This window comes from Priestia sp. JV24 (assembly GCF_025910025.1).
Taxonomy (GTDB): Bacteria; Bacillota; Bacilli; order Bacillales; family Bacillaceae_H; genus Priestia; species Priestia megaterium.
Genome location: NZ_JAPCIN010000043.1, coordinates 1 through 57,435 on the forward strand (window position 1 = coordinate 1; position 57,435 = coordinate 57,435).

General features: G+C 33.2%; 54 protein-coding genes and 1 pseudogene. 30 read left to right on the top strand and 25 right to left on the bottom strand.

The annotated features are described in order from the left end of the window. Positions 1-372: 372 nt before the first annotated feature. Positions 373-1,695 (top strand): sensor histidine kinase, encoded by a 1,323-nt coding sequence (locus tag OK414_RS28300; RefSeq protein WP_205663280.1) that lies wholly within the window; start codon positions 373-375, stop codon positions 1,693-1,695. Between the two features lie 1,179 nt (positions 1,696-2,874). On the opposite strand, the gene OK414_RS28305 is transcribed toward OK414_RS28300, so the two are convergent. Then, complete coding sequence (locus OK414_RS28305; RefSeq protein WP_319638217.1) at positions 2,875-3,804, bottom strand: cation diffusion facilitator family transporter; 930 nt, start codon at positions 3,802-3,804, stop codon at positions 2,875-2,877. Between the two features lie 471 nt (positions 3,805-4,275). On the opposite strand from OK414_RS28305, the gene OK414_RS28310 reads away from it, so the two are divergent. The 4 genes from OK414_RS28310 (at position 4,276) to OK414_RS28325 (ending at position 8,743) form a co-directional block, all read left to right on the top strand. After that, positions 4,276-4,572: a hypothetical protein gene (locus OK414_RS28310; RefSeq protein ID WP_205663284.1), complete on the top strand. Its 297-nt coding sequence runs from the start codon at positions 4,276-4,278 to the stop codon at positions 4,570-4,572. 847 nt (positions 4,573-5,419) lie between these two features. After that, complete coding sequence (locus tag OK414_RS28315; protein ID WP_205663286.1) at positions 5,420-5,977, top strand: copper resistance protein CopC; 558 nt, start codon at positions 5,420-5,422, stop codon at positions 5,975-5,977. Beyond that, the gene (locus OK414_RS28320; RefSeq protein WP_205663288.1) at positions 5,977-7,044 is read left to right on the top strand and encodes a copper resistance D family protein; all 1,068 of its coding nucleotides are present in this window, start codon (positions 5,977-5,979) and stop codon (positions 7,042-7,044) included. The genes OK414_RS28315 and OK414_RS28320 overlap by 1 nt, the downstream gene beginning before the upstream one ends. A gap of 442 nt (positions 7,045-7,486) precedes the next feature. After that, a complete protein-coding gene (locus OK414_RS28325) occupies positions 7,487-8,743 on the top strand; it encodes an alkaline phosphatase (protein ID WP_205663144.1) in 1,257 nt (418 codons plus the stop codon). Positions 8,744-8,811: 68 nt separating this feature from the next. Here the strand turns inward: OK414_RS28325 and OK414_RS28330 are convergent, their stop codons facing one another. Further along, positions 8,812-9,669: a polysaccharide deacetylase family protein gene (locus OK414_RS28330; RefSeq protein ID WP_234943556.1), complete on the bottom strand. Its 858-nt coding sequence runs from the start codon at positions 9,667-9,669 to the stop codon at positions 8,812-8,814. 374 nt (positions 9,670-10,043) lie between these two features. On the opposite strand from OK414_RS28330, the gene qoxA reads away from it, so the two are divergent. The 5 genes from qoxA to OK414_RS28355 all read left to right on the top strand — a co-directional run bounded on the left by qoxA (position 10,044) and on the right by OK414_RS28355 (position 15,441). Next, on the top strand, positions 10,044-11,027 hold the full coding sequence (gene qoxA / locus OK414_RS28335; protein WP_205663145.1) for a cytochrome aa3 quinol oxidase subunit II: 984 nt from the start codon (positions 10,044-10,046) through the stop codon (positions 11,025-11,027). 17 nt (positions 11,028-11,044) lie between these two features. Further along, the gene (qoxB, locus tag OK414_RS28340) at positions 11,045-13,000 is read left to right on the top strand and encodes a cytochrome aa3 quinol oxidase subunit I (RefSeq protein WP_205663146.1); all 1,956 of its coding nucleotides are present in this window, start codon (positions 11,045-11,047) and stop codon (positions 12,998-13,000) included. A 13-nt stretch (positions 13,001-13,013) separates the two neighbouring features. Beyond that, positions 13,014-13,643, top strand: coding sequence for a cytochrome aa3 quinol oxidase subunit III (gene qoxC, locus OK414_RS28345; RefSeq protein ID WP_234943557.1), 630 nt, complete (start codon positions 13,014-13,016; stop codon positions 13,641-13,643). Continuing rightward, complete coding sequence (qoxD, locus tag OK414_RS28350; RefSeq protein ID WP_205663147.1) at positions 13,636-13,935, top strand: cytochrome aa3 quinol oxidase subunit IV; 300 nt, start codon at positions 13,636-13,638, stop codon at positions 13,933-13,935. Before qoxC ends, qoxD begins: the two co-directional genes overlap by 8 nt. 1,341 nt (positions 13,936-15,276) lie before the next feature. Next, positions 15,277-15,441 carry a hypothetical protein gene (locus OK414_RS28355; RefSeq protein ID WP_205663148.1) on the top strand — a complete coding sequence of 55 codons (165 nt, stop codon included), beginning with the start codon at positions 15,277-15,279 and terminating at the stop codon, positions 15,439-15,441. Here OK414_RS28355 and istB read toward each other — a convergent pair. Together istB and istA are read right to left on the bottom strand one after the other, a co-directional pair. Beyond that, positions 15,438-16,202 (bottom strand): IS21-like element helper ATPase IstB, encoded by a 765-nt coding sequence (istB, locus tag OK414_RS28360; RefSeq protein ID WP_047932902.1) that lies wholly within the window; start codon positions 16,200-16,202, stop codon positions 15,438-15,440. The two genes, OK414_RS28355 and istB, sit on opposite strands and share 4 nt — an antisense overlap. Next, positions 16,199-17,461, bottom strand: coding sequence for an IS21 family transposase (gene istA, locus OK414_RS28365; protein ID WP_080967575.1), 1,263 nt, complete (start codon positions 17,459-17,461; stop codon positions 16,199-16,201). Before istA ends, istB begins: the two co-directional genes overlap by 4 nt. Before the next feature lie 734 nt (positions 17,462-18,195). Between istA and OK414_RS28370 the strand changes: the two genes are divergently transcribed. Further along, on the top strand, positions 18,196-18,375 hold the full coding sequence (locus OK414_RS28370) for a hypothetical protein (protein ID WP_205663149.1): 180 nt from the start codon (positions 18,196-18,198) through the stop codon (positions 18,373-18,375). Positions 18,376-18,586: 211 nt separating this feature from the next. Next, positions 18,587-19,498 (top strand): COX15/CtaA family protein, encoded by a 912-nt coding sequence (locus tag OK414_RS28375; protein ID WP_205663150.1) that lies wholly within the window; start codon positions 18,587-18,589, stop codon positions 19,496-19,498. Positions 19,499-19,794: 296 nt separating this feature from the next. Here OK414_RS28375 and OK414_RS28380 read toward each other — a convergent pair whose 3' ends face one another. After that, positions 19,795-20,850 (bottom strand): M42 family metallopeptidase, encoded by a 1,056-nt coding sequence (locus tag OK414_RS28380; RefSeq protein WP_205663151.1) that lies wholly within the window; start codon positions 20,848-20,850, stop codon positions 19,795-19,797. A gap of 826 nt (positions 20,851-21,676) precedes the next feature. On the opposite strand from OK414_RS28380, the gene OK414_RS28385 reads away from it, so the two are divergent. After that, positions 21,677-21,925, top strand: a complete 249-nt coding sequence (locus tag OK414_RS28385; RefSeq protein ID WP_205663152.1) for a hypothetical protein — start codon at positions 21,677-21,679, stop codon at positions 21,923-21,925. A gap of 308 nt (positions 21,926-22,233) precedes the next feature. Here the strand turns inward: OK414_RS28385 and resA are convergent, their stop codons facing one another. Further along, the gene (gene resA, locus OK414_RS28390; RefSeq protein ID WP_205663153.1) at positions 22,234-22,758 is read right to left on the bottom strand and encodes a thiol-disulfide oxidoreductase ResA; all 525 of its coding nucleotides are present in this window, start codon (positions 22,756-22,758) and stop codon (positions 22,234-22,236) included. A gap of 577 nt (positions 22,759-23,335) precedes the next feature. Here resA and prsW point away from each other — a divergent pair. Both prsW and OK414_RS28400 read left to right on the top strand, forming a co-directional pair. Next, positions 23,336-23,977 carry a glutamic-type intramembrane protease PrsW gene (prsW, locus tag OK414_RS28395; RefSeq protein ID WP_205663154.1) on the top strand — a complete coding sequence of 214 codons (642 nt, stop codon included), beginning with the start codon at positions 23,336-23,338 and terminating at the stop codon, positions 23,975-23,977. Between the two features lie 111 nt (positions 23,978-24,088). After that, complete coding sequence (locus OK414_RS28400) at positions 24,089-24,274, top strand: hypothetical protein (RefSeq protein WP_205663155.1); 186 nt, start codon at positions 24,089-24,091, stop codon at positions 24,272-24,274. Between the two features lie 121 nt (positions 24,275-24,395). On the opposite strand, the pseudogene OK414_RS28405 reads toward OK414_RS28400, so the two are convergent. From OK414_RS28405 to OK414_RS28415, 3 genes and pseudogenes are all read right to left on the bottom strand, one after another. Beyond that, a pseudogene (locus OK414_RS28405) lies at positions 24,396-24,710 on the bottom strand (ArsR/SmtB family transcription factor); the annotation flags it as partial. A gap of 603 nt (positions 24,711-25,313) precedes the next feature. Next, a complete protein-coding gene (locus OK414_RS28410; RefSeq protein ID WP_205663156.1) occupies positions 25,314-25,520 on the bottom strand; it encodes a hypothetical protein in 207 nt (68 codons plus the stop codon). Positions 25,521-25,704: 184 nt separating this feature from the next. Then, positions 25,705-25,938, bottom strand: coding sequence for a hypothetical protein (locus OK414_RS28415; RefSeq protein ID WP_264363561.1), 234 nt, complete (start codon positions 25,936-25,938; stop codon positions 25,705-25,707). Between the two features lie 477 nt (positions 25,939-26,415). Here OK414_RS28415 and OK414_RS28420 point away from each other — a divergent pair, with 477 nt between their 5' ends. Continuing rightward, on the top strand, positions 26,416-28,488 hold the full coding sequence (locus OK414_RS28420; protein ID WP_205663160.1) for an LTA synthase family protein: 2,073 nt from the start codon (positions 26,416-26,418) through the stop codon (positions 28,486-28,488). 185 nt (positions 28,489-28,673) lie between these two features. On the opposite strand, the gene OK414_RS28425 is transcribed toward OK414_RS28420, so the two are convergent. Both OK414_RS28425 and OK414_RS28430 read right to left on the bottom strand, forming a co-directional pair. Then, positions 28,674-28,994, bottom strand: coding sequence for a peptidoglycan-binding domain-containing protein (locus OK414_RS28425; protein ID WP_205663310.1), 321 nt, complete (start codon positions 28,992-28,994; stop codon positions 28,674-28,676). A 1,298-nt stretch (positions 28,995-30,292) separates the two neighbouring features. Continuing rightward, a complete protein-coding gene (locus OK414_RS28430; protein ID WP_205663162.1) occupies positions 30,293-31,267 on the bottom strand; it encodes an FTR1 family iron permease in 975 nt (324 codons plus the stop codon). A 1,472-nt stretch (positions 31,268-32,739) separates the two neighbouring features. Here OK414_RS28430 and OK414_RS28440 point away from each other — a divergent pair. After that, a complete protein-coding gene (locus OK414_RS28440) occupies positions 32,740-34,023 on the top strand; it encodes an Nramp family divalent metal transporter (protein ID WP_205663164.1) in 1,284 nt (427 codons plus the stop codon). A gap of 220 nt (positions 34,024-34,243) precedes the next feature. On the opposite strand, the gene OK414_RS28445 is transcribed toward OK414_RS28440, so the two are convergent. Then, complete coding sequence (locus tag OK414_RS28445; protein ID WP_205663165.1) at positions 34,244-35,833, bottom strand: multicopper oxidase family protein; 1,590 nt, start codon at positions 35,831-35,833, stop codon at positions 34,244-34,246. Positions 35,834-36,028: 195 nt separating this feature from the next. Here OK414_RS28445 and OK414_RS28450 point away from each other — a divergent pair, with 195 nt between their 5' ends. From OK414_RS28450 to OK414_RS28490, 9 genes are all read left to right on the top strand, one after another. Further along, a complete protein-coding gene (locus OK414_RS28450; RefSeq protein ID WP_205663167.1) occupies positions 36,029-37,405 on the top strand; it encodes a sensor histidine kinase in 1,377 nt (458 codons plus the stop codon). Position 37,406: 1 nt separating this feature from the next. Beyond that, complete coding sequence (locus tag OK414_RS28455; protein ID WP_205663168.1) at positions 37,407-38,087, top strand: response regulator transcription factor; 681 nt, start codon at positions 37,407-37,409, stop codon at positions 38,085-38,087. Continuing rightward, positions 38,069-38,635 carry a TVP38/TMEM64 family protein gene (locus tag OK414_RS28460; protein ID WP_205663169.1) on the top strand — a complete coding sequence of 189 codons (567 nt, stop codon included), beginning with the start codon at positions 38,069-38,071 and terminating at the stop codon, positions 38,633-38,635. Before OK414_RS28455 ends, OK414_RS28460 begins: the two co-directional genes overlap by 19 nt. A gap of 153 nt (positions 38,636-38,788) precedes the next feature. Then, on the top strand, positions 38,789-39,121 hold the full coding sequence (locus tag OK414_RS28465; RefSeq protein WP_234943559.1) for a metal-sensitive transcriptional regulator: 333 nt from the start codon (positions 38,789-38,791) through the stop codon (positions 39,119-39,121). A 17-nt stretch (positions 39,122-39,138) separates the two neighbouring features. After that, complete coding sequence (gene copZ / locus OK414_RS28470) at positions 39,139-39,345, top strand: copper chaperone CopZ (RefSeq protein ID WP_264363562.1); 207 nt, start codon at positions 39,139-39,141, stop codon at positions 39,343-39,345. Positions 39,346-39,426: 81 nt separating this feature from the next. Further along, on the top strand, positions 39,427-41,844 hold the full coding sequence (locus tag OK414_RS28475; RefSeq protein ID WP_205663173.1) for a heavy metal translocating P-type ATPase: 2,418 nt from the start codon (positions 39,427-39,429) through the stop codon (positions 41,842-41,844). 14 nt (positions 41,845-41,858) lie between these two features. Beyond that, positions 41,859-42,023, top strand: a complete 165-nt coding sequence (locus tag OK414_RS28480) for a hypothetical protein (protein ID WP_205663174.1) — start codon at positions 41,859-41,861, stop codon at positions 42,021-42,023. Between the two features lie 2 nt (positions 42,024-42,025). Next, positions 42,026-42,355, top strand: a complete 330-nt coding sequence (locus tag OK414_RS28485) for a (2Fe-2S) ferredoxin domain-containing protein (RefSeq protein WP_205663176.1) — start codon at positions 42,026-42,028, stop codon at positions 42,353-42,355. Positions 42,356-42,689: 334 nt separating this feature from the next. Further along, entirely contained in the window at positions 42,690-43,256 is a 567-nt protein-coding gene (locus OK414_RS28490) for a YdhK family protein (RefSeq protein ID WP_205663178.1), read from the top strand. 166 nt (positions 43,257-43,422) lie between these two features. On the opposite strand, the gene OK414_RS28495 is transcribed toward OK414_RS28490, so the two are convergent. After that, positions 43,423-43,752 carry a four-helix bundle copper-binding protein gene (locus OK414_RS28495; protein ID WP_205663179.1) on the bottom strand — a complete coding sequence of 110 codons (330 nt, stop codon included), beginning with the start codon at positions 43,750-43,752 and terminating at the stop codon, positions 43,423-43,425. A gap of 726 nt (positions 43,753-44,478) precedes the next feature. Between OK414_RS28495 and OK414_RS28500 the strand changes: the two genes are divergently transcribed. The 3 genes from OK414_RS28500 to OK414_RS28510 all read left to right on the top strand — a co-directional run bounded on the left by OK414_RS28500 (position 44,479) and on the right by OK414_RS28510 (position 46,094). Continuing rightward, complete coding sequence (locus OK414_RS28500; RefSeq protein ID WP_205663181.1) at positions 44,479-44,883, top strand: BlaI/MecI/CopY family transcriptional regulator; 405 nt, start codon at positions 44,479-44,481, stop codon at positions 44,881-44,883. After that, positions 44,883-45,737, top strand: coding sequence for a M56 family metallopeptidase (locus tag OK414_RS28505; protein ID WP_234943569.1), 855 nt, complete (start codon positions 44,883-44,885; stop codon positions 45,735-45,737). The genes OK414_RS28500 and OK414_RS28505 overlap by 1 nt, the downstream gene beginning before the upstream one ends. Positions 45,738-45,854: 117 nt before the next feature. Beyond that, complete coding sequence (locus OK414_RS28510) at positions 45,855-46,094, top strand: hypothetical protein (RefSeq protein WP_234943560.1); 240 nt, start codon at positions 45,855-45,857, stop codon at positions 46,092-46,094. Positions 46,095-46,484: 390 nt separating this feature from the next. Here the strand turns inward: OK414_RS28510 and OK414_RS28515 are convergent, their stop codons facing one another. From OK414_RS28515 to OK414_RS28570, 12 genes are all read right to left on the bottom strand, one after another. Continuing rightward, positions 46,485-46,769: an adhesin gene (locus tag OK414_RS28515; protein ID WP_205663185.1), complete on the bottom strand. Its 285-nt coding sequence runs from the start codon at positions 46,767-46,769 to the stop codon at positions 46,485-46,487. 34 nt (positions 46,770-46,803) lie between these two features. After that, on the bottom strand, positions 46,804-47,232 hold the full coding sequence (locus OK414_RS28520; protein ID WP_205663186.1) for a dual specificity protein phosphatase family protein: 429 nt from the start codon (positions 47,230-47,232) through the stop codon (positions 46,804-46,806). A gap of 64 nt (positions 47,233-47,296) precedes the next feature. Further along, the gene (arsA, locus tag OK414_RS28525) at positions 47,297-49,072 is read right to left on the bottom strand and encodes an arsenical pump-driving ATPase (protein WP_205663188.1); all 1,776 of its coding nucleotides are present in this window, start codon (positions 49,070-49,072) and stop codon (positions 47,297-47,299) included. A 13-nt stretch (positions 49,073-49,085) separates the two neighbouring features. Next, entirely contained in the window at positions 49,086-49,454 is a 369-nt protein-coding gene (arsD, locus tag OK414_RS28530) for an arsenite efflux transporter metallochaperone ArsD (RefSeq protein WP_205663190.1), read from the bottom strand. Between the two features lie 117 nt (positions 49,455-49,571). After that, complete coding sequence (gene arsC / locus OK414_RS28535; RefSeq protein ID WP_155008732.1) at positions 49,572-49,994, bottom strand: arsenate reductase (thioredoxin); 423 nt, start codon at positions 49,992-49,994, stop codon at positions 49,572-49,574. Between the two features lie 24 nt (positions 49,995-50,018). Further along, positions 50,019-51,317 (bottom strand): arsenic transporter, encoded by a 1,299-nt coding sequence (locus OK414_RS28540; RefSeq protein WP_205663191.1) that lies wholly within the window; start codon positions 51,315-51,317, stop codon positions 50,019-50,021. A 15-nt stretch (positions 51,318-51,332) separates the two neighbouring features. Continuing rightward, positions 51,333-51,683 carry an ArsR/SmtB family transcription factor gene (locus OK414_RS28545; protein WP_205663193.1) on the bottom strand — a complete coding sequence of 117 codons (351 nt, stop codon included), beginning with the start codon at positions 51,681-51,683 and terminating at the stop codon, positions 51,333-51,335. A 261-nt stretch (positions 51,684-51,944) separates the two neighbouring features. Next, entirely contained in the window at positions 51,945-53,000 is a 1,056-nt protein-coding gene (arsB, locus tag OK414_RS28550) for an ACR3 family arsenite efflux transporter (protein ID WP_205663195.1), read from the bottom strand. 251 nt (positions 53,001-53,251) lie between these two features. Continuing rightward, positions 53,252-54,493, bottom strand: coding sequence for an MFS transporter (locus OK414_RS28555; RefSeq protein ID WP_205663196.1), 1,242 nt, complete (start codon positions 54,491-54,493; stop codon positions 53,252-53,254). 28 nt (positions 54,494-54,521) lie between these two features. Further along, the gene (locus OK414_RS28560) at positions 54,522-54,728 is read right to left on the bottom strand and encodes a hypothetical protein (RefSeq protein WP_205663198.1); all 207 of its coding nucleotides are present in this window, start codon (positions 54,726-54,728) and stop codon (positions 54,522-54,524) included. Between the two features lie 65 nt (positions 54,729-54,793). Continuing rightward, entirely contained in the window at positions 54,794-56,188 is a 1,395-nt protein-coding gene (locus OK414_RS28565; protein ID WP_205663200.1) for an FAD-dependent oxidoreductase, read from the bottom strand. Positions 56,189-56,423: 235 nt separating this feature from the next. Next, positions 56,424-56,744, bottom strand: coding sequence for an ArsR/SmtB family transcription factor (locus tag OK414_RS28570; protein ID WP_275955585.1), 321 nt, complete (start codon positions 56,742-56,744; stop codon positions 56,424-56,426). Between the two features lie 242 nt (positions 56,745-56,986). Between OK414_RS28570 and OK414_RS28575 the strand changes: the two genes are divergently transcribed. Then, positions 56,987-57,322: an SPW repeat protein gene (locus OK414_RS28575; protein ID WP_205663202.1), complete on the top strand. Its 336-nt coding sequence runs from the start codon at positions 56,987-56,989 to the stop codon at positions 57,320-57,322. Positions 57,323-57,435 lie beyond the last annotated feature (113 nt).

The following is a 57,435-nucleotide window of genomic DNA, read 5'->3' on the forward strand; positions in this document are numbered from 1 at the left end:
TCTTTCTTATGTTAGGGGAAAATAATAACTATTAGGTCCAAAAAGTAAAATATTTTATTTAATATATGTAAATTAAAACAATATTTTCATTTAATTGTCTCATTAATAAAGAAACCTATTGGCATAATAAATTTATACATGAAAATAAAAATTTTAACCATAAATCTGTAACACTTCCTTCACATATCCTTAATTAATATCTGTTAAAATAAATTATACGTAGTAGTATGTCACTATACTTTAGTAAATAGGATTGGTTTAAATTTGAAACTTAATTTCCTAAGGTCACCTAAAAATTTAATTAATTATAAGAGAATAAATATATTTAAAAGTACACAAAATCGCTTAACTTTTCTATATAGTGGGTTAATAATGACTTTTCTTATTCTTTTTGTAGTGGTTGTTTATTCAATACTTTACATAGGAACCATGAAAATTCAAGAGCATAAATTAGAAAATATAGCAGAGAGCAAAAAGAATATTGTGGAAGATTATTTAACACAACAAAAGGAAGAAAAGAAATTAAATGATATTCAGACACATGAATTAACTCAAAAAGATGCTGACCAATTTTTTTATTATATAGAAGACTCCGAAAAGAATTTAATTATAGCAGATGAAGTAAATATTCAACTACGGCCCCAAATATTGAAACTTTTACAAAAATGGAACCCAAGGAAAGTTGATACACATCAAGAAAAGTTGAATATAACTTATTCTGAATTAAAAATTAATCGAGATAGAGATAATGTTATTTTGGGTAGATCTCAAAAGTCTCGTGAAGTGCGGCTTATGATAGCTGGTCATCCTATTTTTCATAAAAACCAATACATAGGGATGTTGTATATAGGTAAGGATATATCGTTTGCTTATCAATTATTTCATTGGCTTCTTGTGGTTTTAATAATTTTAGTTGTTTTATTTTTTGTTATCACATTATTTGTAAGCCATTTGATGTCTAAGAGATCTATGCTTCCTATTACAGATTCTTTCGAAAAGCAACGTCAATTTGTTGCTGATGCTTCTCATGAATTGCGCACGCCCTTAAGCGTAATGTTGTCTTCTCTAGACGCAATTGAAATGACAATTGATACCGAAAAAAATAACTTCACTCAGAAACTTCTCCATAATATGAGGAATGAGGTGAAGCGTATGACTAAATTAGTAAGTGATTTGTTAACATTAGCTCGTTCAGATTCAAATAAACTTGAAAAAACAATTAAAACGTTCAATTTTCGCTCTCCAGTTGAACAAGCAATTGATTCAATAAGGATTCTTGCTAAAGAAAAAAATATTAATATTCATTTAGATGCTGCTGAATCTATTATAGTACAAGGGGATCCTGAAAAATTAACACAGCTGCTGTACATTTTGTTAGATAACGGTATCAAATACACTCTACCTGGCGGAGATATCTACCTGAATGTAACGATTGATTTATATCAACAACGCCCAACCTTATTTCTTAAAGTTCGTGATACAGGTATAGGAATTAAACAAGAAGATTATGATCTAATCTTTAATCGATTTTATAGAATGGATAAATCACGTAACCGACAAACTGGGGGGAATGGATTAGGTTTAGCTATTGCTAAATTAATTGTAGAAGCTCATAGTGGAACAATTGAGGTTACAAGTCAGATAAATCAAGGAAGTACGTTTACAATTCGAATCCCTTTATCTAAAAAGGCATAAGGATGTGAAAAGCATCTTTATGCCTTTTGGGGTTTATTTTATACAGTTATTTCTAAATAGGTTATAGCTTTATTTATATTACTTAGTTTTTTAGTTCATTTGTGATACATAAATTATAGTCTTTAGAATGATGGTATGAAAATACTTTTGACCGTCATTTATAAATTTCGAAACACCTTATTATCCTTAGTAAATTTCTTTTTATTATAGTTAAATGTATAATTCCACCACCCTAAGATTCTAAGAATAATTGTCACAACACCTAAGAAGATTATCCCTGTTCTTGAGAAAGAATAACTATAAAGAATAGTTAAAAGTAATAAAAATAAAATAGTAAGCAATAAAGTAAATATCCAGTATGTCTTCACTTCTAAAACCTCCAGATTTCTTGAGAATGATAATGATCTTTCAGCTTGAATTTCACTAGTGAATTACAAATGTATATATTTTTTATTGAATTGAGTTGCATACTAATCTTAAGTATTGATTCTTATTTATTGGTTTATTTTTACTTTTATAAAAGAATAACATGATGTTACACTATACTTATTGGTAATTTATAACATATGAATGTTTGTGGGTAAAACAATAGATTAACAATCATTTTGAGAATTAAAAATTCAATCTCTTTAAAATTCTTCTAAGAATGATATGATTAATATTTAGTAAAATAAAAATGATAATTTTTTATTTATTACAAAAAATATAAGTTAGAAACTAAATAAAGAATGCAGCGACAGCGAGGGAGGTAGTATTAAACATAAAGATAGAAGAATATATAAATAATAAGACAAAGCTAATACAGTAATATAAATTATACAAGTAAATAAGGTATAAAGGATTTTTTAATTTCTAATTTCTTTATGTTACAATATAATCGCTTAAGATGGAAGATAGGGATTAATCCCTTATACTCAAAATTTTAGAAAAAAACGTCCTGTTAATAATAAAGCCACTGAAAAAGTGTTCATTTGTGAAAAAATTAACAAATTTGGTGGTGCTTAAATGTATCCTCAAACAAGAAACGGGCCTTAGAAGCGATTCTAGAGGTCCGTTTTTTTATGACTATATTGTTGTTCTGAAAAAAGGGGACTTTTTCAGTGCCCCCGTTAGTAATAGGACGTTTTTTTATTTTATAGATCTTTCTCTGACAACATCCCATATTTTCTTTTCGCCATTTTAATGTTCTTCAATATCACACTTAGTTTCCGGACTATCTATCTGTATAGTAGTATGTTTTATTTTAAATTGTTTCTCTAATATTTCTTTAGCATTGTTCATAACCATAGAACTACTTTTCAAGTCATTAACTACGATATGGCAGCTGAGAGAAGGGACATCTGATGAAATGGCCCAAATATGGAGATCATGTACTTCTAGTGTATTATTTATAGCAACAAGAGCCTCCCGTACCTGAGTGACATCAATGTGAGAGGGAGCTCCCTCCATTAAAATATTAATGGAATCTCGAGTTACCCTAAAAGCGCTAATAATAATAAGAATAGCCACTAGTACACTCGCTATTGGATCAGCTAAGGTCCATCCGAAAAACATAATTAATAAAGCTGCAATTATAGCACCGACAGAACCCAGTAAATCCCCAATTACATGAAGAAAAGCACTCCTTACATTAAGATTTTCCGATTTATCACCTTTCATTAGGATATAGGCAGCAATAATATTGACGACTAATCCAATAGAAGCAATAATAATCATTCCTGAACTCTGAACTTCAGGTGGCTGTGAAAAGCGTTTATATGATTCCCAGAATATATACAAAGAAATCACGATTAGGGTAAGACCATTAATAAATGCAGCTAAAACCTCAAACCTTTTATAACCAAAAGTCTTAAATTCAGTCGCTTTTCGTTCTCCAAAAGTCATCGCTAAATAACTTAACCCCAAAGCTCCAGCATCACTTAACATGTGACCCGCATCGGAAATTAGAGCAAGGCTGTTTGTCATAAAACCACCAATAGCTTCAATAACCATATATGTGGTGATGATAAAAAAAGAAAGTTTTAACGCCTGTTTATTAGCATTTTTACCATGATTATGCGAATGACCATGTGAATGTTTATGATTATGTGAATTCTCTTTTGAATTCATGTACTTCATCTCCTATTTTTTTGTTTCTAATTAATAAATTAGTATTTATATTCTACAATTAGCCCATAAATAAACCATAAAACCTTTTGTTAAATTATTAAGTTGCATTTTTTCACATTCCAAAAAGTAAAAAAATCTATCCTCTTTAATTGGTAAGTAGATAAGATTAACCCCAAAATTGACTTTATCAATTATCTATAATTAGATTCCTTTCTCCTATCCGTGCTTAGATAATAATAAGTGCTTTTGAAGATGTGTTTGGACATCTTATTTTTTCATATATGAAAACTTTTAGCTTGTTCTATGTATTCGAGATTGTACATTTTATTTAGAACGCATAGAAGATAGAGTGAAGTCTTTCATACCCTAGTCTTCTTACTTTAATTAATAATGTTTAATTTAGATTTAAATAGGTTATTTTATCTAAGAACACTATTTAAATCTAAATTAAACTCGAGAGGATGAATAACTTTGCATACTACGAAGGATTTACATCAAACAGGAGATAAGGTAATTGAATCTGGTCATTATATCGATAAAGACGGTGAACATGTTGATTTTAAACAAGGAGAAGTATTTCCGAATTGTCCAAAGACAGACCAGCCTACTACATGGAGGCATGCAGATCATGAACATCAAACAGGGGATAAAGTAACCGAAACGGGTCATTATGTTGATAAAGACGGTGAACATGTTGATTTTAAACAAGGAGAAGTATTTCCGAATTGTCCAAAAACAAATCAGCCTACTACATGGAGACACGCTTGATAAATAAAGTGCTTATTAATTATGACTCCAAAAAACAACCTCCTCGATTCTGATGTCTTGAGAGGTTGTTTCTATGTCTTTTCATATTTAATCGTAGGGAACATAAATTATACAACTTGACTTACCTAAACTTATTTTAATTATTTAGTAAAATTCAAACTATAAATTTATATTTACCTTCTGAAAACTCCATCAAATAAACCCAATTTCCGATCTACTATGATAGATAAAATGGCAACGCCAAAAAGTATAAATGTGTCGCGTAACACATGAAGAAAGCTCATATCTTTTTTTACATAATATCTAGCTTCACTAGCTGAATAATGAGTTGGTAAAAAACTATTTTGTATTTGATTAGAATTGTCTTTCAACTGGTTCTGCGTAGACAATTGCTGATTGTATAATATTCTCCCTTGATCTGCATTGCTTAAGTAATTATTTCTATAGAAGGGTATATTACCATATAATAAACTAACTACTAATGGGACAAAAAGAAACAAAATGACGAGAATCTTTATTATTATATTTATATTAGTTTTCCTTCTTCTTCTCAATATAGACACCCCCTTTTTAAGTCATCTTTCTCAAAGAGTACTATGTACATTACCTGAATTTTAGTACTCAATACAAAAAAGGTAGGTAATCTTATTATAGAATCAACATTCAGAGAAAAATATATAAAATTATCTTATCTTTACATCCCCTTATTAATTTCGTTTTTGATTATAATTACTACCTTGTTAAGACACAAAGTTGTAGATAATGAAGGAATATCACTCGTAAGAGGGATGCTATAATGAATTGGCTATAGTGTAAAATATCTATAAAAAATGGAAGGTGATATTAAATGAAAAAAAGTTTATTTTCTTTTCTCCTATTGTTTCTACTCGTGCCTACAATAGCTTCAGCCCATACAGGATTAGCTTCGTCTACTCCTAGCAAGGGAGAAGTAGTGAAAAAGAACTTATTTGAAGTCAATACAGTTTTTGAAACAAAAATAGAAAGCTTAAGCACAATGAAATTGATGAAGGATAATAAGGAAGTACCGTTTGATCGGCTAAAAGTAATGGAATCACAAATGATTGGAGAGTTTTCTACTCCTCTGGAAAATGGTTCTTATCAGTTAGAGTGGAAAATTGTTGGTAAGGATGGGCATCCCATAACGGGAGTTATCCCATTTTCAGTGGATCAAGCTAAGAAAAAAGAAGTGAACGAAGATTCTTTAACCGAACGGAAAGCTGGTACAAAGGAAGAAAACAACAAACTTGAAAAACAATCGATTAATCAGCAAAGTAAGAGTGAGGAAACAAAAAATAACTCTTCTTTTCCCATAACAATTGTGATTATATTAGGCTTGATTATAATTGTAGTATTCTTTGTATCCTTAAAAAAGAAAAATAAATAATGAATATTCTTACGCCTATTTCGGAGATTTTAAATTACATTCTTTTTTCTTTTCTAGTTGGACACGTAGCATTACAATTTGTTTCAGATTCAAAAAAACCAAAAGTTTCTGTTCCTAAACAGCTTTTACTTCTATCTACTCTTGGAATTATTGTCTGTTCATTAATTCCTGTGTTAAAAGTTATTTTTTACTTTTCAAATAATATGGGATTTAGATTAACTACTTTATCTGTTCTTACCAATTTTCAGATAGGAAAAGCTTGGGTCTTTACTTGCATTATAGGAATTTTGTTATGGTTAACTCTTTACTTTAAAGGATCTAAATACCTTCAATCTTTTTGGCTATTATTAATGATTGGTGCTGTTGGTTATGCAAGCCATGTTTCTTCTTTATCTTTCTGGACAGGCTTTTTATCACATTCTATTCATTTCTTAATGGTTTCACTTTGGAGTGGAATAATTCTTCATGTTGGTTGGTTTTCAAAAGGAGAGAAGAATTGGTCAACGTTCTTACAGTGGTTTACCCCACTAGCTATTGGTTGCCTAACTTTAGTTATTGGTAGTGGTTTAATACTGATGTTTAAAATTATAGAGCCTAAAGAATATTTTATGGTGTGGGCAATACCTTATGGCCAAATGTTATTGCTCAAACATATTAGCCTTATACCTGTATTAGCATTTGCTTTGATTAATGGAATTCTTACAAAAAAAATATCATCTTCTCCATCTTTTAATCCAAAATCATGGGTACAGGTGGAAAGTATTGTTTTACTCTTTGTATTTGCATTTACAGGAGTCTTAGGTACTTTATCGCCCCCTGATAATATAAATTTTATGGTAATACCAAAATGGATAGAACGAATACTTGGTCAAGACATAGGTGTTCCCTTACACCCTGAAATTAATTTATCATTTGAAGGGATCATTTTATTTGCTATATCATTAATTTTTATAGCAATGATTATTATGAGCTTTTTTAAAAAATCTTCACCATTTTCTAGCCTGCTTTTTACTATATGTTTTATAGTATCCCTATATTTAGCCTTAATGATGAATATAACATTGTAAAAGACAAAGTAGGCACTATTTAAACATGTTTAACTTAAAGCTAAACAACTGCTTTTAACACCGTTCAACAACCGAACGGTGTTTTTTAGCATAAGGGGAACCATTTATTTATATAACAATAGGTTTCGTAGTGGTTATCATAGCACTTGGTGAACTCATACGAATAGCGTAAACTGGTCTTCTTAACTCATATCCATCTCATTGGCATCTTATAAACTTTAGAATATCACTGCTTATAAAATCGTAAACTATCTCCTTTTTATTAATTCTTTTAAACCTTTAAATTTATGCTGTGATTTAAGTACATCTCCTTTTACGAGACTTATATCAACATTATTTTTACATATACTTAACCTCTTCTTTAATTAAAATTAATACATGAAATTTAAGCTTAGGTTAGATTAATAGTTTCACAATAAATTTAAAGAATGAGGGTAAAAAAATGAAAAAACGCTTAATAGGAACTGCTGTTTTATCCGTTGCAACGATTGCTGTGTTAACGTTAAGTACGACTACTCACTCAAATGTAAAGGCTGCTACTGCAATGAACAATGGGAAAGCGAAAAATGTCATTCTATTTGTTGGAGATGGCATGGGAACGGATCATCGTAATGCTATTCGTCTTGCGACCGTTGGAACAAATGGTAAGCTTGCTATGGACGATATGCCAGCTGCAGGTAGGGTTCATACGTCTTCAGGAAGTTCTTTTGTAACAGACTCAGCTGCAGCAGCTACAGCAATGGCTTCAGGTGTAAAGAGCTATAATGGAGCTATTGGTGTCAACATGAAAGGGAAGCCAGTTCAAACGGTTCTTGAGAAGGCAAAGTTGTCCGGAAAAGCAACAGGATTAGTTACAACAAGCCAAGTGACGGATGCCACTCCTGCTGCTTTTGGCGCCCATGTTTCAAATCGAAACGCTCAAAGTGATATAGCTAAACAATACCTTGAAGGTAGCAAGATAGATTTTATTCTGGGTGGTGGGGAGGATTATTGGTATCCAAAAGGAAATCCAGGTTCTTACCCAGATGCACCTCCAGAAGATAAAAAAGAGGGCAGCAAAGGAACAGAAGGTAATTTAGTCACCAAAGCTCAGAAGTTGGGTTATACGTATGTTGATAATGCTAATCAATTAAAATATGCAAAAGGTCAAAAAGTTCTAGGGTTATTTGCCAATGAAGAAATGTTCCAACAAGCTCCTGAAGGTGAAGGGGATGTATACAATCCTTCTGTTTCTTTACCAGACATGACAAAAAAAGCAATAGATACGTTATCTCAAAATAAAAAAGGGTTCTTTCTTGTAGTAGAAGAAGAGGGTATTGATGAAATGGCTCACAATAACAATGCTTCACTTATGATAAAAGCTGGACAACAGTTAGATAATACCGTAAAAATGGCCAAAAAATATGCAAAGACCCACCCAGATACATTAGTTCTTGTTGCAGCTGATCATGCAACTGGTGGACTTTCACTCGAAACGACAGATAAGGGCGATGAATCTGGTGAAGGTGTCTCCAAAGAGGATGGCCCTTTCAACATTGCTAGTTCTAAAGAACAATTTATGGTAGATTGGACTACTGGCGGACATACTTCTTCAGATATATCACTTAATGCTACGGGAGCACGGTCTGAACTTTTCACAGGTGTTTATGAAAACACTTATATTCACAACGCCCTTGTTAAAGCAATGAATCTTAAATAATGAAAAATTCAGGCTGAAATTATAATCTATTGTAAAAAACACCCTTCATTTTGAAGGGTGTTTTTTTATTAACTGCGACTTGGAAACTGTATAGGCTCCATCGAGTCATCAATTTCTATCGACTGATATCCGGTTTCCTTGATATATTTTAAAATTTGAGGTAATGACTGAGCAGTAAATGATTTATCATGAAATAAAATAACTGGTGTACGATTGTTTTGATAAACAGTTTGAATATGTGGCTTTATTGAGTTAATTATCTTAGGTGCAGAACGTAAAGCCCAGTCTTCACTATCAATATTCCAGTCCCATAGTTGAAAATTGCTAAGTAATTCTGTGCGATGCGGTTCTTTTAGATAAGGAGCACTACCATACGGTACCCGAATTAACTTACTATCTATACCTGTTACTTTTTTGACAGTTGCTAGACACTGTTGCATTTCTTGTAAAGCAGTTCCATCTTTACTGTAAATGATATTGATATCATGTGAGACACCGTGACATCCAATTGCATGACCTTCTTCAGCTACTTTTTTAGCAATATCAGGATAAGATTCCATTTGATTTTTCAACATAAAGAAAGTAACTTTTACATCATACTTACGCAGTATCTCTAAAATTTTTAATGTGTCAGGAGTGGGTCCATCATCAAATGTAAGATAAATAGGTTGGGTAATTTGCTGATTTTGGTTACTAACTGTGTTTGACAAATACATGTTCTGATCTAATATTTTTATTTGTTTTTTAGAATGATTAAAATCACTTATTGATTTTAATGGTAATGGACTAGCGTTTAGTAATATTTGCTGACTGGTTGCTTGCTTATTCCCTCTTACTTCCACAATAACAAAAAAAGAAGCAATAATTACTAACATAAGAATTATCATTACATAAAATTTTCTTTTAAGTTTAATTTCCTTCTTCACATATAAAAACCCTTTCTATGAATTTACTATATATAAATATATTATAAAATATGGAAAAATTATAGAGTAAAAATCATTAAATTGGCCATTACATAATAATAAAAATTCACATAGTCATATTTTCTATAAATGCAAAAAAATCTTCAAAAATGCTTTTAATCATGTAAATATGAAGAAATTACATGATATTTGTTACTGATTTATGAAATTATTAAGTCTATTTTTCGAATATTGATTAAATGAGGAAAAAAATTTTGTGTTACAAGCCCCTGACTTTTACGACTTTTGATAGTATATGTACGTAAATATTAAATCTGTTTTGCCAATAGTAATTTGTTTTATGATTGGTAGTTTAGAAAGGAAGGTGAACAAATATGTTCAAAAGATTAACATTACATAATCTATTCAAACCGTTGTTAACCCTTATTTTAGGAGTAGGTTTATTGGTTTTAAGTGGTTGTAGTAACCTGGTCATCTTAGACCCTAAAGGACCAGTGGCTAAGATTCAAAGTGATCTTATTATGCTATCAATTCTCTGGATGTTATTAATTATTATCGTTGTTTACGTCTTATTTACCTGGGTTGTTATTAAATATCGTAATCGTCCTGGATTTAAAGATAAAGACTATCAACCTAACATGCATGGTAACACAAAGTTGGAGATTATATGGACCATAATTCCAATTATAATTGTTAGCGCTTTATCGATTCCGACAGTACAAGCATTGTATGAACTGGAAAAACCACCAAAGTCAACACGTGATAAAGACCCAATCGTTATTTACGCTACTTCAGTTGACTGGAAATGGATATTTAGTTATCCAGAAGAAAATATTGAAACTGTAAATTATTTAAATATCCCAGAAGATCATCCAATTCTTTTCAAAATTACTTCCGCGGATTCTATGTCTTCCTTGTGGATTCCACAACTCGGTGGTCAAAAGTATGGAATGGCTGGGATGGAAAATAAGTTGTATCTTCAAGCTGATGAACCTGGACTCTACAAGGGTAGAAACTCCAACTTTACAGGGGAAGGTTTTGCAAATCAAACCTTTACTGTTTTAGCCCAAAAAGAAAAAGATTATAAGAATTGGGTAAAAGACACTCAACAAAATGCACCGAAATTAACTGAAAAACAGTATGAGAAATTAATGATGCCTGAAGTAGCTAAGAAGATGACTTTTTCATCTACTCACTTAAATATCGTAGACCATGCAACATCTTCGGAATATGCATTAAGAGTTCGTGAAAAATATGATGTTTCAGTTAATCCTGAAAAAAAACAAAATACAAATGATGATAGCCAAGTAGAAGGCGAATCAAGCTCTAGTTCCCAGCATGGATCGCACTCTAACTAAGAAAGGAGGAACCCAAGATGATTGATTTTATTAAGAATAATTTAATTCTGAATAATCCGATGATTATTGGAGCTAATATATCAATTTTACTCACTGTTATCGGAATTCTATTTGTTTTAACGTACTTTAAAAAATGGAAATGGCTATGGACGGAATGGCTCACAACAGTTGATCATAAAAGATTAGGGATTCTGTACATTATTTCAGCTATTCTAATGCTGTTCCGTGGCGGTGTAGATGCATTATTAATGAGAGCCCAACTAACATTACCTAATTCTAAGGTTCTAACTTCTGAACATTATAATGAAATTTTCACCACACATGGTACCATTATGATTATTTTTATGGCTATGCCATTTTTAATTGGAATAATGAATGTAGTGGTTCCATTGCAAATCGGTGCTAGAGATGTAGCTTATCCATATCTCAACGCGTTAAGCTTCTGGACATTTTTCTTTGGAGCAATGTTATTTAACATTTCTTTTGTATTTGGCGGATCACCAGACGCTGGATGGACAAACTATGCACCTTTAGCAAATGAGGGAAGTCCTGGACCAGGTACAAATTATTATTTAATTGGTCTTCAGCTTTCTGGAATCGGCACTTTATTAACAGGAATTAACTTTATTGTTACTATTTTAAAAATGCGGGCGCCTGGTATGACATTATTTCGTATGCCTATGTTCACATGGACATCGTTAATTACAGCGTTTATTATCGTATTCGCATTTCCTGTATTAACTGTCACATTAGCATTAATGACATTTGACCGATTATTTGGAACCCATTTCTTTACTTTAATGGACGGTGGGATGCCAATGCTTTGGGCCAACCTCTTTTGGATTTGGGGACATCCTGAGGTATATATTGTAATTCTTCCGGCGTTTGGTATCTTCTCTGAAGTTATCTCGACCTTTGCCAAAAAAACATTGTTTGGTTATAAAGCAATGATTATTTCCATTGTTTCTATTTCTGCCCTAAGTTTCCTTGTTTGGGTTCACCATTTCTTTACAATGGGCGCTAGTGCAGGAGTTAACTCTATTTTTTCAATCTCAACGATGGCCATCGCCATTCCAACTGGAATTAAAATCTTTAACTGGTTGGTCACTCTTTATAAGGGAAAGATTGAATTTACTACGGCCATGCTTTGGTCACTTGCGTTCATTCCAATTTTTGTGATAGGTGGAGTAACGGGTGTTATGCTGGGAATGGCAGCAGCTGACTACCAATACCATAATACGTACTTCCTTGTTGCTCACTTCCATTACACATTAATAGCTGGAACTGTGTTTGCCTGTTTCTCAGGTCTGATTTTCTGGTATCCAAAAATGTTTGGACATAAATTAAATGAACGAATTGGTAAATGGAGTTTTTGGTTCTTTGCAATTGGCTTTAATATCTGTTTCTTACCTCAGTTCTTCTTAGGGTTTGCAGGTATGCCAAGGCGTGTTTATACGTATGGTGCAGAAGAGGGATGGACTGGATTAAATGTTCTTTCCACGATTGGCGCTGTAGGTATGGCAATTGGTTTTGCGATTCTTGTTTATAATATTTACTACAGCTTCCGTTATGCTAAAAGAGAAACTAGTGGAGATGCGTGGAATGGACGTACTCTTGAATGGGCAACAACCACTGCTGTTGCACCGCATTATAACTTTGCCCAGATCCCTGTAGTTAAAGGGTTAGATGCTTTTTGGCTCATGAAAGAAGAGCAAAAGAAAGGTAAGAAGCAAAAGGTTGAGTATAAGAAAATTCATATGCCTAGTAATTCGGGGCGACCATTTATTATGTCATCATTCTTCTTTGTTTCTGGGTTTGGGCTAGTCTTTGAACTATGGTGGATGGCAATATTAGGAGTTATTGGTGTATTTGCATGTATGATAATTCGTTCAATCCGTTCAAATGAAGAGGACAAAGGCTATTATGTCAGTGTAGAAGAAATTAAAAATACGGAACAGAAGGTTTCATTATGAGGAGGCGTAAAATATGGCACATGGACATGATGATCATTATATGAGTGCTGACACGCCCTTAGAATATCAGTCTGAAACAGGTAGATTAAATATATTTGGATTCTGGATTTTCTTGGGGGCGGAAGTTGCTTTATTTGCCACCTTATTTGCAACTTATTTTACTCTTAGTGGTAGCACAGCAGGTGGACCATTGCCTGGAGAGTTATTTGAATTAAAAGGCGTATTGATTATGACGTTCCTATTGCTAACAAGTAGTTTTACTTGTGGCTTAGCAATCCATGCAATGAGAAGAAACAATCTTACATCTATGATAGTATGGATGATTATTACATTACTGTTCGGTTTAGGTTTTATATATATGGAGATCAGTGAGTTCATTTTATATGTGGAAGAAGGAGCTTCAATTGGGACAAATGCATTTTGGTCTGCGTTCTTTTTAATAACCGCAACACACGGTCTTCACGTCACAATTGGTATCGGTTGGATGATCTTAATTCTTATTGAGTCAATTAAATCAGGTTTAACACCTAATACTGCTAAAAAGGTATTTATATCTAGTTTATACTGGCACTTTTTAGACTTTGTATGGATTTTTATCTTCACGGGTGTTTATTTATTAGGGATGGTGGCATATAATGGCTAGTAAATCAGCTAATAATCATTTTCCATGGTCTCATGTAATTGGTTTTATGCTTTCAATTGCTTTAACACTTATAGCCTTATGGGTAGGGTTATATATGAATTTGCCGTTTAATACAGTTGTTATTATTGTATTTATTCTTGCATTCATTCAAGCTGCTATCCAGCTGTATATGTTTATGCACATGACCGAAAGTAAAAATGGTATTTGGCAATCTGGAAATATGCTTTTTGCAGCTTTTATAGCAATAGTCATCGTTGCAGGTACTATATGGGTAATGGGTTCTATGCATTAGTAACATAATAATGAAGTATAACAAAATTAAAAATGATAAATAATTACCTAATTAGCAGCATGGATGAGTACAGCTACTATTAATTTTCATTTTCCTGATTGAGTAGGCGTGTGTGCAGCTCTATATCCTTCCAATAGTAGCGACGTCTTCTTTCCATGCTCTATTTGTTATCTATATATTAGGTTCTTATTTTACTGCTCGTTATATTACGAACAGAAAAGTCCTGAAGAAGAAACTGACACAAACAGCATAAGATTTAATAAATAAAAAAAGAGTAAACTTCCAAGTTTGCTCTTTTTTATTTATATGACATTTATTCAACATATGAAAGATATCTACTTAACTATAAGGAAACATTAGTATGGCTAGTTCCTTTAATAATTATTGAAGAAAGTTAATGGCTAAGCTTTCATGTCTTATTTTAATTTTATTACATTTTAAGATATACAGCATATTTAAAGCTATCAGAATTATTAGTGCCAATGGTTTTTCTTCTTTTAATGCTTATTATAGTGCGACAAGAAGTCGCTTTTATATGGTGTGGCTCACGCCACTAGTTTAGACGCAAAAACTATCCCCGTCCAAAACTGCGTTTCTGGTAACGGATTCGTGGGTTGCATGCGGAAATGCGGAAACAGATAGTCAATGCACGACTCGGAACACTGCTAAGGGAAGATGAGTATGGTGAACATTAGTGAAGGTTTGTATGCTTCGTAAGAGTTAGCCCAGGATCATGCACAGATTTGCTTGGGAATTGGCAAGAGGAAAAGTAGATTTATAATGCTGGTGTAGCGCTTCCCGTATCTTGCCCAGAGTAAAGAACCTACCTAACCTTGTTGTATCTATAAGATGCAGAACTTGGTAAGCCCTCTGTCATCTGGATAAACTGTAGGGAGATTGTAAGATTAAAATGTATGACAGAGGGTAAAGGATACGAGATAAAGCAAATGCCGTTGTTTCAAAAGGGAATCGCACGGTTCTTAGGGGAGACAGGGGCAATGATGCCCCTAACTTACCCGACTTAACCATATAGATAAACGACAACAAGAAAATAAAACACAAACCTCTAAAAATAGAGATTTGTGTTTTATTTAGATGATTTCTTCAAATAACTGATGATTAGATTATATAATAACTTACTAAAAAAATAAAGCTTAGTATTTGATTATGTGAAATACTTATTCAAATTCGAAAGAGAACCATTATCTAAAAAAAAGAGGTCTGCATCAGTTTTTTTGTTTAGTTCTTGTAAAGTTCATACTTTTTTATAAAAATTCCCATACATTCCAAGCTTCAATTGCATAATTTAAAATAATTGAAGAAAAAAGGAGTAGGGTCATTATGAATTTAAAGATAAATAATGAAGATGATTTTAAAAATATTCTACAATTCACCGGAAAATGTTTAGAAAAGATTGGAGATATGTTTATAAACAAAGCTTTTGTCAACAACGTTTTAAATTTACCCAATATCAGCGAAAACAAATTCCCCGTTATAAACGGTTAAGTAGTCAACTTGGCAGGATAAATTCCTGCCTTTTTCTTTTCGCGTAGACGATATGAATCTCCCTTTATATTAAATGTAATCGCATGATGAAGAAGCCGATCTAATACAGCTGTTGCCAACACTTCATCTCCAAAGACGTTTCCCCAATCAAGATAGGATTTATTTGATGTTAAAACCATTGCTCCTTTCTCATACCGTTTAGATACAACTTGAAAGAAAACATTTGCTGTGAGTTCGTCAAATGGAAAATATCCTACTTCATCTATAATTAAAATATCTGGCCGGCTCCATCGATTGACAAGCCGATGGAGGGTACCTTTCTCATTTGCCTTTCGGCATTGTTCTACTAAGTCATCTGAGGTTAAGAAGAGAGCTGTATATCCTTTGGTAATGGCCTCTACCGCGAAAGAAATAGCTAAATGCGTTTTCCCTACACCAGGTGGACCAAGTAAAATTCGATTTTCTCCATTCGAGATAAATCGGCACGTAAGTGTCTCTTTTACTTGTTTCTCACTAAGACTTGGTTGAAATGTAAAATCAAAGTCGTGAATCGTTTTGTTATAAGGGAGTTTTGCCTGTTTCATTCGTTTTTCCAATTGTCCCGACTCTTGCTTCTCTATTTCCTGTAAAACGATGGTGTGAAGAAATTCAGAATATGATACATTATCTTTAGATACGTCTTCTAATACACTATCTAGTTGGTTAGCTGTATGGTGCCAACCAAGCTTCCTTAGCCGGTCAATTAAGAGCTCATTCATCATACATGTTCACCTTCTTCTAATGCTGCGTAAGCAGCGAGAGGACGTTTCTCTACTTTAGGGGATGGGTCTTGTGATTGAGAAACATCGGTCGCCAAACCTTCAATGTGTTTCTCTTTCTGACCCATCTCTGTCTTCTGTAAACCTTGATAATGTTCCATCCGGATATGTGTCGTTGCGTTTCCAGTAAGAATAGGATGTTTTGCTATACATTCATGTTCATCGTATATTTCTATATGATGATTTAATGTTTCCTTTACTTTAACGGTCTGTCCAACATAACGATAAGGAACGGAGTATTGTTTTCCCCCGTATGATATAAAACAATCTCGACTAACCTCTCTATGCTCCCAATGGGAAGTAGGAAATAAAGGTTTTTCCCCCCAGGCCTTCAGGAACTTCTGTTCCTGCTCAAACCTCTTAAAGGGTGCTTCATTTGTTGTCTGATTTTCCTTTTTATTAGCCACCTGATTTAACCATTCTTTTATATCCTCGTTTAACGCATTCAGTGTTGGTTCATGTTTTCTTTGAAAAAAGTTATCTTTTAAATACTTTACCGTTCTTTCTACTTTCCCTTTTGTTTGAGGCCTCCTTGGACGGCAGGCCTTTGGCACAATTCCATAGTAAGCCAAGAAATCTTCGAATTTCCGATTAAAACGAACTTCCACTGGGCTGTGCTTGATCACCACTGTTTTCATGTTATCGTAAAGGATTTGGTCTGGTATCCCATTAAAATAAGAGAAAGCATTCATATGGCATTTCATTAAAGTTTCTAGGTTCATATTCGTTGTGAATTCTACATATTTCATCCGGGAATAACCCAAAATCATGATAAATCCATATACATCTTGCAGCACATCATTTACTAAGTACTTCCCGACATACGCCCAGTCCATTTGAGCTTGCTTTCCAGGTGGCGTTTCAAACCGTAAGGTTGCCTGTTTCTTTGGTTGTTGGCGAAGAGGACGAACAAAATCTCTTAAGATTGTGAGCTGACCTTCATAACCCATTGCTTGTATTTCTTCTAATAAGACTACGCAATTAGTGGTACCCTCTTTAAGCCGTCCAAGTATGTACGGTTTGTAAGGGGTTAATTTGCTTTCTTTTTTCTGTTTACTTCCTTTACGCTTAGGTAACTGGTTATCTTTTAGGTATTTACTGACTGTTTTGCGATCGAAACCCGTTGCTTCTGCAATAGCTGTTTTCGTCCAACCTTTTTGAAACAATTCTCTAATCATAAAAAACTCCCCAATCTTCAGCACCGTTTCTCCACTCCATCCATGATGTTGTCTTGAAACGATTATCTGTTATTATTGGGGAATTTGGAATCGCTGTTATTGAGTATTTTACAGTCGCTGATTACAGCTTTAATGTTACAGAAAGAATTAAATGAAATACAAGATGAAAATCAAAAACTACAATTAGAGAAGAAAATTAAACAGTTGGAAAAACAAATAGAACTGGTACAAAAGAACATAAAAAATGTGCCTTTTTAATATTAAATTTAATTTTTAATTTTAAGAGTGTATTAATTCTCTTTTTATAAAAGGGGGTCGATGTATAAAGAAAAATCCGTTTACTTAATTCCCTTAATATATAGAAGTAACTCGTCAAAAAATAAGCCTGTACCTTAAATAAGAGGATATAAACTTACTTTTAATAAAAGTGAAGCATATTGTAAAACATTAAATGTTTTACAATTTTAAACACACACAAATTTCAAATCAATACAGTTGAGTTTTCTTGAATAAATTCCCTTTTTATGAAATTCAAGGCCACATAAAAACATATATACATTCCTCTGAGCAACACTAATCATCATTATAAAAAGCAAAGAAGCTTAAGCCCAATAAATATAAAGTGTGAAATTATGTTTTTCTGAAAGAATCGAAAGAATAAATTAGTAAATCTTTTGGTTGAAATGGGTGGTCATATGCTAATCATTAAATACCTTGAATATGGGCATACTACACTTATTCCCATTAGGAGGTGCGTCATGAAGAAACAGTTCAAAGATTCTCAACCTGCATTAGGAGATGACAGATTCAATACAGCTGGATATAATTCGACTGAAGCAAATGTGAATGACCCTTACAAGGAAAATGTCTTTCAAGCCAAGGATGAAATTCCTACACCTGTAAGTAACAAGCATTCTTCTGAAACTTCAAAACCATAAGCCCTTTACAGAAAATATAGTTACTTCAATAAATCCTATTATTAAAAATAGGATTTATTGAAGTAACAGATATATATTTCTAAAAAATTGGGAACAGGATTATTAATTACTCTTATTACTCTTTATAGTGGTATTTCTTATAAATGAAAGATGCTCATGTATTCATAATATAGAGCGAGGCACCTAACATATTCAAAGAGGCGATATTTTTATGTTAACAAAGAAATTTTCTTTTTTATTTTCCTTAGGAACTACGATTTTAACTTTCTTAACGTTACTTTTAGAGAACATTAAATTATCTACAAATTCAACGATAGCTTGTAAGAACACTTGGTTAAAGTGTAATGGTTATTGGTTTCCTGATTCCTTTAATTATCATACAATGGTTGAATATTCTTACCGACTATTTACTATTTTGTTAGGGGCTACAATCCTAGTCAATTTCATTGTTACTTTTAGAAATAATTACAGAAAAAAAACGATTCTTATAATATTAGGATTATTGAGCTTGTTTCTGTTTTTGTTTCAATTAGTAATAGGAATATTAAATGTTCAATTAGAAAATCGTCTTACGCTTACAACGCTTGAGATGGCGTTTAGTTTATCTTTGCTAGTCTGTTTAATTTTTTTAACGATAAAACTATACAGTAATACAGTGAAAAAAAGTCATGATGATAATCCCATCTCGGGTCAAATAAACCTTCCTGCAATTGAATTATTTATATGTTTATACCTTAACATTATCTTAGGCGTGTTTTTTAAACAGGTACATCTCAATAAAGAAAATTTTAGAGGATATGAATTAGAGCTTATATTTGAAAAACCTCTGGTTCCAGACTTATTACACTTTATTCATAGTATAATTGCAATTGTAATTTTACTAGGAGGCATCTATCTTTTTGCTTTCCTTAGGCACACTAATCTTCGAATTATGTCAATGTTATTATTAGTTTTTATTGTGTTTGGTTCATTGTTAAGTTTTATTTCGTACATAAACGAATTAAATTCATTTTTTGAATCTGTCCATACAATAGTTTCAACTATTTCATTAAGTTTATTAAGTATTATAGTCGCCTATTTGATATTTATTAATAACCCCAAAATAAATATTGACGATTATTAAATTATATTTTCTTTTAGATATATTATAAAAAATTGATAATATATCGATAAAATGCTAAAAGAGTTTATTGATGTTTTGTTACAATTTTAGTTATTTGTAAAAGTGAATTTCACCTTATTATTTACATAGATGAGGTGAAATTCACTATAATTTTAGGATAATTCTAACAAAAATTATTTAATACTTTTGCAAACTCATTTACTCAATTATTAATGCAATACTTGATTCTCTATAGAGTAAAAAAAGAATACAATGTTCTTTTTAGAACACTGTATTCTTTTTCTTTATTCTATAGTTTAATTAAAGAGCTGGTTAAATCTATTAGCATCGAGTTCTTTAATTAGTTCTGTTAACAATTTTGCACTGTTTTCTAAATCTTTTTTGCTTACCATTGATACATGACTGTGAATATAACGAGCTGCAACTCCTATCACTATAGTAGGTACGCCTTTTTTAAATAAATGAAATCTCCCTGCATCTGTTCCGCCACCAAGCATTATATCTACCTGATATGGTATACTATTTTTTTCTGCAATTTCTATAACTAAATCTCTCAAAGATGTATGTGGAATCAGTGAGGAATCAAGAAATGTAATTAATGGGCCACTTCCTAACTTTGCTTTATTTGAATTATCACTTGGTCCATCCTGTGCTATTCCCACATCTACTGCAATAGAAAGATCTGGCTCCATTATATAAGGTGCAGTAGTAGCTCCTCTTAGACCAACTTCTTCTTGAACTGTAGCACCACAATAAACGGTATTTGAATGATTTACTTCACTGATCTGTTTAAGCACCTCAAGAGCTAAATAGCAACCAGCCCGATTATCAAGTGCTTTAGCAAGAATAGTGTCATTGTCAGGAAGTAATTCAAATGGACAAATAGGAATAATAGGATCACCCACTTTAATGCCCCATTGTTTTACCTGATCTTTGTCATTTGCTCCAATATCAATAAACATTTCTCTCATAGGATAGACTTTTTTAAGTTCCTCAGCCTGTAAAATATGTGGAGGTTTAGATCCAATTACTCCAGTAAATGTTTTATCTTTTGTTATTACCTTTACTCTCTGTGCTAGCAAGACTTGATCCCACCAACCGCCAAGAGGAACAAACCGAAGATAACCGTCTTTTGTAATTTCACTTACCATAAAGGCTACTTCGTCCATATGACCTGCAAGCAGAATTTTAGGACCGTTTTCAGATCCACATTTCTCTCCAAATATACTTCCAAGACGATCATATACAGTTTTTGTACCTGTTTTTTCGATTTCGCGTTTCATTATCTCTCTAATCGGTTTTTCAAAACCAGGTGCACCATTTGCTTCGGTTAATTCTTTCAATAAATCCATTTAGCTCACCATCCTCTACTACTTAGAATGGTGAATTAGAGAGATATTATTCTACTTTTAAAAAATTATAATTTACTGTTAATGCTAAAATTCTTTGACGGATACGAAACTATATATACTAAATGTGATTACTTCTCTATATCTCCATGAGCATGATATTATTGATGGGAAACAATGATTACTTTAAGCAGGTGTATAAATGTTCTCATACATATATGATTGTTAATTTTTTAATGTTTTTATAATTTGGATATTTAATAAAACACTAAAAGATAATATGAATTAGAAAAACCATTAATAATCCTGATTTCAATCCTATACTTATTTATCTTGCTACTTATTAACCTATATTCAGTGATTTTAGACGAAGATTTAACCAAGCATAGAATAGATCCAATTTACAATTTCATTATTAATACATAGGAAAGGGATTTTCTATATACGGACATTCATAAATTTATTAAGGAAATCATTTTATCATTTCCTATAAGGGCGTTATTTTAGATAATTTTTTCAAAATTGAATAATTCCCAAAAAATATTTTAACTGGATTTATTTTTAAATTGAAATATCTTTGTCTACAATTGCTTTTGTTATTAATCCCAATTGGAAAATGTTGTATTTAAGCTATTTGTTTTTAAACACTGTAGGAAGTGGGAGAGGTTATTTATTACAAAATCAACTTTAAAAAATTTATTTGGTTTTTATACATAACCTAAAATATAGATATAGACTCAAGTTTTTTCTATAGAAGGAATGCAACTAGAGTAAGTAATTAATATTTATGGTATATTATTTCAATTAATTATAGGAGGTACTAAATGGTATGACTTTGATTAATTTATTATTTAGTATTATAGGTTTACAAGTACTTGGCCTAGGACTTGATATTGTGGGTATTTGTTTTATTACATGGGACATTGCTTTTCCTTTTACAGATACTGAGAAGTTAAAGAATTTAAAAGGAAATGCAATTAATCCGTTAAAAACTAAAAAGAAAACGATAATAGGCTTAGGGCTCATGATTTGGGGATTCATATTTCAAATGTTAGCATTATTTGTTGATAGATTTTAAAGTAATCTATTTTCATTAAAACTAATTTAAATTTTAATAATATGTATTACTTTTCCAGCTATAATTTATAAAAAAATATAATTATATACCCTATCCATAACATCAATAAGAAAATAAATTGTTTTTCTATATAAAGAATTACAGTCCATAATAGCAATAATAGAGAAATTACTAGTGAATTCATCTTCATTTTCATAACTCCCTTCTAATGAACCTCTTTTCTATAAAATCAAAAACAAAAGAAGTATATGTTATACTTCTTTTGTGGATAACATTTCCTATTTATTCATTTTAATTATATATTGCCCTTATGGAACAATAAGTTCTAAACTCTGTTTAATATCTTTCTTAGTCATACCGCCTATGAAAATCTTTTTTACTTTACCGTTTTTATCTATTAGGTATGTAGCAGGGAGAGGATCTACTCCATAGGCATCTACCACTTCACTCTGTTTATCAATTATAACAGGAAATTTTAAATTATATCTTTCGATGAAAGTTTTGACTGCTATATTTGTCTCACCAACATCTACAGCAAGAATCTCTACTCCCTTTTTCTTATACTCTGGATACAACGTATTCATAAAGGGCATTTCTTTTTCACAAGGTTTGCACCAGGTTCCCCAGAAGTTTACAAAAACCCCCTTACCTCTATAATCTGAAAGTTGATGCCTTTTCCCCTGTAAATCTATCAAAGCAAAATCAGGTGCAACTGAACCTACTTTTACTTTTTCTTTATTAATAAAAAAGTTTAGATAAAACGTATATCCTAGAGCTCCAAATAATACAAGTAAAATAGCAATTCTTATAACTAAACGCCTCTTCTTATCCATATCTTACCCTCTCCTCTTGAATAATTCTTTCGAACTTCTTTTATCAAGATTAAACCACTATGATAGAATCAAAGTTTACTGAAGGACATCACTATACTTCCTTTTAAAAATTCACAATCATTTACAAGGAAGGTTTATCAAAATGAAAAATGTTACTAACAAAAGATGAGTTACCTACCGTTATTTTATCATCAATTACATTCCTAAAAATCCCCTTTTTAAATTACGAAAGAAATTAATAACACTATCTCTCTTGAAAATGAACATTTTGTTGCAGTCAATAAATAAAGGGAACTAACCGTTAATATTTTTAAAAAATAAGATAGAATAGTTTAATAAAATAAATTGTATTAATTGTATATTAATCTGCCGACCATGAGGTAGTTTTCACTCTGCTACCTTATAATTCCCTATGTTATCTGCAATCATCTATAGTCAATTACCACTAATAGATTTTGTATTTTTAGGAAGACATTACAAATTCATTCAGTAAGTTCAAAATATGTTCAAAATTAATTAATTGTTTTCAAACGATAACATGTTACGATCAGATAAATACAAGAAACGAGGCTCAGATATGTTGGAAATTATCTCCGCCGGTATTGCTCCCGGTCTCGCACTTATGAGCTACTTTTATTTAAAAGATGAGTACGATACAGAACCAATTTTATTGGTATTAAAAATTTTTATTTTTGGTGCCTTGTTAGTACTTCCAATTATGTTTATTCAGCATACTTTGACAGAAGAGAATATATGGACATCTCCATTTAAACAAACCTTTTTGTTAGCTGGTTTATTAGAAGAGTTTTTCAAATGGTTCATTTTATTTTTCACAGTTTATAAACATGTAGAATTTGATGAACATTATGATGGAATTGTATACGGAGTAGCAATTTCACTAGGCTTTGCAACCCTAGAGAATATTTTTTATTTGTTAGCAAACGGGCTTCACACAGCCATCGGCAGAGCTATACTTCCCGTATCAAGCAATGCATTATTTGGAGTTATTATGGGCTATTATTTGGGGAAAGGAAAGTTTTCAAGGAGAAAAGAAAGAAGAAAGTGGATTTTATATTCATTGTTAATTCCTTTTTTTTTACATGGGACGTATGATTATATTTTAAAAAATATTAGCAACTGGATGATTTTAATGGTTCCATTTATGATGTATTTGTGGTGGTTTGGCTTACGAAAAGTTAAAATGGTGAAACACCAGTAATTAAATATTAATGATAGTTATACTGATAACAAGAAGAAATTTAGTTAAGAGATTTCGACAGAAACATATATATATTGAAATGATATAGGTAATGAAAGGAGACGGATGTAAATGGGTAACAAAAAAGGGAAAAGAGAGTTAGGAATAAAAACGAATTTGAATGAGGATAACTCGTTTAAAAATCATAAATCGGTGGATTTATCCAAGTCAGGATTTTTGAAGGCTTCATTACCAATTATAGCACTTGGGGCAGTTGTCCTGTTTGCTACCTTAAAAAATCATGGCTTCTTGTCTTAAAATCTTAATAGGTAAGATCCTATTCGTAAATATTGGAAAATCCTCTCTATTAATAGTTTCTGAAGTAGAGAAATATAACTAACAATTTAAAGAAGCAATTGTTACTTTCTCCTTATTGTTATTAATGTTTGAGATAGAGGAAATCTAAGTGAATATATTTTTGTTTATGGTTCGCATGTTCTATAGCCTGGTTAAGCAAATAAATAACATGCATATCATCATATGAATAATGGGAATTAACCCCTCGTCTTCTAAAATTGATAAGTTGTAAGGATTTTAAAAATCGTAACTGGTGAGATACAGTAAATTGCATCAGAGGAAGCTCATGTGAAATTTCGTTAACTCTAGATAATAAGTGTAAAATCCAAATCTGTGTCGGATCAGATAATGCTTTAAAAGTCTGAGAAACACTGTAAAGAGTTTTTTCATCTAGATCAAATTATAGAAATGATTCAACTTTATTTTCTTGTGTATCACTTATATATCTACTCCTTTATTTAAAAAAATCTGACTATTGTTTAAAAGTTTAAAGAAATTAGTCTTGTTATAAACTGTTTATTTAGGACATAAAGCGTTTTCTATCTTTAGTTTAAATTACTCTCTTTGGAAACCAGTAGATTCTCTATCGCATAAATTCTTTTTTTAAAACTTACAACACTAAGGGAAAGCAACAATTCTTATATATCATTATTATATAAAATTGAGTGAAATAAAAAAACCAAGGGTTTCTTAGAATAGCCCTTGGCTGTTTGCTAATCCCTATATTTTCTTATTATAAAAATTAATAGTATTTTGTGTAAAAAACACTATTATGAATCTGTCTATACTCAAATGAGTATTTATGAGTAGATTTTTTATCATAGTTGGCTTTTTTGATGTCTAATATCAGTTTTAGTTATCATGGTAAGCTTATAATAAAAAATATAACTTTAAATATTTATTTAGTTGCTATTTCTGCTATAGACTCAGTAAAAACCTTCGATAAGCTCCTCAACATTTTCTCCATTAACAGATATCTTGTTATAGCCAAAGAATCAAGTTATTCAATTTCATTATTTACTTTTAAGCGCTCTCCAAGTCCTTTCATGACGATCTCAATAAATTCCTTTTCAGTTATATGGCAGAAAGAGTCAGCTGGCTCTAAGACGGCATCTGGACAAACTTTAATTTCCACCATGCCATTAGCTCCTCGTCTAATCTCTAACCATTTTTGATTGGCTAACTGAAAGGATAAATTTGCGCCCATTTGTCTCCCTCCTCTCATGTACGGTTAGTTATTAAAACATGGATAAACTGGTTTTTAACACAATTAAATAGAAAAAGAGAATGGTAAATACCTTCTCTTTTGGATACAAAATCATTTATTGTATGATACTCCTCTTCATTCCGCATTCTCCATATCTTAATATTTTTGTATAAAAATTATGGTTTTATACATTTGATAAAGCAGTTACGATAGGTAGCGCAATGCCTAGACCTAAAAGTATAGAAACAATATTAACCCACCATTTATTTTTTGATAAAATAAGCCATATTCCAGCCGGTATAACAAACACATATTTTGAAATAGTTTGGTTTACATTCATAATTTCAGGCAAAAAAACAATTGACAAGTAATAACCAACAGCTAATATTAAAGAATTTCTAAGTATAGTTAAAAACACGCTAACACTCCATTTACTAAACATTATTAAATACTTATACATAAAATGAAAGCAATCACCCTTTAAGGGGAAAGTTTTTTATTTTTTATGATAAACATAGTATACATTATACATCTTTAAATAAGCATAATTCATCCCATTTAACTTCTATACATAAGGCAATAAATTGACGATAATTTGAAGATCATCTATTTTTTATTTAAATATGGTATATTTAAAGATGAGTTTAGTTGTAAAATTCCATAAGATTCCTAAAAATAAAAAGCTACTTAACCCTAGACTAAATTACTTTTATAGTAATAAAAAAAGGGGAGTTTTCCCTTATAGGAAAGTCACCCTTGAAGATTCTGGTGCAAAAATTTCAAGGTAATTGCAATTAATCTTCGAATCTTGGACATGCTGATACTATTATTTTAAAAAAGGGGCATGATCAGTATGGAAAACCAAAGTTTGTTCAAAATGTAGAGAGGTGAAAGTATGAGATTCTTCTTAAGGAAAAGCCACCAAATTTTAAACACGCATTTAGGGCTTTTCCTATTTATTGCGGTTCTTTTTTGGTTAAAGACCTATACGGCTTATCGATTGGAGTTTGACCTTGGTGTTAATAATTCAATACAAGAATTTCTTTTATTTATTAACCCGATTAGCTCAGCTTTATTCTTTTTAGCTTTTGCTTTCTTTTTTAAAGGGAAAGCACAGTACCGAGCCTTAATTATCATTAACTTTGTTTTGACATTTCTTTTATTTGCAAATGTTGTGTTCTACCGTTTCTTCAATGACTTCATCACACTGCCGGTACTCACACAAACTCAGAACTTTGGACAACTCGGTGGCAGTGCAAAAGCTTTAATGCAACCAACCGATATTTTGTACTTTACAGATACAATCATTTTAATCGCACTTGTATTATTTAAAATTGTGACACCGCATTCTGAGAAACTTAGTTGGCGTGGTATGGTGGCTGTTTTCACAGCAGCGATTATATTTTTTGCAGGAAACTTAGCTCTTGCTGAATCAGATCGTCCACAGCTTTTAACACGCGCTTTTGATCGTAACTATCTTGTTAAATATTTAGGTGCCTACAATTACACAATTTATGACGCCATTCAGAGTACAAAGTCTTCAGCACAAAGAGCATTAGCTGATAGCAACGATATTACGGAAATAGAAAATTTCACAAAGGCATCTTATGCAGAGCCAAATGATAAATATTTTGGTGTTGCAAAAGGGAAAAATGTTATTTATGTTTCCGTTGAATCGTTTCAAAACTTTTTAATTGATTATAAACTGAACGGCCAGGAAGTGACGCCGTTTTTAAATAGCTTAGCCAAAGATGATAACACTTTATACTTTAATAATATTTTTCATCAGACAGGACAAGGAAAAACGTCTGATTCAGAATTTTTAGTAGAAAATGGATTGTATCCATTACCACAAGGATCTGTATTCTCTACAAAAGCTGAGAACACATACCAAGCTGCTCCACAAATTTTGAAAGAAAATGGTTATAAGGATTCAGCTGTTTTCCACGGTAACAATAAAACATTCTGGAATCGTGAAGAAAATTATAAAGCATTTGGGTATGATCATTTCTTTGATGAAAGTTACTATAATATGGTAGATGAGAACGTGATTAACTACGGTTTAGAAGATAAACCATTCTTTAAAGAATCGATACCATATTTGAAAAGCTTAAAGCAGCCGTTCTATTCAAAATTCATTACGTTGTCAAATCATTTCCCTTATCCGCTTAATGAGGAGGAACAGACCATTGCACCAGCTGAAACAGGTGACACAACTGTTGACCAATATTTCCAAACAGCGCGTTATACAGATGAAGCACTTGAACAATTCTTCAATGATTTAAAGAAAGAAGGACTTTATGACAATTCCATTATCGTGATATATGGTGACCATTATGGTAATTCTGAAAACCGCAAAAAAGCAATGAGTAAAATTATGGGTAAAGAAATTACAGATTTTGAGCAAGCACAATTACAACGTGTTCCATTATTTATCCATGCACCAGGTCTGGAAGGTGGCGTTAAGGAGACGTATGGGGGACAAGTTGACATTCGTTCAACGCTTATGCATTTACTTGGTATCGATACAAAAAAACAAGTCCAATTGGGTACAGATCTTTTATCAAAAGAGCATAAAGAACTTGTGCCATTCCGCGATGGAAGCTTTGTAACACCTGAATTTACTCAAGTGGATGGAAAAGTCTATAGCAATGAAGCAGGGGAAAGAATTGAAAGTACAGAGGCTGTTAAGAAAGCAGAGGAAGTAGCTCAGAAAAAGCTTTCTTTATCTGATAAGCTTGTTTACGGTGACTTGCTTCGTTTTTACGACTTAGAAGGGTTTGAGCAACCGAAGCGTTCAGAATTCAACTATGTAGATGATGAAAAGTTAGCGAGGGAACCTGGCTTTTTAGAAGAAGAAATAAGAATTCTAGAACAAGAAAAGCAAGAAAAAGCGCAAGAGTATGAGCAAAAAGGCTATAATTTAGAACAAAGTGAAGAACAGGTATCAACTCAACCACAGCCATAAAAAGATGTGAGGGCACCCCCCTCACATCTTTTTCTATCCTCCATTCAATTAGAGAGAAATAATTAACTAATAAATAAAAAACCCCCAGGTTACACAAAGAATTTGAGAGTTTTTTTGCTACTGAACAACATTATGTTAAATGATCTTTAATCTAACTGTTAATTAACGGTATTGACATCTTTATTCTATAAACCGAGCGCTTTTTTCGTTGCAGGACCAACTATACCATCTATTACTAAACCGAGCGCTTTTTGAAATTGGCGAACTGCCTTTTCTGTGTTTGAATCAAAAACGCCGTCTATTCCTTTTGTATTGTAACCAAGAGCTGTTAATTTACGTTGAAGTTCTTGAACAGCACTACCGTGACTACCTTTCTTTAGAACAGTTCCAGTAGAAGGAGCCGGTGCTGATCCATTTCCATTACTTCCTGAGACTTTAAAACCATTGGCTGCCGCAATTGAGTTAAAGGATTTCTGATGGTTTAAAGGGTTATCAGTAAGATAAATGCTGCGATTCGCGTTGTAGCGAAATGAACTCTGTTCAAGCTAGATAATGAGTCATTCGCTGCAAAATCCCTTACTATAATGTATATCAAGTTATAGAACTGGAAAGATTAATAACTGACTCGACCTTTGTTAAATAAGCATGTATCTTACTATTTAAGATACATGCTTATTTTATGACGAGTTTCTTCTATCTTATTATGTACGGCTTAATTTTTAGTAGATAAGATAAATATGAATAATTTAACCTTTTTAACCAACTGGTTCAAATTAATTCGGAAAATTATTTTTATTAAAAAGTGATTAAGGTAAAGAATAAAAGATAAATTTCTATTTGTGTAACTTAAGATACACCTTTTATACTAGTAAACGTCAGAGTGAAAACAGTGAATGTTGCATAAATAGAAAATACCTGTCTGTGCAAAGGAGGTATAACATTAATTTTATATATTAAGTAATGACAAAATTAATGTTATACATATAAGTAATACCCAACATATTTTATTAAAAGTTATTTTATCTATTACCTATATTGTAGAAAAATTGTCTATTTGTCGTCATTAAGAGTAAATATTGAAACTATTATTTTTATAAGTGACTTTATTCATTTACTCCTATATATAAAATACATTTATTTTTTATTTTTAATAAAAATTACATTATTAAAAATACATCAACATTAAATATTTGTGAATTTTATATTTGGTTGTTACGAATACACTAATGTCTTAAAAGGTAAATATAAGATAGATTGATATATTAAAAGAAGTGAAATAACCAATTTGTCATCACTAAGTTTAAATAGTTAAACTAATTATTTTTATGAACTACTTTACGATTTACTTAACAAAACAGACATTCTAGGAATAATTCTCTCCAAATTCTGCATGCGTTTGAATTACAAAATAGCAATGATAAAATATGAGTGTATAAGAGTATCTAGGAGTGATTAAAGTTTGCCTAAATTCATATGTGAAGTATGTCATCTAGAGTTCAAAAGCTATAACAAAAATGCAAAATATTGCTCTCAATTATGTAAGGGAAAAGCTTATATTAAACATCCCGTTAAAAATTGTGTGATTTGTGGAAAAGAGTATAAACCCGTAAGAGCAACAAGTAAATTTTGTTCTCTCAAATGTTGTGCTGTAGAAAAGAAAAATAACAGCAAATCTAATACGACTTTAATTAAGTAAAATCGTAATAAAAAGCCTGTATGTTTTATTATTCGAGAGCAATCTTATATTTGTCTATAAAGAAAGAGCAAACCTTAAGGTTTGCTCTTTTTCTATATTTATTAACTATTAGGCTGTTTGAGCCATTTTCTTCTTCATTGCCTTTCTCTTCGTTACATAACGAGCAGCAAAATAAGAGCCTACTACATAAATAACAGCTAAAGCTTGGAAAGATAATGTCTCTACAGTAGGGAATATGCAGAACCAAACGCCTGCCCAATCAGGAAAATGAACATTAATTGTAGTTGTGCTCATCCATCCTGCAAATTGCATCTCTTGTACTGTTTCTCCTACCATTACAGCTAGAACTACTACTAAAAGAGCACCTGTAAATACCAACATTTTTTTATGAGGTAAGCGACGTTGAGCTAAGAACGTAAGAACACCCACTACTAAAGTTAACGCTAACCCAATCAATGTTCCTTGTAGAACGATATCAGAACCTACTTTTAATCGTAAATTTTGAAGGAAAAGAACAACTTCAAAACCTTCTCGATATACGGATGTAAGACCAAGTAGGAAAAGAGACCAGAATGCACTTTTTTCAACAGCTTCACTTTCTGTTTTCTTTCCTGTTAACTGTTGTTTTTTACGATTATGAAGTTGAATCCAACCAGTCCAATAGATCTTATGAAAGAACCAGTTCATGATAATTAGTAAAACAACTACAGCTAGAATTCCTGTGAAAGCTTGAATATCAAGCTCAGATGCACTAACAGAAGAAATAATGCCTACAACAATAAACCATGTAGCAAGTGTAGCTATAAAGGAAACTCCTGCTCCTGCAGAAATTGGTTTCCAATAATTATCTTGTTTTTTACGTACTAAACCAGAGATGATCGCTGATAATACCAAAATAGCCTCTAGCCCCTCACGAAAAACAAGGATAGCTGTATTTAATATAGCAGCACCTGGTGTTAAATCTTTTGCAGTAGGATCAGGATTTCCCTGATAGTTAACTCCCTGCCAAACTACAACACCAATTAATATTAGTAATGAAATAGCAATAAGAACGGTTTTAAGATTAAAAATTTTCTTTACCAATGTGTTTTCCTCCAAAGTATGTATGTTGAAAATGATAATCCTTATCAATAATATCTGAATAAAGTGTATCCCTGTAGCTATCTTATGTCAAGATAATTTACGATTTACCTGATTTTTCTTACTAATTCCATTTATAACAAACCAGTCAGTAATAATGGTAGCAAAAAAAAATAACACATTTTGATAAATGTCTTATTTTTATCTTGCTCATTCAAGTAAATATTTGAATAAAAAATAGAATGGAGTATATTATACTCAAGTAGATATTAGAATGATAAGGAGGGATTTTTGTACTAAACAAACACCATCTTTATCTAAACTACCTTATTCAACTAGAATTCTAGCAAACTCTCGACATAGACTTTTTCGATTGTCCCAATTCATTAAACAGTCTTCCTTTCTATAAATACTCAGGAAAAAATAAATTTTCTTACCATAATAAAATGTGCTTCATCTATTATTTAGAAAGGAACAAGCATACAAGAAAACAGCACATTTTACAAATAGAAAAAGAAGGTTTATTTGCTCGCGAGCAAATGGATACAATCTGTGGTTATAATGTTCAAGATAAAGTTTGAGTGACAGATTCAGACGGCAATCGGTGGGTATTCTTATAGTGATGCGCACAAAATTGGGTCTGATATAGGAGCCACTGAAAAAGCTCATAACACTAAATCTTGTTTTTAAAAACGCTCTACCAACTCATTATATACTATCCGATATAGCAAATAGATATTTTGAAGATTGTCTATTTTTTATTTGGATAATACTGAAATTAATTTTATGAAAAACAAAAAAAGAGCTGATAGTGACCCTCTATATTTAGCTAGTTTAGCTCAGTTCATACTGTAAACAGCTTAATTATAAAGGAGATAAAATAAACTCCTAGTTATTCAATTTTTCTAAAAAAAGAATCTAATTATAATATTTGACTTTTTTTGTTTACTTGCAAGCATGAATAACCCCTAATACTTTGGGAAATTAAAAAAGATGCATTGAGGCATGTATCAACTCTTATATTCTCTCATACTGTAATCGAAGAAAAAACACCTTTACTACGAGTAGGTCTTTTCTGTTTGCTGCTGTATATCATATTTATTCTTATTTTGCATAAGGAACCTTTACATAACCCATGCAAAAAAGAACTCTTCAGGATCAAGGATTATAATGAGGTTATTTTTTCTCGATTATACAGATGAACGCATTGAATACACATTTAACCAAAATATGCAATAATAACTTCCTGGTGCGATTTAGTGATTATTTTTGATTGAGTACATCACATTTCAATGGCACATTCTTCAAAATGTTTGAATAAAATAAGTATTGCATAGAATGTGGTTTAGAGAATATAATTTGCGTGTGGGCAAAATTATTTGAACTGTGCATTTTTTTGCATTTAAATTTGGTTTAAGGAAACATATGTGTACATGGTAAAAATAAAGGATTTTAATATTTAGGAGGATATATTTATGAGTAAGGATGGCGTTGTAAAAGAACAGTCCTCAACCATTCAATCTGCACAGGCTGCTCTAAGAGGTAAAACTTATGGAATTAAAAGATTATTACCTTTTCTAGGTCCTGCATTTATTGCAGCCATTGCTTACATTGATCCAGGAAACTTTGCAACAAATATCGCTGGAGGTTCAAAATATGGATACCTACTCCTATGGGTAGTACTTTTTTCTAATTTAATGGCTATTTTAATTCAATCCATGTCAGCAAAATTAGGAATTGCAACGGGTAAAAACCTGCCTGAAGTTGCTCGTGAGCAATTTCCTAAACCAGTTTCAACTGGTCTATGGATTCAAGCTGAGCTGGTCGTCATGGCTACAGATCTCGCAGAGTTTATTGGTGCGTCTTTAGGGTTATACTTACTCTTCGATATTCCTTTACTTCCTGCTGCATTAATTGCTGCGGTAGGCTCTTTTGCGATCCTTGAACTCCAACGCCGAGGGTTCCGTTCTCTTGAAGCAGGGATTGCGGGTCTACTTTTCATTGTTGTGCTAGCATTCATTACCCAAGTCTTTTTTGCCAAACCAGAAATTAGTCCGATATTAAACGGTTTTTTTGTGCCTCAATTTAAGGGGGTAGATAGTATTTTACTTGCAGCAGGTATTCTTGGTGCAACAGTAATGCCACATGCAATTTACCTTCATTCTGCACTAACGCAACGTAGAATAGTGGGAAAGACGGAGGAAGATCGACGGAAAATCTTTCGCTTTGAATTTATCGATATCTTAATTGCCATGTTCATTGCAGGAGCCATTAATGCTAGTATGTTGATTGTATCTGCTGCATTGTTCTTTAAAAATGGCTTAAATGTTCAAGACTTAGATGTTGCTTTCGAGCAGTTCGATCATTTAGTTGGTCCTGCTTCAGCCATTCTCTTCGGGATTAGTCTCCTTGCTTCTGGTTTATCCAGTTCATCGGTAGGTACAATGTCTGGTGATATTATTATGCAAGGATTTATTAATAGACGAATCCCTCTATATCTTAGAAGATTTATTACGATGATGCCACCACTTGCTATCATTGCTCTAGGCGTCAATCCAACCCATGCACTAGTCATGAGTCAGGTTGTACTGTCATTTGGGATTGCATTCGCATTAATTCCTTTGATTATGTTTACCAGCAATCGTCGTTTGATGGGCAGTTTGGTTAACCGTCGTATTACAACCATTTTTGCATGGGGTGTAGCAGCGTTAATTATTGTATTGAATGTGTTCCTTCTGTTTCAAACGTTCTTCGGTTGATACAATTGAAGAAAATTACAATAAATATAATGAAAAAACGATTCCCTAAATATATTAATGAAAGAATAGTTCACATAGCAGAAACTTACTAACCCAAACAAAAAACAAGTCCTTGGAGACAAGGACTTGTTTACTTTACAATCTTTATAAGAATAAATAGCTTAGGATCAAGGATAAAGAATGCAAGCCCTAGGTAATAATTGATACCTAGGGCTTTATTCTATTCAGGTTTATTGTTTGCATTCGGAGCTGGTGTGAAAGAAGGTTTAAAATTCTTGTATTTTACTTCTGTAACCATTCCAGCAGAAGCATGATGTAAATCATGACAGTGAAACATCCAGTTTCCAGGATTGTCAGCCTTGAATGCTACAACGTATTCTTCACCTGGTTTAACATTTAGTGTATCTTTCATTAGTGGTGAACCTTCTATTGTCTTTCCGTTTTTACTCAACACTTGAAAGAAATGTCCATGTAAATGCATTGGATGATCAGCTGATTTAGATGTGTTTTTCAACGTTACTTTAACTAAATCACCTTCTTTTACATTTAAAGGTTCAGTATTAGGATAGGTTCTATTGTTAATCGTATAAACCATGCTATTATCTTTCATGGCTGTACCAAGATTCATTTTATATTCAACATCATATTTACTATCAAGAGAAAATTCACTTTTTGTAGTTTTACCATATTTAGTGATATCTACATTTGGTAAAGATTCTTCTGGATTTAGTTTATCATTATCTTTCTTTGAGTTATCATAAACGATTTTAGCAACCATATTTTTAGCAGCATCGGTATCATCATGAGATTCAATATATGATGTACCAGGGTTATTAGCTTTGAATACTAAATCGTATCGTTCACCTGGAGAAACTGTCACCGTTTGATCTTTTATAGTAGCAGGATTATTGATTGGTTGCCCATCTGTTGAGAGAATTTTAAATTCATATCCATGTAGGTGTATCTTATGAGAGATATATCCTGCATTGACTAAGCGAATTTTTACTGTATCTCCTTCAGTAACTTTTAGGGTTTCCATATTATTTTCACTTTTTCCATTAATGGTATAAAGATCATACATACTCATATCATCTTGCATATCCATATTCATATTCATTCCATCCATGCTTTCGGTTGAGTTATCTGTATCATTCTTATTTTCTTCACTTGTCATGGATCCATGGTCCATACCTTCCATGCTACTCTCACCAGACGAAATCCATTCATCTAAAACAAGTGTATAATCTTTATCTACTTTTTCTTCATTTTTTCCTTCTATAATCAGCGTTCCATATAAACCTTTGTCTATTTGATTGACGCTATCCTGATGTGAATGATACCAATATGTTCCCGGAACAGAAGCTGTAAATTCATAAGTGAATGTTTTACCTGGCTGTACAGCATTCATAGTGACTCCAGGAATCCCATCTTGACTATTTGGAACAGGAAGTCCATGCCAGTGGATTGTTACAGGTTCAGATAATTCATTTTTTAAGTTGATTTTAACCTTATCTCCTTGTTTGACTCGAATTTGGGATCCAGGGACAGAACCATCATATGTCCAAACAGGTAATTTCGTTCCATTCCTAAAATCATGTGTAGCTTCTTTAGCAGTTAGAGTGAATTCCTTTCCTATCTTTACTTGTGTTGTTCGAGTAGAAGGGAATTTTTCTTTTTTACTTTGTTCTCCCTTGTTTGTATTATCCATGTCAGACATATCATGCCCTTTCATACTGTCTTCACTATTAGAGCAAGCAACTCCAGTCACAACTAACAATACTAAAATTAAAGTAAGACATAACTTTTTCACTACAGCACCCCCATATTAATTTAAATATGTCTACAATGTAATTTATAATTGTGCAGAATGTTTGCAGATACTGTAAATAATTAATGGCTTACGAAATTTGTCTAAAGATAATTTTGAATTATTACCCAATCTGCACACTTTCTTCACATATTTTTTCTAAAATTTGTTGAAGGCTAAGTTAAAGGACGTGAAAACATGAATAGACTCTCATTAAAACTTGGCTTATTGTTTTTAGCTTTCATTCTATTGATTGAGGTTGGCTTATTTTTTTATCTATATACTGGGCTAGCTGGCACGAGAATTTCAGAGGAATTAGAAAGTTTAAGACTACGAGGGAACAGTCATCGTGAGGTATTAGAGAAACACCATGATTCTGCTACCCTAAGCCATGTCGCTTTGATGGAATCAGAGGCAGAGACAGATGTAATTATTACAGATGAAGATGGAAAGATTGTACGGACTTCTAGTCCTTTAGTAAAAGGAGCTAGAGAAGCTGTAGAACAATGGCAAGGCTATTCTCTTAGGTATAAAGGGGAAATTATGCAAGGGGATTGGAAAAACAAACCCTATATTGCGACTGCCTCTCCCATTAGACTAAACCAAAAAAACGCCGGAACTGTGTACATGTTTGAAAATACTAAAGATATACAAGACATGATAGCTAGGCTTCAACACCATTTTTATATAGTTGGAGTTATTTCAGTGTTATTTTCAATTATCACTGTTTTTGCGCTTTCTAAATTTATAACACTCCCTCTTATAAGAATGAAACAAGCAACTCAAAAGCTTAGTCAAGGAGATTTTTCTGTAAAGCTGGGTGCACATTCAAGAGATGAATTGGGCCAGTTAGGAACATCTATTCAAACCCTTGCTAATGAACTACATCGTTTAAAGGAAGAACGTAACGAATTTTTAAGTAGCATATCACATGAACTACAAACCCCCCTTATGTACTTAAAAGGGTATGCCGATGTAGCTAAACGCCAATCAAACAGTGAAGTGGAAAGAAATAAATACCTTAATATCATTGAAGAAGAGGCACAAAGGTTATCTCAACTAGTTAAAGATCTATTTCAACTTGCTCAACTTGATCAACATACATTTTTAATTCAAAAACAGAATGTCAAATTATATTCCTATTTACATCATATAATTCAGCATTTTGATTTGGTCTTAAAAGAAAAGGATATTCAACTGCATTTAAATTGCCCACAAGAAATTGAGGTGAATATTGACCCTGAAAGATTCCAGCAAGTTGTTGTTAACTTGTTAGATAATGCATTGAAGTATTCTGACAATGGAACCGAAATTTTAATAATAGTGCGAGAACTACCTAAAAAAGTTACGATTACCTTTAAAGATCAAGGAATAGGAATTCCTTCGACCGATCTTCCTTATGTCTTTGATAAATTGTATAGAGTAGAAAAATCGCGCTCAAGGAAAAGTGGAGGTTATGGTTTAGGATTATCTATTGTAAAAGAAATTGTGGAATCTCATGGAGGCGCAGTCACAATAGAAAGTGGGGTAGGAAAAGGCACTATGGTTGAAATCTTGTTAAGAGAGGATGTTTAGAATGCCAACTATTTTGTTAGTTGATGATGAATCAAGGATGTTAGATCTACTTGAACTTTATCTTACTCCAAATGGTTTTATATGTATTAAATTTGATTCTGGTATTGAGGCATTAAACTATCTAGAAGAAGGAAATGAAGCTGATTTAATGCTCTTGGATATTATGATGCCCGATAAAGATGGATGGGAGATATGTCATGAAGTTAGAAGTAGTTCCAAAATTCCAGTAATAATGCTAACCGCACGTAATCAAACCATTGATATAATAAAGGGTTTGAATACAGGAGCTGATGATTATATCGTTAAACCCTTTAGTGAAGGAGAACTGATTGCTCGCCTTAGAGCAGTATTAAGGAGAGTTTCAACAGAAAATGAGGAGATTAACTATAAAGGATTATTATGGAGTCGAGAAAATCACCTGTTAAAATATGAAGATCAGGAAATACAAGTGACTCCAAAAGAATTTAAATTAGTAGGATTGCTCTTACAATACCCAAATAGAGTGTTTAGTCGTGAAGATTTATTAACCTCAGTATGGGGATACGATGCTGAAATTGAAGGAAGAACAATTGATTCACATGTGCGAAATGTAAGAGATAAACTACGTAAAGCAAACTTTCCTGTAGATGACCACCTTCAAACTGTGTGGGGGCTAGGCTATAAATGGGTAGACAGCAATTAAAGCAAGTTGTTGTTGAGTGGTTATCTACCAATGAACTTATAGCCATATTAATTAGTCTATCCCTTAACATTGTCATAAGTATTTTAGGCATTGTACCTAGTGTATTTCTTACAGCTGCAAACTTGAAAATATTTGGTTTTTGGGAAGGGACTATCATTTCATTTTTAGGAGAAGTTATAGGAACAAGTGTATCTTTTTGGTTATATAAAAAGGGATTTAAATCAGTTTTAAGAAACAAGACGCAGAATCAACCTAAACTAGATAAACTCTTATCAACTACAGGAAAAGATGCTTTTTCTCTAGTTATAGGCCTGCGCTTATTACCTTTTACACCTTCTGGATTGGTTACATTCCTTGCTGCTGTTGGAAATATGAGCTTTTCAATATTTTTCTTAGCCAGTACATTAGGAAAAATCCCTGCCATAGTCTTAGAATCCTATTCAACATATCAAGTGGTGAACTTAACGTTAGAAGGAAAAGTAATTTTAGCAGGGTTAGCGTTGATTTTAATTCTTTATGCCGTAAGGCGTAAAAAAACGAACAAATAAAATATTATTGCTCCCTAGTCTAACAGAATAACTCTCACAATCTTTTTTGCTTATTGCAAGGGTATTCATTAATTTTTTTTAAAAAAGGGCATTTAACCCTTCGCATAGGGTACAGGGGTACCGTATAATATAATTATGAAAGGAGGAAATTAAATGGATGAATTAGAAAAAATCACTGACAATGATAGTTGTTGTTCTATAAATAATGAACGTAGAAGTCATCACTCTCCAGAAGTGAAGAAAAACCTAACTAGTAGATTGAATCGCATAGAAGGACAAATTCGAGGGATTAAAGGATTAATTGAGAAAGATACTTATTGTGACGATATAATTACTCAAATTGCAGCCGTACAATCTGCTTTAAACGGTGTAAGTAAGATATTACTTGAAGGACACCTTAAACATTGTATAGTTGAGCGTGTTCAAGAAGGAGATAAAGAAGTAGTAGATGAATTATTGACAACAATTAAACGACTAATGAAATAAAAAAGGAGATGTTAAGAATGGAAAAAGTAACGTTAACAGTTAAAGGAATGTCTTGTGGTCATTGTGTGAAATCTATTGAAGGAAGTGTTGGTGAACTTAACGGTGTACAACATGTAGAGGTAAATCTAAATGAAGCAAAGGTGTCCGTTGAATTTGATCAAAACAAAGTATCGTTAGAATCAATTAAAGAAGCTATTGATGACCAAGGTTATGAAGTAGCCTAAATAAAATAGCGTGCGAATACTTCCGCACGCTTCCTTTAGGAATTGAATATACCTAATAGGGGTATAATAGGAGGTTATAAAATGAGCGAACAGCAAAAAGAAACCACTTTACAAATTAGTGGCATGACCTGTGCAGCTTGTGCAAACCGTATCGAAAAAGGATTAAAGAAAATTGATGGTGTTCAGGATGCTAACGTAAATTTTGCATTAGAAAGATCAACCATTGTTTATGATCCATCAAAAACAACTACTCAAGATTTTGAACAAAAAATTCAAAAATTAGGTTATGACATTGTAAATGAAAAAGATGAATTTAGTATTACAGGCATGACTTGCGCAGCTTGTGCAAACCGAATTGAAAAAGGCTTGAATAAATTAGAGGGAGTCTCAAAGGCCACAGTCAATTTCGCATTAGAAACAGCAACAGTAGAATATACCCCCTCCCAGGTAAGCACAACAGAAATGATTCAGCGAGTAGAAAAACTGGGATATGGAGCTATATTAAAGTCAGAAGAAAAAGAAGAAAATCTTAATCATCGAGAGAAAGAAATTGAAAAACAAAAAGGGAAGTTTTGGTTTTCACTTATTCTAAGTTTCCCTCTGTTATGGGCAATGGTTAGTCACTTTTCATTTACTTCGTTTATTCCACTACCCGCCATGTTAATGAACCCATGGGTTCAATTAACTCTAGCAACTCCAGTACAGTTTATTGTAGGTAAACAATTTTACGTAGGTGCTTTCAAAGCACTCCGTAATAAAAGCGCAAATATGGATGTTCTCGTCGCCCTGGGAACCAGTGCAGCATATTTCTATAGTTTATATGTTTCAATTAAATCAATAGGCTCAAACGCTCCTATGATTGAACTATATTATGAAACAAGTGCCGTATTACTCACACTTATTATATTAGGTAAATTATTTGAAGCAAATGCTAAGGGACGTTCTTCTGAGGCTATCAAAAAACTTATGGGTTTACAGGCAAAAACAGCAACTGTTTTACGAAATGGTGAGGAAGTTGAGATTCCCATTGAAGAAGTACAATCAGGAGATATTGTTTATGTAAAACCTGGTGAAAAGGTACCTGTGGATGGGGAAATTGTAGAAGGTCAATCAGCCTTAGATGAATCCATGTTAACAGGAGAAAGTGTTCCAGTAGACAAAACCATTGGAGATGCAGTCATTGGAGCAACAATCAATAAAAATGGATTTTTAAAAGTAAAAGCGACAAAAGTCGGAAGAGACACAGCTTTAGCACAAATTATTAAAGTAGTGGAAGAAGCTCAGGGTTCAAAAGCACCTATTCAACGATTAGCTGACCAAATTTCCGGCATATTTGTTCCAATTGTAGTTGGTATTGCAATTGTAACCTTTTTAATTTGGTATATCTGGGTTCAACCAGGTGATTTTGCTTTAGCACTAGAAAAATTAATTGCCGTATTAGTAATTGCTTGTCCATGTGCATTAGGGTTAGCAACTCCAACTTCTATTATGGCAGGATCAGGTCGTGCAGCAGAGTTTGGTATTTTATTTAAAGGTGGAGAACACTTAGAAACTACTCATAAAATCAATACCATTATCTTAGATAAAACAGGTACAGTCACAAACGGTACTCCTGAATTGACCGACGTATTTGTATCAAGTGGAATTGAAAATCAGGAGTTTTTAGAGTTAGTAGGTTCAGCTGAACGACAGTCTGAGCACCCTCTTGCTCAAGCAATTGTTGAAGGCATAAAGGTAAAAGGAATTAAGCTTGTTAGTCCTTCATCGTTTGAAGCTATTCCTGGTTTTGGGATTAAAGCTGTTGTAAATGAGAAAGAGTTATTAGTTGGAACACGTAAATTAATGAACCAGAATAATATCCAAATTGATAATGATTTAAAAAAAATGATTGAGTTAGAACGTGAAGGAAAAACAGCCATGCTGGTTGCTATTAATGGTCAATACGCAGGATTAATTGCTGTAGCTGATACCATCAAAGAAACTTCGAAAGAAGCTGTCACTCGATTAAAAGAGATGGGTTTAGAAGTCATTATGATTACGGGTGATAATAAGCAAACTGCCCAAGCAATTGCTCAGCAAGTAGGTATTGAACATGTCATTGCTGAGGTATTGCCTGAAGGAAAAGCTGAGGAAGTGAAAAAACTCCAACATCAAGGTAAAAAAGTAGCGATGGTTGGAGACGGCATTAATGATGCACCTGCTTTAGCATTAGCTGATATCGGAATGGCCATTGGTACCGGTACAGATGTGGCGATGGAGGCTGCTGATATTACCTTAATGCGTGGTGATTTAAACAGTATTGCTGATGCGATCTTTATGAGTAAAAAGACAATCCAAAATATTAAACAAAATTTATTTTGGGCATTTGGGTATAACACACTAGGTATACCGATTGCTGCGATTGGTTTATTAGCTCCTTGGTTAGCAGGCGCAGCAATGGCCTTTAGTTCTGTTTCTGTCGTTCTGAATGCACTAAGATTGCAAAGAGTGAAATTATAAAGGAGTGTAAGGAAATGAAAAAATGGATTGTTTCAGCTGTTTTATATCTCCTTATTGTTATAGCTGCTTATGCTATTTGGGCGAGTTTCAATGAGAGTCCAAAGAATGAACACCAAAATCATCAATCGATCTCTTATCCTACGCCGATTGAAAAAAGTTATAACATTAGGGTGCGATAGAGATGGATATGCAGGGAGTACAAAAACATGTGTTAATCTGTAATGGAAAAAGCTGCGTCAAGAATGGTGGAGAACAAGTCGCAGAAGCGATTCGTGATGAGATAAAGAAAAGTGGTTGTACTAAATTTATTCATACAACTAAGACGTTATGTAACGGTCAGTGTAAAAATGGAGCTATTACAATTCTGTATCCTGATGGTATCTGGTATAAAGAAATGGACGAAGACTCTGGAAGGAAGCTTATTAAAGAGATAAACACTCCCATTCCTTTAGAGCAAAAGATCCTATTGGACTATAAAAACCACCAATTTACTGAAAAGAAAACAGAATAGCAAAAAGAGTTTAGCTTTTCTTTAGCTAAACTCTTTTTCTATACAGCTAAGGTAACAAATTTTCACGAAAAAAGGAAGTCTAACAGAATAATCTAATTATCTTCAAACTTTCTCTACAGTTTCATGGTTTAAATATTAAGATTATCGTTCTTTTATTATGTTTCTAAAATTATTAGGTCATTCTATAAGGTGAAATTATTTAATTCTCACTAAAACTGCACAAAAACTGCACAAAATTTATTTATGCTAAAGAAATAAAGTAATAGGAAAGTTTCTCATTTATACCATTGTTTTATTAAAGAGCGAATTCTATTGCTCAGAAAGAGGGATGAAAATGAAAAAACAACTTTTTATTCTTGGAGTAGCAACAATTATAGGGCTGAGTGGTTGTGGAAATAATTCCAGCAATGATGATCAATCAAGTAATAAAAAGGAGTCAAATCAATCAGAGATGGATCACTCCAAGATGAATCATTCCGGTTCAAGCGAGGTTCCTGAAGGTTTACAAGAAGCGAAGAACCCAACATATAAGTTGGGAAGCGAAGCAACTATTAAAGCAGATCACATGAAAGGTATGAACGGTGCTAAAGCGACAATTGTTGGGGCTTATGATACTACAGTTTATACAGTTTCTTATACACCAACTACTGGTGGAGAAAAAGTAGCAAATCATAAATGGGTCATTCAAGAAGAAATTAAGGACGCTGATGATAAAACGTTAAAGCCAGGAACTGAAGTTACTCTAGAAGCAGATCACATGGAAGGTATGAAAGGCGCAAAAGCAACAATTGACTCAGCTGAAAAAACTACTGTATATATGGTTGATTACACACCAACTACTGGTGGAGAAAAGGTAACAAATCATAAATGGGTTACAGAAAATGAACTTTCTGCTAAATAAAGCAAGCCTAGAGATTATTCAATAATGCAATTAAAATATATTACGTAGGTAATACCTCTGAAACATATAGATTTCAGAGGTATTCTTTTCACCCTATATATTTTTAATTTAAAAATAAAAGGAGGAATAGCCATTTGCCATTTCTCCCTTTATAGGTAGCAATTTTTTAAGATGCTAATTTCCTACATTCTTCTGCGCATTTCAAACAAGCATCTGCGCACTTTTGACAGTGTTCATGGTCATGTTTTTTACACACGTTTCCACATGCTTCACAAATTTGAGCGCATGCCTGAGCTAATTCAGAGACAAAGGGTGTTCCTCTCCCTAAAGCTTGTTCCAAATACGCACAAATATCTGCGCACTCACGGTCAAGGCGAATACATTCAACCATCATATTTACATTTTCTTCTTTTAAACATGCATCATAACAATGATTACATGCAGTCATACATTCATGTAACGTTTGAATAACAAATTGATAGTTTTCATGTGACAAGTTAAAATTCCTCCTCTAAATTTGCGTTCTCTCTATTACAATAGACTAACATTCGGTTTATTAAACATAATAAGATATATTGTTATATCTTTTACATATTCATAAAATCTCATAGGGAGGTTATTTAGCTGACACTTGCCATAACACGGCATTCTCTGGCACAGTCTAAACACATTTGAGCACACATCTGTGATTGTTGATCAGAAAACCTTGAACATTCATAGGCACATGCCTTACAAGTATAAGCACAGAATTTGCAAGCGTTTCTCATAGACTTGCTGTTGCGCGATACTAATTGCGTACATAATATACAAATATCACAACAATCTCTAAGTAATTGGATTTGTTGAACTCTGGCATGTACATCAGGACTATGCAGAGAGAAATTTATTGTTTGTTCACACATTATCACGCAGTCTTGAAGTATTTTCATCATATTTTGAAACATATTTACATCCATCATGCTTTTTCCCCCTATTTGGTTCATTTAACACGATATTTTATGTAGATACTCTTCTCCATAGAATCCTATCAAAACGTTAGAGGGTCTAAAATTTGTTCTTCACCAAACCACGGAGGTAAAAACTCTAACAAAACAACCAATATACAAGCAATTTTCTGGTCAACTTAATCCCTTCTCTTCGAAATGTTGTTTCACATCTAAGTTTGTTTCTTTTATACTTTAAAACATAGAGATATGTAAATTGAAGGCGGTGAAAGTAACATATGAGTGAAAACCATAATGAATTACTATCAAATATCTTAGGACCTCTTGAATTAGAAGTAATGAAAGTTCTTTGGTCTAAGAAAGAAGCAACTGTTCAGGAAGTATTAGCAGATTTAAATAAACAAAATGAGTATGCTTACACCACAATCATGACGATTATGAATCGTTTAGATAAAAAGAGAATTCTTACACGTAATAAGGTAGGAAAGGGATATCAATATAAAGCTCGTTATAATCAGGATGAGCTTGTTCAACATACTTCATCTAAGAAGGTCGAACAACTTCTTGGAAACTATGGTGATGTTGCTATTGCACAGTTTGTCGATGCTGTTGGCCATAATCCAGATCAGCTAAATAAATTGAAACAACTTATTCAAAATTTAGAGAATGGGGAAGAATCGTGATGCAATTATCTCGTCAGTATAGCATTTACATTGCATTTCTAGTTAGTATTACAGGTTCCTTTTCTCTCTGTTTTTTCGCCTATCACCATAAAGGGGAAAGTTTTTGGGATGGTATGCTTATGTGTTGTAATAGTCATTCGTGGGAACAAGTATTCAAGGTATTGGTTATCTTACTAGCGGTCTTATGTATATTATTTATCGTTTATTTTGTGGGAATTGTTCAAAAGACAAAACAATTTCTTTCTACCCTAATCCCTTATAAAGTGAGAGGATTTTTTTCTCAAGAGATAGAAACATTTCAAAAAAAATATTCAATACAAATTCATATTATCAATGATAAACGACCTATAGCTTTTACCTATGGGTTTGTTTTTCCTCAAATTATTATAAGTACAGGGCTCCTTCAATTGTTAGATTCAGATGAGATAGAAGCTGTTTTAGAACATGAATATTGTCACTATAAAAATAAGGATCCTTTTAAATTGTCATTATATAAATGTTTAGCACGCCTATTCTTTTTCTTGCCCATAACTGAAAAAATATTGAAACGCTATGTCACTCAAAAAGAATTAGCTGCAGATGCTTTTGCAATTGAACAAGTTGGGCTAAAACCAGTTGCTTCAGCTCTATATAAATTAATGACATATTCTTCACCTCTATCTTTCTCAATAGCTCATTTTCAAAATAATGATCTCAAAGATGTTCGTATTGAATTTCTTTTGACAGGTACACATACCAGGGCTTCTCTGAGCAAAAAAGAATGGACAGTCTCGGTTCTACATCTTATTTTTATTACGCTGATAGCAGGATGTGTGTCATATTTGTGGCAAAATATATCTTCTATGATTTTATAATTACTACATAATTGTAGTAATGCATTGACTCCACTTTCACCATCTACTACAATTGTGTAGTAGATGGTGTGTTCTATAGACTCCATCTCTATTCCATGTAAGAAGGAGAGGAAAAACATGAAAATAAAAAAAACAGTTGCGGGTTTATCCTTTGTTGCCCTAATGGCAGTTGGAGGAACAGTTTTTGCAGCTAGTCCAGCAGATCATAAACCTATGAGTGAAAAAGATTGTATGGAAATGAGTAAGAAAGACTGTATGAAGATGATGAAAAATATGAGTGAAGAGGATTGTATGGAAATGATGAAAGGCATGAGTAAAAAAGATTGTATGAAAATGATGAAAGAGATGAAAAAATAAAGCTTTAGTGTAAGAAACCTATTATATCTAATATTAAAGTTATCATACTACTAATCTAAGACAAGAGAGCCAACTTTTAATGTTGGCTTTTTTATTTCATGTTAAATAACTTCCAATGGCGAAATTTCAACCATATTGAGAGGCTTTTTAATACTGTCTTGGTGTCATTTAATGATACTTTATCGAACATGGTTAGCATATGGATCATATACTTCTGTAAGCAATAAAATACTTACTGATAAAATTATTGTTCCTACTAATAACAACCCATTACTTACAATTTTGTTGTTCTTTTTACCTAAAAAGAGGCCAAAAGGTTTTATAAACTAATAAGAATACCAGGAATCAAAAAGAAAGGAGCCTGATTATAATGAATTCAGGCTCCTTTAATTAACAACAGCTATTATCCATTCCTACTAATACAAAGCCTGACCCCTGAGGACTTTCTTGTACATCAAGCGTAAGACCTTCAGTTGAAGTTAATACTGTGTTTTCAATCGCTACTTGAATACCGTTGATTTCTTGTACTGTATCATTTTCAGCTGGTACATCTAACGATAAACCTATTTGAGGACCACAACATCCAGCACCTTCAGAATAGAAACGGATACCTTTTGCACCTTGTTTTGCGAATACGTCATCTAACATTTTTTTTGCTTCATTTGTGATATTCATGAAATCTCTCCCTCTCTTTACCTTTGTTTACGGTTTAAGCTTCTGGAAATAGACGTTGAAGTGAAGCTTTCATTTCTGGTTTTACGTTAATTTTAGCACGAGCTGCTTTGGCTTTCTCTTCTGCCTCTGCAATTGTATCTACTTCGCCTAGTGCTAGTAGTGTTCCAATTGCAACCGTACCTGTACGATTACTTCCTCCTGCACAATGGAAGTAAATCTTTTTTCCCTCTTCATACGATTTTACGACTTCATTAATTGCATTTTGAATAGACTCATCTTGGTTTTCTGCATCATCCACAATTGGTGTATGAACGCGTACTTCTGGAGCATCGTGTTCTAATGCTTCTGCACGTAAGTCATAAATGACATCTGCTTTATCATTTTCCATCATTTCTTTTACATCGGATGCTCCACCGATGAAAATACGATCGTCAATTAATGCTTGATAATTCTTGTTGCTCATTTTTTACACCTCTATAATTTATAATGTTTAGATTATCATTGAAACGTACTATCTTCTATGTTTACTATTGTTGACTATATTCTTTTACCTTCTCATAACCAATTTTCTCTTCTGGTTGCCATGGAATAATCGCACAATTAGAAGTTAGTTCTTCACTTACTTTTTTAATCCATGCTGCTTCAGCTTGAGCTCTTCCTTTTAAGACAGGATCTACTGTGTCAGTCGCATATAAACTCTGATTAACCACCCACCATTTCGGGGTAATTTCAGCTCTTTTCAAGTCTACTTGAAGACGACTTGCTTCTAATACAGGTGTAGCCTCAGCAAGTGTAACAATAACCACACTGGTTTCTTTTGGGTTACGTAAGCGTGGTAATAGTTTTTTGACGCTTTCAGGAACTTCACCGGTTGAACGTTCTAATTCCTTATGATAAGACTGTGTAGCATCAAGTAAGAGCAACGTATGACCTGTTGGTGCTGTATCAATGACCACAATTTCATCATCTGATTTAGCTACAACATCGGCAAATGCACGAAATACAGCAATTTCTTCCGTACATGGAGAATTCAAATCTTCTTGAATGTACGCAATTCCATCTTCATCAAGTTCCTCACTTGCCTTTGACAATACTTCGTTTTTATAAGCTTCTACTTCAGCCTTAGGATCAATTCGACTAATACTCAATAGCTCCTGGGCTTCACTGTTACTAAAGACAAAATCTAAATGTGCCGCAGGATCTGTCGTCGTTAAATGAACACGATGACCTTTTTCAACTAGTCCTACTGCAATCGCAGATGCTACCGTTGTTTTCCCAACGCCACCTTTACCCATCGTAAAAATGACTTTGGTTCCATTTGAAGAGAAATCTTCTACCACATTTTTAAATACAGAAAGATTTTGTTGAGACAAGTCTACATCTTTTATTTCTGTTGCTGGTAACGTATACGATTTAAATAAATGGCGAAGAGGAGAAATTCCTGTTAAAGGATAAGATACGTAAGGTACTGAATACATAACCATTTGTTTTAGTTCTTTAGGCATTCTCTTTAAGGCCTCTTGTTGTCGATTATAGAAAGCCGTTGAAATTTTATCCTCTTTTACATGTTGCTTCATTAAGCCATTTACAAGTAAGTTTTGATTTGAAATACCAATCTCTTTTAATTCCTTTGAAGCTCGATTCGCTTCTTCTAGGGAAGAAACATCAGGACGTGCTACTAACATTAGAGTTGTTTGCTCTGGGTTTGATAAAGCCTCTACCGTTTTAGCGTACAAACCTTTCTTTTCGTCTAGTCCTGATAAAGGCCCTAAACAAGAAGCTCCGTGTGTGCTTTCCTCCAAAAAACCTGTCCAGGCAGTTGGCAACTGTAATAAACGTAGGGTATGCCCTGTTGGGGCTGTATCAAACAGAATGTAATCAAATTGATTAACCATCTCTTCATTTGCTAATAAGTTCGTGAATTCATCAAATGCAGCAATCTCTACTGTACAAGCTCCAGACAATTGTTCCTCCATAGTAGAAACAACAGAATCAGGAAGCTTTCCACGATAAGGTCCTACTACTTTGTCACGGTATGTTTTTGCTGCTTCTTCAGGATCTAAGTTACAAGCGTATAGATTCCTTACATTTGGTATTTCAATTGGTTCGTTTGTCAGTTCCACTTCGAATACGTCTTGTAAATTTGAAGCAGGATCTGTACTGACAATAAGTACTTTGTTGCCTTTATCTGCTAGTGATACAGCTACTGCACATGCTGTCGATGTTTTTCCAACACCACCTTTACCTGTGAAGAATAAGAAAGGTGTCTGAACAATTTTTTCGGGTTGAAAAGGTTGAAACATCTCTTTTGCCTCCCTATTTCAGATTGTTTATATTTAATTTAATTGGCGTGCGTGGCTTTTCGCCAATTAACTCCTCTGCTTTAACATCGAACCATTTAGCCAACTCTTCATTAGTAGGATAGCTCCCTACTTTTTCAACTACTCCATTCACTAGTACCACTGGTAATGCATCAGGGCCTTTGCTCATAAGAATTTTGTTTACTTCTGCTTGATCAACAAACTTATCCGGCTCGCTGGTTAAGTTATAACGTGTAATATCAAAGCCTTTCTTTTTCAAAGCAAATACAGCAGAAGCTACTCTCGTTAGCTCTGGATCTACACTTGGACCACAAACACCTGTTGAACAACACATAGCAGGATCAAAAATCTCTACTTTCTTCATATTGTCATCCCCTTTTAGTAAAATACAATACCTTAACAACAACTTATAATAATATACTTATATAAAGGGTAAAGAGTAAGCCGAGAGTTATTTTCCCGGCTTATTTGATTTTTATTATTACTTACCTGTTTCAGCGAAACGGTTAATGCGCTCACCGATTTCATCACGTACACGTTGGAAGAATGCCCACTTTTCTTCATCTGTTCCTTCTGCTTTTGCTGGGTCATCAAAGCCCCAGTGTTCACGTTTCACATGAGGTGGTGTCATTGGACATTTATCAGCTGCATCTCCACATAATGTAACAACTAAATCTGCATTATTTAAGATTTCAGGATCGATAATATCTGATGTTTGATTCGAAATATCAATACCAGCTTCTTTCATTGCTTTTACAGCATTCGGGTTTAAACCATGTGCTTCAATCCCTGCACTATATACATTCCACTCATCACTATTTAAATGTTTTTTTGCCCAACCTTCTGCCATTTGACTACGGCAAGAGTTACCTGTACATAAGAAATAAAGTGTTTTTTTAGACATGTGTAAAATCTCCTTTATGATGTGTTATGAAATAATTAGTAACCAAATATATAAACCAACAAGCGTAATAAACAATGTTGGGATGGTTAAGATAATACCTGTTTTAAAGTACGTTCCCCATGAAATTTTCACACCTTTGGTTGACAGAACATGAAGCCATAAAAGCGTCGCAAGAGAACCGATTGGTGTAATCTTTGGACCTAAATCTGATCCAATAACATTTGCGTAAATAAGTGCTTCTTTAATCGTTCCTGTTGCATGTGTCGCATCAATCGCAAGGGCATCAATCATAACAGTTGGCATATTATTCATAATTGATGAAAGAATAGCTGCGATGAATCCCATACCGATAGTGGCTGCAAATAATCCATGATCGGCTGTTGCTCGAATAACATCGGCTAGTACTTCTGTTAGACCAACATTACGTAGGCCATAAACGACTACATACATACCAATAGAGAAGAAAACGATAGCCCAAGGCGCGCCTTTTAATACTGTTTTCGTTTCCACTGCTGGACTTTGTCTTGCTAATCCTAAGAAGAAAATAGCAATAATTCCTGCAATAATGGAAACTGGAATATCAAAGAATTCACCTACAAAATAGCCAAGGACTAAAACAATTAGTACAATTCCTGACAACTTGAACATTTTTTCATCTTTAATTGCCTCAACTGGTTTTGGTAGATCAGCTACATTGTACTTTTTTGGAATACTTTTTCGGAAATATAGATACAAGACGACTATACTTGCGAAAAGTGCGAATAAATCTGGAACAATCATGCGTGAAGCAAATTCAGAAAATCGAATACCAAAGAAGTCAGCTGATACGATATTTACTAAGTTACTTACCACAAGTGGTAACGACGTTGTATCCGCAATAAATCCACTTGCAATAATAAATGGAAAGACCATTTTATCTTCAAATTTTAACGCTCGTACCATTGCAAGTACGATAGGTGTTAAAATTAAGGCTGCCCCATCATTGGCAAATAAGGCTGCCACAACGGCTCCAAGTAGCGAAACATATACAAACATACGAACACCATTGCCACCTGCAGCTCTTGCCATATGCAACGCTGCCCATTCAAAGAAACCAATTTCGTCTAAAATTAAGGAAATAATAATAACTGCGATAAATGTGAGGGTCGCATTCCATACAATGCCTGTTACATCCAGAACATCGTGGAAATCAACGACTCCTGCTAATAAAGCAAGAACTGCTCCTCCACAGGCTGACCAACCGATAGATAAGTTTTTCGGCTGCCAAATAACAAAAACTAATGTCACTAAAAAGATCAGTGATGCTAGGACAACTGATGTCAATTTTTAAACCTCCAATTACTCACAACAACTAATACGTAGTCCTTGTTTTTCTAACTCTTTTAAGCGTTCATCTTGACTTGGTACTGATTCAAGTATGCTAAGAACAAACTCATAATACTTACTTTCTTTGTTAAGGGAATAAAAGATCCATTGTCCTTTTCGTCTTTCCTTAACTAGTTCCACATCTTTTAATTTTCTTAAATGCTGACTAATTGCCGGCTGGCTAGCTTGATAAATGTCAACAAACTCACAGACACAACATTCATTGTTCTCAATTAACTTCATCATAGAAAGCCTAGTCTTATCGCCTAGTAGCTTTAAAATCTGAGCTGCTTTTTCAACTTCAACTATAGTTTTTACACTCATTCATCGACACCTCCTGATACGTTAAATACATATATAATAATTTGCTTATGTGTTTATGTTATTAATATAATCGTTTTCTTATATATTTTCAACCGTTTTGTTTAAATAAATTTGAAAAAACAAATCTATTTTATAACTACATCATAAGATGCCTATATTTTGTTTTTATTATGTAAGTAGCACCTTATAAAAAAGCCTGGATATATGAATGTATAAAAAACAGGAATCGGAAAGAATCCCTCCGATTCCTTTATTTATTATCTATCTTTCTTGAGGTTGAAAATATCTCTTTTTTAACCAAAACGCTGCATTTACAAGGGCAATGAGTGCCGGAACTTCTACAAGAGGTCCAATTACAGCTGCAAATGCGGCTCCTGAATTAATCCCAAATACCCCAACTGCTACAGCAATGGCCAACTCAAAGTTATTGCCTGACGCAGTAAACGAAAGAGAAGTTGTAACAGAATAACTTGCTCCTGCCCTTTTTCCTAAATAAAAAGAAACAAAAAACATCAAGACAAAGTAAATCAAAAGTGGAATAGCAATACGTACAACATCAAGAGGTAATTGAATAATCATATCTCCTTTTAACGAAAACATAACAATAATCGTAAATAGGAGTGCAATAAGAGTCAAAGGACTAATTTTAGGTACGAGTACACGTTCATACCATTCTTTCCCTTTGATGCCGATAAAGATAAATCGAGTCAATATACCAGCTAAAAAAGGGATTCCCAAGTAAATGAGAACACTCTTTGCAATCTCACCCATCGTAATATCAATCACAAAGCTTTCAAGTCCCAACCATTTTGGAATAAGCGTAACGAACAAATACGCATAAACAGAGTAGAAAAAGACTTGAAAAATGGAATTAAGAGCGACTAAACCAGCAGCATATTCGCGATCCCCTTTCGCAAGGTCATTCCATACAATAACCATGGCGATACAACGTGCTAGTCCAATTAAAATCAAACCAATCATGTACTCTGGTACATCTCTAAGAAAGACAATCGCAAGTAGAAACATGAGAATAGGGCCAATAATCCAGTTTTGCAAAAGTGAAATTCCTAATACTTTTTTGTCTTTAAACACATGTCCCATATTTTCGTATCGTACTTTTGCTAATGGTGGGTACATCATCAAAATTAATCCGATTGCTAAAGGAATGGATGTTGTACCTACCTGAAAGTGATTCAGTCCATCTACGAAGCTGGGAAAAACATAACCTAAACCAATTCCTATAAACATAGCTACAAAAATCCATACAGTTAAATACCGATCTAAAAATGACAGTTGTTTACTCAATTGTTGATTCATTCCTTGCTCCAACTCCTTTTCAATTTTAGATCCACAGCCTCTACAACCTCCTTTCATTGTTGTACAATCATATAGTTATTCACTTATATATTGAGAAATGTATCTATTTATGAATTTTTAAAAATAAACTATACAATTAGATAGCTGCTATATGATCCTTACTAAAAAATCCAACGTGAAAAAGCCACTTCCTTTCTGTAAAGAAGTAGCTTTCATTCGTTATATAAATAAGACTTTTTTGGACTTTACACTCACATGGATCTGCTGAAAATTTGTTTTTTTTCTAGGTGAATCTTTGTCCATCCAATAGCTAATACACCAAAAATGACTGATCCTCCCCAATATAGATAAGCGAAGCCATTCTGAATTTCAATCAGCATGTAACTAATAAAGGGACCGAGTGCGGCTCCTATATCTTGAGCGATAGAATAGACCGTAAGAAAGGATATAATATTCGATGTTTTTGCTATATCAGATGCTAAAGCATCCGTAAGAGTTGTAATAGATGTAGCTCCTATCATGACGATCAGCATAATAACAACCCAAATGATTAGTGGTATATCACTAGCAATCATCCCAAACGCGAAACTACTAACAATAAGCGAAAGGATATAAAGAGGAATTCTTCCAGATGGTCCATCTGACCAATGTCCAAAGAGACTACCGAAGAAGGGTTCCCAGGCCCAACGAACAGCCTGTAATAGCCCTGAAAAGAACGTAACACTAATAATCAATCCGAATAATGTGATTTTCTCCCCATATGAATGCTCAAGAATAGCACTAACAGTCGATGTTAAAACCCCTTGAATTAACATCGTAATCAGAAATCCACTAATAATAATAATGATTTTATGTTTTAAGATCTTATGTATGGAAACATTGGTATTAGCTCTTTGAACAGCCTCAGTCTGTTGATTAGATTTAACTCGAAGAGAATAAAAAACTAAAGGTAGCCCTATAAAAGATAGACACCCAAAAAGGATAGAAACAAATTGCAATCCTACTATAGGTACTAGAATTCCCCCAAGTAACATACCAAATAGGCTTCCTGTGCGATATAGACCGTTATATAGCCCCATTGCTTTTCCACGAGTGGAGTCATTTGAATAATAGACAACTGTCGATAATCCTCCGATTCGAAAGAAAGACCAAGCAATTCCCCATAGCCCTCGTAGAATAATCCAAGCAATAAACCCTTTAGCCATCCCATATCCTAACGTTGTCACGCTTCCAAGTACAACTGCAATAATAAGGCCTGTCCGTAAAGATATTTTCTGGTATAACCATCCTATGAAAGGATTGAAAGGCAAACGAATAAATCGATTAACGGATAAAAGGATACCAACCTGCCAAAGGGAGTCAAGCCCTGCCACTTTCCAATAAACAGGTAATACAATATAGAGCATGGAGTCACCTAGAAGACTAAGTGCCGTTATAATAGCAACAAGAACAATCACGTTTGACGAAGAAGATTTAGATCTTGCAGTAAACATACAATTACCACCTTCTTTAAGAAAAAGCTTATTTTTTTTGATGTTTTAGTTCATCGTAAGCTAGAAGAAAATTTTGATATGTTATATGTCCCATGCTATCACATTGTGATCCAAATAATCGCTGAAAAGTTAGTTCCCTTGCCTGTTCAGCTGTATATTCATATGCGTTCATAAACAGTTTCATGTAGGATACAAAATACTCCTTACTCAACCTTCCTGAATGATTAATTGTCATTCTTATGTCCTCCTTTATATAAAAAGGGAGTAAGCAAAATGATTACTCCCTTTCTAAAACACTATTTAACAACCACAGTTCGAACTGTTACTATCCGTACTGCATGAGCTTTCTTGCTGTAAATTCACGCTACAAACCCCAGTCTCGGGTAGATCTAGCTCTACTCTCTTAGCTGCTTCGTAATCCCCAGCAAGATGAGCAGCAATTGATCGCACTTGTTCATAGCCAGTTGCCATTAAAAATGTTGGTGCACGCCCATAACTTTTAGCTCCTACAATATAAAAATCCTTTTCAGGTTGTCGAAGTTCTTCTTCTCCATGTGCGCGAACAGTACCACAACTATGCAGATTTGGATCAATTAGAGGAGATAATTTTTCTACACTCTCTGTAATCGAATCAATGGCTGTACGTAATTCACTGATAATCGTAAAGTCTGGGCGATTGCCGGCATTTACAATCATTTCATCAATACCTGTCAGAAGTTCTTCTTCTCCTTTATGCTTTCCTATAATATCTATATGGTTATTGAATTCCTTCACATATTGAATCTTATAAGGTGTTACTACCTTTACTTTTCCTGTATCTACAAGGTCGTGAATCCGACTTCCAAGAGCTCCCCTTTCTGCAAGAGCATCTTTTTCTTCCCCACCATATGCTTCTTCTACTTTTTGTTTTCTCATAATCCAAATGATATCTGTTTGTGGATGAGTTTCCTGCAATTGAGCTAATTCTAATAAAGTATTAATAGCTGAATGACCACTTCCTACAACTGCTACACGTTTATCTGCATATCGAGATCTATCCGTTTCTAACACATTTGGAATGCCGTAAAAGATGTGGTCTTGAAGGGACCGTTCTCCTTTTAGCCAGACACCACCTGAATTAGCAGGATTCGGGTTACCCCAGGTACCAGAAGCATCTAAGATCGCTCTAGCTTCGTATGTTTGAAGTTCACCATCTTTTACTGCATAAATTAAGAAAGGTTTATTTTCACGACCAGCCGTTTTCATCTTATCTGTTTCTTCTCGCGTAATGGAAAGAACCTTCGTGTTAACATGCACGTGTGGCTTTATTTCTGGAATGTTTGCTAATGGCTCTAAATAGCCTTCTACAAGCTCTTTTCCTGTAGGTAATGTTTCTAATTCAGGAGATCTCCAGCCATTTTGTTCTAAAAGAGCGTGTGCTGCTTTATCAATGTTGTAACGCCAAGATGAGAATAAGCGAACATGCTCCCATGTTAAAATATTGGCCCCTACCTGTGAACCTGCTTCTAACAAAATGAATGATTGACCTTGTTTAGTTAGGTGTGCTGCTGCTGCAAGTCCAATCGGTCCTCCCCCAATAATGGCTACAGGTAAATGTTTATGCTTTGTTTCTTCCACCTGCGTAGTAATTGGTTCAAATTTAATCTCTGGTGAGCAACAAGATGTTGTATTTAACGGAATTTTAATAGGTTTCATAAGAATTCTCCTCATTTCTACATGATAAATTGTTCTTTCCTTAATCTTAAATCAAAAAAAATTGATTTATTAGGTGTGAAAACAGAATTGATTTTCTTTATTTCCTGCCTTGGTTCTTAGCATATCAATCCCTTTCCCCTTCGCATTTACATTGCCTCTATTTTAGGAGCTAAAGTCATCGCATCAAAAAAAGTTGATGTAATGACTAAAAAATTATATGAGCTTTAAAAGCTCGTTATGACATTGGTCGGAAGATGCAGCATAATTGTTCGGATAGCAGTGCATCTACTTCCTCTTTATTAATACTGTAATAATTCCATGTTCCTTTTTTTGTTTTATTAAGTAAGTTTGCATCTAATAAGATTTTTAGATGGTAAGAAAGTTTAGACTGAGAAAGACTAAAGAAATCCGTCATATCGCAAACACACATTTCCCCACTTTGGCATAACTCATAGAGAATGTGTAATCTTTTCTCATCTGCTAATGCTTTGAACTTTTTTTCATATATAGAAAATGAATTACTCATTACTTCGTTATATAAAGGTAACTGTTTCATAAAACTCTCCTTACATCAATTTTTTTTGATGTTTTCAGTATACCCACATTTTCGTCTTTTTACAACTGATAAATCAAAAAAAATTGATGTATTTATTTCCTCTTTAATTTTCTTCAAATTTTGTTAAAGAAAAAGCTCCTAAAAACGTCTTTAAGCTTATTTTAGTTAATCTTACTACTCTCTAAACATATAATTCCCTATTGGATCATTAAAGATTTTCTAAGCTTTGAGGAGGGATAATTGTGAAAACAAGAGGGATTTTAAATGCATTAATAGGTGCCTGGTTTATTATCGCACCTTGGGTGATTGACTCTTCAGATCAAGCAGGAGCTTTTTGGTCAAGTATAATTTTTGGAATCATTCAGCTTATCGCTTCATTGTGGGGATATGACAAACCTGGTTGGAATTCGTGGCTTAACTGGATTTCTGTGATTACCGGTGCCTGGTTTGTAATTTCTCCATTTATCTACTCATTAACAAATGAAGAGTTTGGGCCAAGCGTAATTCTTGGTTTAATTACGATTATATTTAGCTTATGGAACTTAGGATCTAATTCAGAATCAAAATCTGTAAGTTAAAACTAAAAAAATTACATCAGAACTGTCAAAAGAGATAGCCTATAAGGGAAACTTAATCATGGGAGAACTCTTGGTAAACAAGGGTTCCCTTTTGTCATATTTCCATAAAGAGG

Coding starts and splice junctions, on each gene's coding strand:
- OK414_RS28300 (WP_205663280.1), top strand. CDS start 373: ATGACTTTTCTTATTCTTTTTGTAGTGGTTGTTTATTCAATACTTTAC.
- OK414_RS28305 (WP_319638217.1), bottom strand. CDS start 3,804: ATGAATTCAAAAGAGAATTCACATAATCATAAACATTCACATGGTCAT.
- OK414_RS28315 (WP_205663286.1), top strand. CDS start 5,420: ATGAAAAAAAGTTTATTTTCTTTTCTCCTATTGTTTCTACTCGTGCCT.
- OK414_RS28320 (WP_205663288.1), top strand. CDS start 5,977: ATGAATATTCTTACGCCTATTTCGGAGATTTTAAATTACATTCTTTTT.
- OK414_RS28325 (WP_205663144.1), top strand. CDS start 7,487: ATGAAAAAACGCTTAATAGGAACTGCTGTTTTATCCGTTGCAACGATT.
- qoxA (WP_205663145.1), top strand. CDS start 10,044: ATGTTCAAAAGATTAACATTACATAATCTATTCAAACCGTTGTTAACC.
- qoxB (WP_205663146.1), top strand. CDS start 11,045: ATGATTGATTTTATTAAGAATAATTTAATTCTGAATAATCCGATGATT.
- qoxC (WP_234943557.1), top strand. CDS start 13,014: ATGGCACATGGACATGATGATCATTATATGAGTGCTGACACGCCCTTA.
- qoxD (WP_205663147.1), top strand. CDS start 13,636: ATGGCTAGTAAATCAGCTAATAATCATTTTCCATGGTCTCATGTAATT.
- OK414_RS28355 (WP_205663148.1), top strand. CDS start 15,277: ATGAATTTAAAGATAAATAATGAAGATGATTTTAAAAATATTCTACAA.
- istB (WP_047932902.1), bottom strand. CDS start 16,202: ATGATGAATGAGCTCTTAATTGACCGGCTAAGGAAGCTTGGTTGGCAC.
- OK414_RS28370 (WP_205663149.1), top strand. CDS start 18,196: ATGAAGAAACAGTTCAAAGATTCTCAACCTGCATTAGGAGATGACAGA.
- OK414_RS28375 (WP_205663150.1), top strand. CDS start 18,587: ATGTTAACAAAGAAATTTTCTTTTTTATTTTCCTTAGGAACTACGATT.
- OK414_RS28380 (WP_205663151.1), bottom strand. CDS start 20,850: ATGGATTTATTGAAAGAATTAACCGAAGCAAATGGTGCACCTGGTTTT.
- OK414_RS28385 (WP_205663152.1), top strand. CDS start 21,677: ATGACTTTGATTAATTTATTATTTAGTATTATAGGTTTACAAGTACTT.
- resA (WP_205663153.1), bottom strand. CDS start 22,758: ATGGATAAGAAGAGGCGTTTAGTTATAAGAATTGCTATTTTACTTGTA.
- prsW (WP_205663154.1), top strand. CDS start 23,336: ATGTTGGAAATTATCTCCGCCGGTATTGCTCCCGGTCTCGCACTTATG.
- OK414_RS28400 (WP_205663155.1), top strand. CDS start 24,089: ATGGGTAACAAAAAAGGGAAAAGAGAGTTAGGAATAAAAACGAATTTG.
- OK414_RS28410 (WP_205663156.1), bottom strand. CDS start 25,520: ATGGGCGCAAATTTATCCTTTCAGTTAGCCAATCAAAAATGGTTAGAG.
- OK414_RS28420 (WP_205663160.1), top strand. CDS start 26,416: ATGAGATTCTTCTTAAGGAAAAGCCACCAAATTTTAAACACGCATTTA.
- OK414_RS28440 (WP_205663164.1), top strand. CDS start 32,740: ATGAGTAAGGATGGCGTTGTAAAAGAACAGTCCTCAACCATTCAATCT.
- OK414_RS28450 (WP_205663167.1), top strand. CDS start 36,029: ATGAATAGACTCTCATTAAAACTTGGCTTATTGTTTTTAGCTTTCATT.
- OK414_RS28455 (WP_205663168.1), top strand. CDS start 37,407: ATGCCAACTATTTTGTTAGTTGATGATGAATCAAGGATGTTAGATCTA.
- OK414_RS28460 (WP_205663169.1), top strand. CDS start 38,069: ATGGGTAGACAGCAATTAAAGCAAGTTGTTGTTGAGTGGTTATCTACC.
- OK414_RS28465 (WP_234943559.1), top strand. CDS start 38,789: ATGGATGAATTAGAAAAAATCACTGACAATGATAGTTGTTGTTCTATA.
- copZ (WP_264363562.1), top strand. CDS start 39,139: ATGGAAAAAGTAACGTTAACAGTTAAAGGAATGTCTTGTGGTCATTGT.
- OK414_RS28475 (WP_205663173.1), top strand. CDS start 39,427: ATGAGCGAACAGCAAAAAGAAACCACTTTACAAATTAGTGGCATGACC.
- OK414_RS28480 (WP_205663174.1), top strand. CDS start 41,859: ATGAAAAAATGGATTGTTTCAGCTGTTTTATATCTCCTTATTGTTATA.
- OK414_RS28485 (WP_205663176.1), top strand. CDS start 42,026: ATGGATATGCAGGGAGTACAAAAACATGTGTTAATCTGTAATGGAAAA.
- OK414_RS28490 (WP_205663178.1), top strand. CDS start 42,690: ATGAAAAAACAACTTTTTATTCTTGGAGTAGCAACAATTATAGGGCTG.
- OK414_RS28500 (WP_205663181.1), top strand. CDS start 44,479: ATGAGTGAAAACCATAATGAATTACTATCAAATATCTTAGGACCTCTT.
- OK414_RS28505 (WP_234943569.1), top strand. CDS start 44,883: ATGCAATTATCTCGTCAGTATAGCATTTACATTGCATTTCTAGTTAGT.
- OK414_RS28510 (WP_234943560.1), top strand. CDS start 45,855: ATGAAAATAAAAAAAACAGTTGCGGGTTTATCCTTTGTTGCCCTAATG.
- OK414_RS28515 (WP_205663185.1), bottom strand. CDS start 46,769: ATGAATATCACAAATGAAGCAAAAAAAATGTTAGATGACGTATTCGCA.
- OK414_RS28520 (WP_205663186.1), bottom strand. CDS start 47,232: ATGAGCAACAAGAATTATCAAGCATTAATTGACGATCGTATTTTCATC.
- arsA (WP_205663188.1), bottom strand. CDS start 49,072: ATGTTTCAACCTTTTCAACCCGAAAAAATTGTTCAGACACCTTTCTTA.
- arsD (WP_205663190.1), bottom strand. CDS start 49,454: ATGAAGAAAGTAGAGATTTTTGATCCTGCTATGTGTTGTTCAACAGGT.
- arsC (WP_155008732.1), bottom strand. CDS start 49,994: ATGTCTAAAAAAACACTTTATTTCTTATGTACAGGTAACTCTTGCCGT.
- OK414_RS28545 (WP_205663193.1), bottom strand. CDS start 51,683: ATGAGTGTAAAAACTATAGTTGAAGTTGAAAAAGCAGCTCAGATTTTA.
- arsB (WP_205663195.1), bottom strand. CDS start 53,000: ATGAATCAACAATTGAGTAAACAACTGTCATTTTTAGATCGGTATTTA.
- OK414_RS28555 (WP_205663196.1), bottom strand. CDS start 54,493: ATGTTTACTGCAAGATCTAAATCTTCTTCGTCAAACGTGATTGTTCTT.
- OK414_RS28560 (WP_205663198.1), bottom strand. CDS start 54,728: ATGACAATTAATCATTCAGGAAGGTTGAGTAAGGAGTATTTTGTATCC.
- OK414_RS28565 (WP_205663200.1), bottom strand. CDS start 56,188: ATGAAACCTATTAAAATTCCGTTAAATACAACATCTTGTTGCTCACCA.
- OK414_RS28570 (WP_275955585.1), bottom strand. CDS start 56,744: ATGAAACAGTTACCTTTATATAACGAAGTAATGAGTAATTCATTTTCT.